The organism is Enterobacter mori LMG 25706 (genome assembly GCF_000211415.1).
Taxonomy (GTDB): Bacteria; Pseudomonadota; Gammaproteobacteria; order Enterobacterales; family Enterobacteriaceae; genus Enterobacter; species Enterobacter mori.
The window spans coordinates 216,179-273,849 of the sequence record NZ_GL890780.1 but is presented as its reverse complement, the minus strand read 5'-3'; the positions used below and the strand labels follow the sequence as shown (position 1 = coordinate 273,849).

Below are 57,671 nucleotides of genomic sequence, written 5' to 3'. Positions count from 1 at the left end.
GGCATAGCGGCAAACATTGATTTCCCGCTGCCCGCGAGTTTTATCTGGGAGATGTTTGTGCGCGTACTGCCCGACATCCCTGAACAGAGCGCCTTCAACAAGCAGAGCATGAGCTGGAAGCTGATGGCCCTGCTGCCCGATATGCTTTCAGGCGATGCGTTCGCCATGCTGCGCCACTACCTTAATGACGATACCGATAAGCGCAAGCTGTTCCAGCTGGCGTCGCGCACGGCCGATCTCTACGACCAGTATTTAGTGTACCGGCCTGAATGGCTGACAGCCTGGGAAGCGGGTGAACGGGTGGAGGGCTTGCCGGAAGCACAAGTCTGGCAGGCACCGTTATGGAAAGCACTGGTGGAACATACTGAGGCGCTCGGTCAACCAAAGTGGCACCGTGCAAACCTCTACCAACGGTTTATCTCGATACTCGAAAATGCGTCGGAGCGACCGGCTCGTCTGCCGTCACGCGTGTTTATCTGCGGTATTTCGGCTTTGCCGCCGGTCTATCTGGATGCGCTAAAAGCGCTGGGTAAACACATTGATATCCATATTTTGTTCACGAATCCCTGCCGCCACTACTGGGGTGATATCCAGGATGCGCGCTGGCTTTCACGGCTGGTCACGCGGCAGCGTCGACGTCTCTTTGAAGACCGCTCCGTGCCCTTGTTCAAGGATAGCTCGACAGCCGCGCAGCTTTTCGATGAAGAGGGCATTCAGAACCTGCCGAATCCGTTGCTGGCCTCATGGGGCAAGCTGGGACGTGACTACATTCACATGCTTTCTGACATTACGTCATCTGGCGAGGGGGACGTGGACGCCTTTGTCGAAATCGAATCTGACAGCCTGCTGCACAACATTCAGTTAGATATTCTGGATCTGGAAAACCGGGCCGTTATGGGCGTGACCGAGGAAGAGTTCGAACGCAGCGGCAGGAAACGGAAGCTGGATCCTGACGATCGGAGTATTACCCTTCACGTTTGCCATAGCCCACAGCGTGAGGTGGAAATCCTGCACGATCGCTTGCTGGCAATGCTACAGGACGATCCTGAGCTCACGCCGCGCGACATTGTGGTGATGGTGGCAGACATCGACAGCTATAGCCCCTTTATTCAGGCCGTTTTTGGCAGCGCGACGGGGGAGCGATACCTTCCTTACGCCATTTCTGACCGTCGGGCACGTCAGTCCCATCCGGCCTTGCAGGCATTTATCTCCCTGCTGTCGCTGCCGGACAGCCGGTTTATCTCTGAAGATGTGCTGGCGCTGCTGGATGTCCCTGTTCTGGCTGCCCGTTTCAACATTAATGAAGAGGGGCTACGCTATCTTCGCCAGTGGGTTAACGAATCCGGCGTTCGCTGGGGGATTGATGACGACAACGTGCAGGAGTTTGAACTCCCACCAACGGGGCAGCACACCTGGCAGTTTGGCCTGACGCGAATGCTGCTCGGGTACGCAATGGAGAGCAGCCAGGGTGAATGGAATGACGTTCTGCCATACGACGAGTCCACCGGGTTAATCGCGGAGCTGGTCGGGCATTTAGCCTCGTTGCTGATGCAGCTCAACCGCTGGCGACGGGAGCTGATGCAGCCGCGCCCGCTGGACGCCTGGCTGCCGGTGTGCCGGGAAATGCTCACGGATTTCTTTCTGCCGGACAGTGAAACCGAAGCGGCGATGGCGCTCATTGAAAAGCAGTGGCAGGCCATCGTGGATGAGGGCGTGAATTCGCACTATCAGGAGGCGGTGCCTTTGTCGCTTCTGCGTGATGAGTTGACCCTGCGTCTCGATCAGGAGCGTATTAGCCAGCGTTTCCTGGCAGGGCCGGTCAATATTTGTACCCTGATGCCGATGCGATCCATCCCGTTCAAAGTGGTGTGTCTGCTCGGGATGAATGACGGCATTTATCCTCGGGCACTACCGCCGTTAGGCTTTGACTTGATGAGTCCTAAACCGAAGCGGGGCGACCGCAGCCGCCGTGATGACGACCGTTATCTATTCCTGGAAGCGCTTATTTCAGCGCAGAGCAAGCTGTATATCAGTTACATCGGCCGGTCGATTCAGGACAACAGTGAACGTTTCCCGTCGGTTCTTGTGCAGGAGCTGGTGGACTATATCGGGCAGAGCCACTATTTGCCGGGAGACGAAGCGCGTAATTGTGATGAGAGCGAGCAGCGGGTGAAGGCCCACATCACCTTCTGTCACAGCCGTATGCCTTTCGATCCGGTGAACTATGTCGCCAATGAACACCAGAGTTATGCGCGCGAGTGGCTTCCGGCTGCGAAGAAAGAAGGGATGGCGCATACCAATTTCATTCAGGAACTGGATGAACTCCCCCTGGAAACGTTGACCTTCGAACAGCTTCAGCGTTTTTGGGCACACCCGGTGCGCGCGTTCTTCCAGCAGCGTTTGCAGGTCAACTTCCGTTCTGAAGAGAGTGAAATTCCTGATGCCGAACCCTTTATTCTGGATGGGTTGGAGCGCTACAAGCTGAATCTCCAGCTCCTGAATGCCCTGGTCGAACAGGAAGATGCTGCCACTCTATTTCGCCGCTACCGTGCCGCGGGTCAGTTGCCTTACGGTGCATTCGGGGAGATTGTCTGGGAGGCGCAGTGTCAGGAAATGAAGGCACTTGCTGAACGCGTCATTGAGTGCAGACAACCCGGTAAAAGCATCGAAATCGACCTTGACTGTAACGGTGTCCATTTGACTGGCTGGCTGACGCAGGTTCAGCCGGACGGACTGCTGCGCTGGCGGCCCTCGATGCTCAGCGTTTCACAGGGTTTGCAACTCTGGCTCGAACATCTTGTCTACAGTGCTGGCGGCCATATGGGTGAAAGCCGAATTTTCGTGCGCAAAGAGGGCGAATGGCGTTTTCCGCCGTTGGAGGCTGAGCAGGCTTTGTGTTATTTGTCGCTTTACATCGACGGTTACCGGCGGGGTATGAAAAAACCTCTGCTCCTGTTGCCGGAAAGCGGTGGCGCGTGGATAAAAGCCTGTTATGACGCGCAGAATGATGCCATGTTAACGGATGATGCTTCACTGCAGAAAGCGCGGAATAAGTTTGTGCAGGCCTACGAAGGGAACATGATGGTGCGTGGCGAAGGGGAAGATGTCTGGTATCAACGTTTGTGGCGAACGCTTGAGCCAGAATACTTCGACATGATCACTGTAGAGGCACAGCGCTACCTGTTACCGTTGTTCAAATTTAATCAGTCCTGAGCGCTGTATAAAAATTGCGCAGTATGAGGTGTTCATTTATGATGCACTTCTTATCACGGACTGATGTACCCAATAAAAAGATGTTGGCGTGCCCGGCACGCAATGTATTAATGATGTAGCCGTGATAAAGAGGTAGCACCTTGTTTAAAGCGTTTGTTTTGTTTTTCGCCCTCTGGGTACCCGTCACTCAGGCAGACTCCGGTTGGCAACCCCTTCAGGAAACTATTCGTAAAAGCGAAAAAGATGCCCGCCAATATCAGGCTATTCGTCTTGATAACGGCATGACCGTACTGCTGGTTTCCGATCCGCAGGCGGTGAAATCCCTTTCGGCATTAGTGGTGCCGGTTGGATCGCTGGAAGATCCTGAGGCTCATCCTGGGCTTGCACACTATCTGGAACATATGACCCTGATGGGGTCAAAAAAATACCCGCAGCCAGATAGCCTGTCCGAATTTCTGAAAATGCATGGCGGCAGCCACAATGCCAGCACGGCGCCGTACCGCACGGCTTTTTATCTTGAAGTCGAAAATGATGCGCTTGAAGGCGCGGTCGATCGCCTTGCTGATTCCATCGCCGCCCCCTTGTTGGATAAAAAGTATGCCGATCGTGAACGCAATGCGGTGAATGCCGAGCTGACCATGGCCCGCACGCGAGACGGTATGCGCATGGCCCAGGTTAGCGCTGAAACCATCAACCCTGCGCACCCGGGTTCGCGTTTCTCCGGCGGTAACCTGGAGACGTTAAGCGACAAACCGAACAGCCCGGTGCTTGATGCCCTGCACGCGTTCCGCGATAAATACTACTCCGCCAACCTGATGAAAGCGGTCATCTACAGCAATAAACCGTTGCCAGAACTGGCAGGCATGGCGGCTAAAACCTTTGGTCGGGGGCCGAATAAAAATATCGACCGGCCGCAGATAGACGTCCCGGTGGTCACGGACGCGCAAAAAGGGATCGTTATCCACTACGTGCCGGCGCTGCCGCGCAAAGTGCTGCGCGTGGAATTCCGCATCGATAACAACACCTCACAGTTTCGCAGTAAAACCGATGAGCTCGTGACCTACCTGATAGGGAACCGTAGCCCGGGTACGCTTTCTGACTGGCTGCAAAAACAGGGGCTGGTGGAAGGTATTCGCGCCGATTCCGATCCGGTTGTGAACGGCAATAGCGGCGTGCTGGCGATCTCCGCCACCCTGACCGACAAAGGGCTGGCAAACCGTGATGAAGTGGTAGCAGCGATTTTCAGTTACCTCTCTTTACTGCGCGAGAAAGGCGTCGATAAGCGCTACTTTGATGAACTCGCCCACGTGCTGGATCTCGATTTCCGTTACCCGTCCATTACCCGCGACATGGATTACGTTGAGTGGCTGGCGGACACCATGATCCGCGTGCCGGTGGAACACACTCTTGATGCGGTCAATATTGCCGACCGGTATGACGCCGAGGCGGTAAAAGCCCGCCTGGCGATGATGACGCCGGAGAATGCCCGCATCTGGTACATCAGCCCGAACGAACCGCATAACAAGACGGCGTATTTTGTCGATGCCCCCTATCAGGTGGATAAAATAAGCGCGCAGACCTTCGCCGACTGGCAGAAGAAGGCAGGAGAAATTGCGTTAAAGCTGCCGGAGCTGAACCCTTATATTCCGGATGACTTCTCGCTGACCAAAACGACTAAAGATTACCCGCATCCGGCGCTTATCATTGATGAGCCGACGCTGCGCGTGGTGTATACCCCCAGCCGCTATTTCGCAAGCGAGCCAAAAGCCGATGTCAGCGTGGTGCTGCGTAACCCGAAAGCGATGAATAGCGCTAAAAATCAGGTGATGTTCGCGCTCAATGACTATCTCGCTGGGATTGCGCTCGATCAGCTTAGCAACCAGGCGGCCGTGGGTGGCATCAGTTTCTCCACCAACGCCAACAACGGTTTGATGCTCAATGCCAACGGCTATACCCAGCGTTTGCCTCAGCTGTTCCAGGCACTGCTGGAAGGGTATTTCAGCTACACGCCGACGGAAGAGCAGCTTGAGCAGGCCAAATCGTGGTATGCGCAGATGATGGATTCTGCGGAGAAGGGCAAAGCTTACGATCTGGCGCTTATGCCAGCGCAAATGCTTTCGCAAGTTCCTTATTTCCAGCGAGAAGACCGCCGCGCGCTGTTGCCTTCGATCACCTTAAAAGACGTGCTGGCTTACCGTGACGGGCTGAAAACCAACACGCGTCCGGAGTTCCTGATCGTCGGCAACATGAGTGAGGATCAGGCCAAAACGCTGGCGCAAAATGTCCGTACACAGCTGGGTTCAAAAGGTGACGAGTGGTGTCGCAATCAGGACGTGCTGGTTGAGAAAAAGCAGAATGTGATTTTCGAAAAAGCGGGTAGCAGCACCGATTCCGCGCTGGCCGCCGTGTTTGTTCCGACCGGGTATGATGAGTTTGCCAGCTCTGCGCAGAGTGCTGTTCTCGGACAAATCATCCAGCCATGGTTCTACAACCAGTTGCGTACTGAAGAGCAGCTTGGCTATGCGGTCTTCGCCTTTTCCATGAACGTGGGCCGCCAGTGGGGTCTTGGCTTCCTGCTGCAAAGCAGTGATAAACAGCCTGCCTACCTCTGGCAGCGCTATCAGGCTTTCTTCCCGCAGGCGGAAGCAAAACTGCGCGCCATGAAGCCAGACGAGTTTGCCCAGATCCAGCAGGCGGTCATTGCGCAGGTGATGCAGGCACCGCAAACGCTGGGTGAGGAAGCTTCTCAACTGAGCAAAGATTTTGATCGGGGTAATCTGAAGTTTGATTCGCGTGATAAAGTAGTGGCCGAAATAAAACAGCTGACGCCTCAGAAGGTTGCCGACTTCTTCCATCAGGCGGTGATTAAACCGCAGGGGATCGCCATTCTGTCTCAGGTTTCCGGTAGCCAAAATGGCAAAACGGATTACGTAAACCCGAAAGGCTGGAAAATCTGGAAGAGCGTCACTGCGTTGCAGCAATCAATGCCCTGGAGTAAGAAAGAATGACCGATACCGCTGAGTCCCTTGATCCCTTACGTTTACCTCTACAGGGTGAACGATTGATTGAAGCCTCAGCGGGAACGGGAAAAACCTACACTATTGCCGCGCTCTATCTGCGTCTGCTGTTAGGGCTTGGCGGTACTGCCGCTTTTCCGCGTCCGTTAAGCGTGGAGGAGCTGCTGGTGGTGACCTTCACCGAAGCAGCTACCGCCGAGCTGCGTGGCCGTATCCGTGCCAATATTCACGAGCTGCGCATCGCTTGCCTGCGACAGAGCACCGATAACCCGCTTTACGCCAGCCTTCTGGAAGAAATTGCCGATAAGCAGCAGGCTGCGCATTGGCTGCTGCTGGCGGAACGGCAAATGGATGAAGCGTCCGTTTTCACCATCCACGGCTTTTGTCAGCGCATGCTGAGCCTGAATGCCTTTGAGTCCGGCATGCTATTTGAACAGCAGCTCATTGAAGACGAGTCTGAGCTTCGCTATCAGGCCTGCGCAGATTTCTGGCGCCGCCACTGCTACCCCCTGCAGCGTGACATCGCCGAAGCGGTGCATGCGTTGTGGAAAGGCCCTGAAGAGCTTTTGCGTGCTATCGATCGCTATCTACAGGGGGAAGCGCCCGTCATCAAATCACCGCCGCCAGCGGACGAAACGCTCGCATCACGCCATGAAAAGATCGTCACGCAAATTGCGACCCTGAAGCAAAAGTGGAATGCGTCCGTCGGTGAAATTGCCTCGATCCTCGAAAACTCCGGTATTGACAGGAAAAAATTTAACCGCGGCAATCAGGGCAAATGGATCGACAAGATCAGCGCCTGGGCACAGGAAGAGACGCGAGGCTATCAGCTTCCGGATGCTCTGGAAAAGTTCTCCCAGCGTTTTTTGACCGAGCGGACGAAAGCCGATGGCATCGTGCCAGAGCATCCTCTTTTTGTTGCCATCGAGAGTCTACTGGCTGAGCCGTTAACGCTTAACGACTTAATGATTACCCGCGCCATGACGGAAATCCGTGAAGCCGTGGCGCGTGAAAAACGCCGTCGGGGTGAGCTGGGCTTTGACGATATGCTAAGCCGTCTGGACGCCGCGCTGTGCAGTGAAAATGGCGAAGCGCTCGCTGCAGCAATCCGCACGCGTTTTCCGGTGGCCATGATCGATGAGTTTCAGGATACGGACCCCCAGCAGTACCGTATTTTCCGCCGTATCTGGCGTCAGCAGCCAGACACTGCGCTGCTGTTGATCGGTGACCCGAAGCAGGCGATTTACGCCTTCCGTGGCGCCGACATTTTTACCTACATGAAGGCCCGTAGCGAAGTTACAGCCCATTACACCTTAGAGACTAACTGGCGATCCGCTCCGGGTATGGTGGAAAGCGTCAACACGCTCTTTAAGCAGATGGACGCGGCGTTTATGTTTCGTGAAATTCCTTTCCTGCCGGTCAAGTTTGCTGAAAAAAATGCCTCGTTGCGCTTTGAGTTCAATGGCGTGACTCAGCCAGCCATGAACCTTTGGCTGCTCGACGGTGAAGGCTGTGGCGTTGGGGATTATCAAAGTGCGATGGCGCAGCACTGCGCCGCACAGATCCGCGACTGGCTGAGTGCCGGAGCGCGTGGCGAAGCCGTGTTATGGCGAGGGGAGCAGGCGAACCCCGTCAAGGCATCCGATATTACGGTGCTGGTGCGCAGTCGCCAGGAGGCGGCGCTGGTCCGCGATGCGCTGACCTTGCTCAACATCCCGTCCGTCTATCTCTCGAATCGCGACAGCGTCTGTGAAACTCTGGAAGCTCAGGAGATGCTATGGCTGCTGCAGGCCGTGTTGGCCCCCGAGCGTGAAAGCACGCTTCGCAGCGCCGTGGCCAGCGCAATGATGGGGCTGAATGCCCGTGATATTGACGCGCTAAACAACGACGAGGAAGCCTGGGATAATGTCGTTGAAGAGTTTGCCCACTACCGGGAACGCTGGCAAAAACGCGGCGTAATGGCCATGCTGCGCGAGCTGATGGCGAAGCGTCAGATTGCGGAGAATATGCTCGCCACGGCAGGCGGCGAGCGCCGCCTGACCGATATTCTGCATATCAGCGAGCTGTTGCAGGAAGCGGGAACGCAGCTCGAAAGCGAGCATGCGCTGGTGCGCTGGCTGTCACAGCAGATTGCCGATCCGAACAGCAACTCATCCAGTCAGCAGATGCGCCTCGAAAGCGATAAGCATCTGGTGCAGATCGTCACCATTCACAAGTCGAAAGGTCTTGAGTATCCGCTGGTCTGGCTCCCGTTTATCGCCAACTACCGCGTGCAGGACCAGGCCTTTTACCACGACCGTGAATCATTTGAAGCCGTGCTCGATCTCAGTAAAGCGGAATCCAGCGTTGAGCTGGCGGAGGCTGAACGTCTGGCAGAGGATTTACGCCTGCTCTACGTGGCGCTGACCCGCTCGGTCTGGCATTGCAGTCTGGGTATTGCGCCGCTGTTTCGTCGCCGTGGTGAGAAGTCAGGAGAGACCGATTTCCATTTAAGCGCGCTGGGACGTCTTATTCAGCTCGGAGAGCCAAAAGATGCGGCAGGGCTGCGCCAGTGCATCGAGGCGCTGTGTGGTGACCATATTGCTCTGCATATTCCCTCATCGCCGGAGAACAGCCGCTGGCAGATGCCGGAGCAGCCTGTTGCCGATCTGAATGCCCGGCAAATCAAGCGAACTCTCGCTGACGACTGGCGCGTAACCAGTTACTCCGGTTTACAGCAGCATGGGCAGAGCATTGCGCAGGATCTGATGCCGAAGCTGGATGTGGATGCCGCCGGAGTGGGAGACGTACTCCCTGAGCCTGCCCTGACTCCGCATCGGTTCCCACGCGGCGCGTCACCCGGTACCTTTTTACACAGCCTGTTTGAAGAACTGGATTTCACCCAGCCGGTTTCTACTGAGTGGGTGCTGAAAATGCTCCAGAGCGGCGGCTTTGACGAGAAATGGCAGCCTGTCCTCACCGACTGGGTCACTGCGATTTTACAGGCACCGCTCACGCAGCAGGGGATTTCGCTCAGCCAGTTGACCGCTAAAGACAAACAGGTGGAAATGGAGTTTTATCTCCCTATCGCCAGCCCGCTTAAAGCCGATGCGCTTGATGCGTTGATCCGTGAGTACGATCCGCTTTCCGCTGGCTGCCCGCCTTTGAACTTCCGCCAGGTTCAGGGGATGTTAAAAGGTTTTATCGACCTGGTTTTCCGCCACGAAGGTCGTTACTACCTGCTGGATTACAAATCGAACTGGCTGGGGGACAGCAGCGACGCCTACACGCAAGACGCGATGGCATCTGCCATGCAGCAGCATCGCTACGATTTGCAGTATCAGCTTTATACGCTGGCTCTGCATCGCTATCTGCGCCACCGCATTGCCGATTACCGTTATGAAGATCATTTCGGCGGCGTTATTTATCTCTTCCTGCGCGGGGTGGACGCTACGGATCCCAACTCCGGCATTTTCAGCACACGTCCGGACGCGGCATTGATAGAAAAGATGGATGAGTTGTTTGCCACAACCACGGAGGAGATGGCATGACGATGCAGGAACTATTGCTGGAAGCCGTGGAACAACGCGTGCTGCGCCCCCTTGACGTTCAGTTCGCCATGATGGTGGCGGGCGAGGAGCCGGAGGTGATGCTCGCTGCCGCTCTTCTCAGCAAAGACGCGGGAGAAGGGCACGTTTGCCTGCCGCTTTCGCGTCTGGTGCCAGATGAACAAATGCCTGCGGCATTGCAGTCCTGTTTCGTTCTGCTGGGGGAATCGGTGGACTGGCAGGCTGTATTACTCCGCTCTCCCGCCGTCAGCGGGGCCGAAACGCAAACGCCGATGATCCTGACCGGCGAGCGTTTATACCTTAACCGCCTGTGGCGCAACGAGCTCACGGTGGCGCGCTTTTTCAGCGAAACGAATGCCCCGCTTCCGTGTGATGAAGCGCAGCTTCGACAAACGCTGGATGGCCTGTTTAGCTCGGGTGAGGCCATCGACTGGCAAAAAGTGGCGGCGGCCGTGGCCTTAACGCGGCGGATTTCGGTGATTTCTGGCGGCCCGGGCACGGGGAAAACCACTACGGTGGCAAAACTCCTCGCGGCGCTGATTCAGCTATCTGGCGAGCAGAAATGCCGTATCCGGCTGGCCGCACCTACCGGTAAAGCCGCCGCTCGACTCACGGAGTCGTTGGGTGGGGCGCTGCAAAAACTGCCGCTAACCGAGGCGCAGCTTGCACTTTTCCCCAATGAGGCTAGCACCTTACACCGTCTGCTTGGCGCACAGCCGGGCAGCCAGCGGCTGCGATATCATGCCGGCAACCCGCTGCATCTGGACGTACTGGTGGTGGATGAAGCCTCAATGATCGACCTGACGATGATGTCGCGGCTGATTGATGCGCTGCCGCCTCACGCGCGGGTTATTTTCCTTGGCGATCGCGATCAGCTTGCCTCTGTGGAAGCCGGAGCGGTGCTGGGGGACATTTGCACCTACGCCAGTTTTGGCTATACCGCTGCGCGTGCTCAGGAGCTGGTACGCCTGACCGGCTGCGCCCTCGAACCCGATAACTCCCCGGTAGCGGGGGCGCTGCGCGACAGCCTGTGCTTGCTGCAAAAAAGTTACCGTTTCGGCAGTGACTCCGGTATCGGCCAGTTGGCTGCTGCGGTAAACCGCGGCGATCGGCACAGCACGCGCGGCGTGTTTGACGGCACCTTTACCGATATCGAGAAAAAATCGCTGCAAAGCAGTGAAGAGTATCAGGCGATGCTGGATGACGCGCTGGAGGGATATCAGTACTTCCTGACCTGTGTACAACAGCAGAATACGCCGGAGCAGGTCATTGCCGCGTTCGGTGAATATCAGCTCTTGTGTGCGCTGAGGGAGGGGCCGTTTGGCGTCAGTGGGCTAAACGACAGGCTGGAACAGCTGCTGGCGCAGAAGCGTAAAATCAACCGTTTGCCGCATTCGCGCTGGTATGAGGGGCGACCGGTAATGATCTCCCGCAATGACAGCGCGCTGGGCTTGTTTAACGGGGATATCGGAATTGCGCTCGATCGCGGTCAGGGGCTGCGCGTCTGGTTCATGATGCCGGAGGGAAGCGTGAAGTCGGTACAGCCAAGTCGTCTGCCCGAGCATGATACGGCGTGGGCGATGACGGTACACAAATCCCAGGGCTCTGAGTTTAATCATGCGGCGCTGATCCTGCCTACGCAGCTGTCACCCGTCATCACCCGAGAGCTGATTTACACCGCCATTACCCGCGCGCGCCAGCGGCTGTCGCTCTATACCGATGAACGCGTTCTGGTACAGGCCATTGCCGCGCGAACGGAACGTCGAAGCGGCTTAAGTGCGATATTCGAGTCCCTCTAAGTTAAACGCCCCCACCGGACGGTGAGGGCGCTGTATTATCCCAGGTCAGCCATCAGCACTTTTGAACGACGCTGATAGTTGTACATCTCTTTCTTGCTTTCCGGCAGTGAATCAATGTCGACCGGCGTAAAGCCGCGTTCCTGGAACCAGTGAATGCTGCGGGTCGTCAGAACAAACAGCTTGCTGAGCCCAATCTGCCGCGCCTGAGCTGCCACACGCTCCAGCAGCATCTCGCCGCGGGAAGAGCTGCGGTAGTCAGGATGCACGGCAACGCAGGCCATTTCGCCGATCTTCTCCTCCGGGAACGGATAGAGCGCGGCACAGGCGATGGTCAGGTTATCGCGCTGGATGATGGTGAATTTGTCGATCTCCATCTCCAGCTGCTCGCGTGAACGGCGAACCAGAATTCCCTGCTGTTCCAGCGGACGGATCAGTTCCAGAATGCCGCCAATATCGTTGATGGTCGCGCGGCGGATCTGCTCGGCGCTCTCCATCACAATCTGCGTACCAATACCGTCGCGGGAGAACAGCTCTTGCAGCAGCGCACCGTCTTCCTGATAGCTGATCAGGTGGCTACGGCGCACGCCGCTGCGGCAGGCTTTCACTGCTCCGCGCAGAAAGCGCACGGTGCCGGAGTGGTAATCTCCCGCTTCTTCGAGCGCTTCAACGCGCGCCTGCGCTTCGTTGGGAAATAGTTCAGGCACAATCATCCCTTCATCGTTTTCGACACCCTGTGAGGAACAAAACCCAATCATTTTTTCCGCTTTCAGCTTGATAGCAAGCTGGGTGGCTATCTCTTCAGACGTCAGGTTAAAACTTTCGCCCGTTACAGAAACCGCGACCGGACCCATCAGCACGATGGCACCGCTGTCCAGCTGGCGGTGAATAGCCTCTTCATCGATACGACGAATACGACCGCTGTGGCAATAATCCACGCCGTCGTCCACGCCAAGCGGCTGAGCGATGATGAAGTTGCCGCTCACGACGTTAATATGCGCGCCTTGCAGCGGCGTATTGTTCAGGCTCATCGACAGGCGGGCGGTGATGTCCAGCTGCAACAGACCCGCAGCCTGTTTCACCAGTTCAAGCGTTTTCGCATCCGTCACGCGGGTATGTTTGTGATAAATAGGCTCATGCTGATGAGAGGCCAGATTGGCATCGATCTGCGGGCGCGCGCCATACACCACAACCAGGCGGATGCCGAGGCTGTGCAGAAGACCTATATCATTGACGATACTGGAAAAATTTTCATGCTCAATGGCTTCGCCGCCGAGCATGATGACGAACGTTTTCCCCCGATGGGCGTTGATATAGGGAACAGAATGGCGGAATCCCTGGACCAGTTCGGTTCTACGTTCCTTCACCATGGCACAACCCTTAATGAATGTTTATTCGTAATTTCTGTATTTTTATTCGATTATAGCCGCGTGTGCAAGCCTAAATTTTCCGCGACACATAGAAAGGAATAAGTAATCCGTGCGTTAACGTATGATTGTTTACCCTTTTATAGATGACAGTTTATGCGTCATTCGTTAAAGTTTTCGGTCAATCTGGACATTTTGTATATCAGTTCGTTTTCTTGCTCGGGAGAAGCATGTCGGGATCCAATTCAGCAATAAGCCGCCGCCGTTTGTTAAAAGGGGCGGGGGCAATGGGGTTGCTTAGCGTCAGTCAGGTCGGTCTTGCTGCCACTAGCCAGGTGGTGGCGGTGCGCGTCTGGCCGTCGTCGACCTATACGCGCGTGACGGTCGAATCCAATCGCGTGCTGAAATATAAGCAATTTGCCCTCAGCAATCCTGAACGTGTGGTCGTGGATCTCGAAGGTGTAAACCTCAATTCCGTGCTTAAGGGGATGGCGGCGCAGATCCGCGGTGACGATCCTTTTATCAAGTCAGCGCGCGTTGGCCAGTTTGATCCGCAGACGGTTCGTATGGTGTTTGAACTGAAGCAGAACGTGAAACCGCAGCTGTTTGCGCTTGCGCCGGTAGCAACGTTTAAAGAACGTCTGGTGATGGATCTTTATCCCGCCAACGCAACGGACATCCAGGATCCGCTTCTGGCGCTTCTGGAGGATTACAACAAAGGCGATCTCGAACGTCAGGTTCCGCCCGCGCAAAGCGGCCCACAGCCGGGTAAAGCAGGGCGCGATCGTCCTATTGTGATCATGCTCGATCCCGGCCACGGCGGGGAAGACTCCGGTGCCGTCGGGAAATATCACACCCGTGGAAAAGATGTGGTGCTGCAGATCGCCCGTCGCCTGAAGGCATTGATTGATAAAGAAGGCAATATGCGCGCCTACATGACGCGTAATGAGGATGTCTTTATTCCGCTAAAAGTTCGCGTGGCAAAAGCGCAGAAGCAGCGCGCGGATCTGTTCGTCTCCATCCATGCGGATGCCTTTACCAGTCGCCAACCGAGTGGTTCATCGGTATTTGCGCTCTCGACCAAAGGGGCGACCAGTACTGCGGCAAGATACCTTGCGGATACGCAGAACGCTTCGGACTTAATTGGTGGCGTGGGCAAGAGCGGCGACCGCTACGTCGATCACACCATGTTCGATATGGTGCAATCATTAACCATCACCGACAGCCTGAAATTTGGCAAAGCGGTGCTGGGCAAGCTGGGTAATATCAATAAGCTGCATAAAAACAGCGTCGAGCAGGCCGGGTTTGCGGTACTGAAAGCGCCGGATATTCCGTCCATCCTGGTCGAAACCGCGTTTATCAGTAACGTGGAAGAGGAGCGCAAGCTGAAGACCGCTAAGTTCCAGCAGGAAGTGGCGGAGTCGATTCTGGCAGGGATACGGGCGTATTTCTCAGACGGGGCGACGCTGGCGCGACGTGGTTAGCGCTGTACGCCGGGTTATCGCCCGGCAGTTTCACAAACTGCAGATACAAAAAAACACCCTTAAGGGTGTTTATTGTTTTTAGACGTGTTGGTTGCGGGGGCCGGATTTGAACCGACGACCTTCGGGTTATGAGCCCGACGAGCTACCAGGCTGCTCCACCCCGCGTCCGTGGATGCGCACTATACTCGGATAGGTTTGTGATGCAACCCCTTTTTCACATAAATCATGATTTTGTATGCAAATTGAACGACATGGCTTGGTTTGGACTATTTTTTGCGCAAAATTTGCCAAAGAGCATGTGATTGCATTTCATTAGCCCTGGCGGTTTGTTATCTTCATCACGCGGATAAGGGCAACTTAAAGACGAGATATAATGAAAGGACGTTGGGCGAAGTATCTGATGACGGGCGCAATGGTAGCGATTCTTGCGGCCTGTTCTTCCAAACCGACCGATCGCGGTCAACAGTATAAAGACGGGAAGTTATCCCAGCCTTTCTCTTTAGTTAATCAACCTGATGCGGTCGGCGCACCGATCAATGCCGGAGATTTCTCCGAACAGGTCTACCAGATCCGCAATGCGTCACCGCGTCTGTATGGCTCACAGAATAATGTCTATAGCGCGGTACAGGACTGGCTGCGTGCGGGCGGTGATACGCGCAATATGCGCCAGTTTGGTATTGATGCCTGGCAGATGGAAGGGGCGGATAATTACGGCAACGTTCAGTTCACCGGGTATTACACGCCAGTGATTCAGGCGAGACATACCCGCCAGGGCGAGTTCCAGTATCCTATCTACCGTATGCCACCAAAGCGCGGCCGCTTGCCGTCTCGTGCTGAGATCTACTCCGGTGCGCTGAGCGAAAATTACATCCTGGCCTACAGCAACTCGCTGATGGATAACTTCATCATGGATGTTCAGGGCAGCGGGTACATTGATTTCGGTGATGGTTCGCCACTTAACTTCTTCAGCTATTCCGGTAAAAACGGTCATGCCTATCGCAGCATCGGTAAGGTGCTGATCGACCGTGGCGAAGTAAAGAAAGAAGATATGTCGATGCAGGCGATCCGCGAGTGGGGCGAAAAACACAGCGAAGCCGAAGTGCGTGAGCTGCTGGAGCAGAACCCGTCGTTCGTCTTCTTTAAACCGCAAAACTTCGCGCCGGTGAAAGGAGCGAGTGCGGTACCGTTGATTGGTCGCGCATCGGTCGCCTCGGATCGGTCGATTATTCCTGCGGGCACCACGCTGCTTGCTGAGGTTCCTCTGCTGGACAACAACGGCAAATTTAACGGCAAGTATGAGTTACGCCTGATGGTGGCGCTGGACGTCGGCGGCGCAATCAAAGGCCAGCACTTCGACATCTATCAGGGTATTGGCCCTGACGCAGGCCATCGTGCGGGCTGGTATAACCACTACGGACGCGTATGGGTACTGAAGGCGGCACCGGGTGCCGGAAACGTATTCAGCGGCTGATTGTGGTATTCTGAGCGCAATACGGATTACTGTTCAGGGTGAGGAAAACCTCACCCTTTTTACATCTGAGGTTTTATGTCTGTGGTAATCAGCGACGCCTGGCGCCAGCGTTTTGGCGGTACGGCACGTTTATATGGTGAAAAAGCCCTCCAGCTGTTTGCGGATGCGCATATCTGCGTCGTGGGCATTGGTGGTGTAGGGTCGTGGGCGGCAGAAGCGCTGGCGAGAACCGGTATTGGCGCAATCACGCTGATTGACATGGATGACGTTTGCGTGACCAACACCAACCGTCAAATTCACGCCCTGCGTGATAACGTCGGCCTGGCGAAGTCTGAGGTGATGGCGGAGCGTATTCGTCTCATCAACCCCGAGTGCCGCGTGACGGTGATCGACGACTTTGTGACGGCAGATAACGTCGCGGAGTACATGAGCAAAGGCTACAGCTATGTGATTGACGCTATCGACGGCGTGCGGCCAAAAGCGGCGCTGATCGCATACTGCCGTCGCTACAAGGTGCCGCTGGTCACGACGGGCGGGGCGGGCGGTCAAATCGATCCGACGCAGATCCAGGTGGCCGATCTGGCGAAAACGATCCAGGATCCGCTGGCCGCCAAGCTTCGCGAACGCCTGAAAAGCGACTTCAACGTGGTGAAGAACAGCAAAGGCAAGCTGGGTGTTGACTGTGTGTTCTCAACTGAAGCGCTGGTTTATCCCCAGGCAGATGGGTCTGTCTGTGCGATGAAGAGTACGGCGGAAGGGCCAAAACGAATGGATTGCGCCTCCGGCTTTGGTGCGGCCACCATGGTGACCGCCTCCTTTGGCTTTGTGGCGGGCTCTCACGCCCTGAAGAAGATGATGGCGAAGGCGGAACGTCAGGCCTGAGCCTGACGCGCTGCGTCCTGTACCGCGTCGCTGAGCGCGATCAACCCCTGACCGCGCGAGGCACTGAGCTGCGCGCGCAGCCCAAGCTCATCAAACAACGCCAGCGGCGAATGTGCCAGCAATTCTGTCGCGTTTTTCCCTTCCACTGCGGTTAACAGCACCGCCAGCAGCCCTCTGACGATACGGCCTTCGCTGTCGCCAAAGAAGTGCAGTTTCTCGCCGGAGAGGCTATACCCCAGCCAGACGCGGTTTTCACAGCCTGCAATCTCTTTCGCCTGCGCTTTGAGATCGTCTGAAAGCGCAGGAAGCTGTTTACCCAGCAGGATCAACTGACGATATTTATCTTCCCACTGTGTAAGCGGGGCGAAGGTCTGTTTTAAGGTCTCTTCTGTGATGACCGTGCCGAACGGATGCCCGGCTAAAGCAGCGCTAGTCATTAATCCACCAGTAATTCAAGGGCGCGGTCAACGGCGGCAACCAGCGCGTCAACATCGCTTTGTGTGTTGTAAGGCGCGAAGGAAGCTCGTAGCGTACCGCTAACACCAAGCGCCGTCAGCAGCGGCTGGGCGCAGTGCTGTCCGGCGCGCAGGGCGATGCCATATTCCGCCAGCAGTGTGACCATATCACTGTGATGCACGCCTGCAAAATCAAAGGCGAGCAGGCTGGAATCCTGCACGCGGAACGAGCGGAAACCGGGGCGTTTTTTAAGCTCTTCTTCTGCAAGCGTAGCCAGACCCCGGCTCCAGCTTTCAGCCTGAGCCACGTCCGTTTCTTCCAGCCACTCAAGCGCCGCGCTTAAGCCAATCACGCCCGCCACGTTCGGCGTACCGGCTTCCAGACGGTAAGGCACTTCCTGGGTTTTAAAGCCGTCGAAGGTGACTTCGGCGATCATCTTTCCGCCGCCGAGCCACGGCGTCATCTGCGCCAGCAGTTCAGGCTTGCCGTACAAGGCCCCGATGCCGGTTGGCCCGTACAACTTGTGTCCTGAAAAGGCATAGAAATCAATATCCAGCGTTTGCACATCCGCCGGAAAATGCACCACGCCCTGCGCACCGTCGACCATCACCACCATATTGCTGGCATGGGCGATCGCAATGGCTTTAGCCAGATCTGGACAGCCACCGGTAACGTTAGACATCTGCCCCAGCGCCAGAATCCGGCTGCGGGGGGTGGTAAGCTCTGGTAAACGCGCCACGTCCGGCAGTAAATCGGCACCTAGCGGGAGCTTCACAATGCGCGCGCCCGTTTGCTCTGCCACCATCAGCCACGGCACCAGGTTGGCATGATGTTCAGCCTCGCTGACAATGATTTCATCGTCCGGTTGAAGCCGCGGACGTGCGTAGCACTGGGCCACCATATTGATGGCCTCGGTAGTGCCGCGCGTCCAGACAATATTTTTCCCGCTTTCGGCATTAATCAGCCGTGCGACCCGATCGCGAGCGGCCTCATAGCGCGCAGTAAGATGCTGCGCTTCAGCGTACTGGCTGCGATGCACATTGCCAGCACTCAGGCTGTAGAATTGCTGCGTTGCTTCAATGACCGCCTGAGGCTTCAGGGCCGTGGCAGCGCTATCAAGGTAAATACCGGCATCGGCCAGCGCCGGAAACTGTGCGCGAAAGTGCGCAGGACTGAAAGCGTTCATGGAATTCCTCGTGTCGATAAAGAGATCGTCGCGCAATTTCATCGGCAGGGCAAGGAGGTTGGTATCTATAAGATTTGTCTGCATATCCTGGCGACCTCGAAAAAGCAGGTTATGCTAAATAGTGTTAGGTGGATGTTTTAGCCTGTTATAAATCGAGGTTTGAATAGCATTAATTGCTAAAGGAGAATAATCATGAAAAAGACAGCCGCAATCATCTCAGCCTGTGTGTTTACTTTTGCCCTGAGCGCTTGTTCCGGTAATAACTACGTGATGCATACCAACGATGGTCGATCTATCGTTTCGGAAGGGAAACCGTCTACCGATAATGATACTGGGATGATTTCGTACAAAGATGCAAACGGGAACAAACAGCAAATCAATCGCAGTGATGTGAAAGAGATGAAAGAAATCGAGCATTAACAGCGAGATAAGCGAAAAAAAAGCACCGCAAGTTGGCGGTGCTACATTAATCACTATGGACAGACAGGGTAAATGTACAGGAAGTGAAAAATTGGTAGCGTTGCTACCGTGGTCTGAATCGCAGACCAATTGCAAACACAACAACACAACATCACAACCGTAAGCCAAAAGCCCTTCAGAACACGCATTCCAAAAAACTTTTCGTTCCGGCTCAGGAAGTGCCGCCACTATAGGTATTTGCTGGTAGTTCCTCAACGGACAAATTATAATGGCTCAGATAAAAAAAACTAATAGGTTAAACGTTGTTTCCTATATGTTAAATCTTGTTAACATCTAAGCCAGATAACCATGTCGAAGCGATTGCCACCTCTTAATGCATTACGTGTTTTTGATGCAGCAGCACGTCACCTGAGTTTCACCCGCGCAGCAGATGAGCTTTTTGTGACTCAGGCCGCAGTAAGTCATCAAATCAAGTCCCTGGAGGATTTTCTGGGGCTTAAGCTGTTCCGTCGACGCAACCGCTCCTTGCTTCTGACTGAAGAAGGCCAGAGCTATTTTCAGGATATTAAAGAGATTTTTTCCCAACTGACGGAAGCCACGCGGAAACTGCAGGCCAGGAGTGCCAAAGGCGCGCTGACGGTCAGTTTATTGCCCAGTTTTGCTATTCAGTGGCTGGTGCCAAGACTCTCAAGCTTTAACTCAGCTTATCCGGGAATCGACGTCCGAATCCAGGCCGTGGATCGTCAGGAAGACAAACTGGCTGACGATGTGGATGTCGCTATTTTTTATGGCCGCGGCAACTGGCCTGGCTTGCGTGTTGAAAAATTATACGCAGAATATCTGCTGCCTGTTTGTTCGCCGCTGCTGCTGACAGGCGACAAGGCGCTGAAAACGCCCGCTGATTTGGCGCAACATACGCTTTTGCATGATGCTTCTCGCCGTGACTGGCAAACTTATACCCGCCAATTAGGTCTTAACCATATAAATGTGCAGCAGGGACCCATTTTTAGCCACAGCGCGATGGTGTTACAGGCTGCTATTCACGGGCAGGGCGTCGCGTTGGCGAACAACGTGATGGCACAGTCCGAAATTGAGGCTGGCCGTCTGGTCTGCCCGTTTAATGATGTTCTGGTCAGCAAGAATGCGTTTTATCTGGTTTGTCATGACAGTCAGGCAGAACTGGGTAAAATAGCCGCCTTCCGACAGTGGATCCTGTCTAAAGCGGCAAACGAGCAAGAAAAATTCCGCTTCAGGTATGAACAATAACTTTTGTGTGCTGTGCACGCATCACTTTAGGACTGAAACATGACCAGCCGATTCATGCTGATTTTTGCCGCGGTGAGTGGCTTTATTTTTGTGGCACTGGGTGCTTTTGGCGCGCACGTGTTAAGCAAAACTTTAGGGGTGGTAGAGATGGGCTGGATCCAGACCGGCCTTGAATATCAGGCGTTTCACACCCTGGCAATCTTTGGGCTGGCGGTGGCAATGCAGCGCCGCATCAGCATCTGGTTTTACTGGAGTAGCGTGTTTATGGCGCTGGGTACCGTGCTGTTCAGCGGTAGCCTTTACTGCCTTGCGCTCTCTCATTTGCGCCTGTGGGCGTTTGTTACTCCTGTCGGCGGCGTCAGCTTCCTGGCGGGATGGGTATTAATGTTTATCGGAGCTATCCGTCTGAAACGCAAGGGCGTTGTTCATGAATAAGGTTGTTTTATATTGTCGCCCGGGGTTTGAGAAAGAGTGCGCCGCGGAAATTACGGATAAAGCCGCGAAGCGCGAAGTCTTCGGTTTTGCTCGCGTAAAAGAGAACGCGGGTTATGTGATATTCGAATGTTATCAGCCTGAAGACGCCGACAAGCTGGCACGTGAGCTGCCGTTTAGCTCGCTGATCTTCGCGCGTCAGATGTTTGTCGCGGGCGAGCTGCTGAAAGATCTGCCGCCGGAAGACCGCATCACACCGATTGTTGGCATGCTGCAGGGCGTGGTGGAGAAGGGGGGCGATCTGCGCGTTGAGGTTGCCGATACCAACGAAAGCAAAGAGCTGATGAAGTTCTGCCGCAAATTTACCGTGCCGCTGCGTGCGGCGCTGCGTGACGCGGGCGTGCTGACGAACTACGAAACGCCGAAGCGTCCGGTGGTGCATATCTTCTTTATCGCCCCTGGCTGCTGCTATACCGGCTATTCCTATACCACCAACAACTCGCCCTTCTTTATGGGCATCCCGCGTTTGCGCTTCCCGTCCGATGCGCCGAGCCGTTCCACGCTCAAGCTGGAAGAGGCGTTCCACGTCTTTATCCCGGCGGATGAGTGGGATGAGCGTCTGGCAAACGGCATGTACGCCGTCGACCTTGGCGCGTGCCCGGGCGGTTGGACCTATCAACTGGTGAAACGCAATATGTGGGTTTCGTCTGTCGATAACGGCCCAATGGCGCAAAGCCTGATGGATACCGGACAGGTCACCTGGCTGCGTGAAGACGGTTTCCGCTACCGTCCAACCCGCAACAACATCTCCTGGATGGTGTGTGATATGGTTGAGAAACCGGCGAAAGTGGCCGCGCTGATGGCCTCCTGGCTGGTGAACGGCTGGTGTCGTGAGACAATCTTCAACCTTAAGCTGCCGATGAAAAAGCGCTACGAGGAAGTCTCTCAGAATCTGGCGTACATTCAGGAGCAGATGGATGAACACGGTATTAACGTGGAGATTCAGGCGCGTCAGCTGTATCACGACCGTGAAGAAGTGACGGTGCATATTCGTCGCTGGTGGGCTGCGGTCGGCGGACGTCGCGACGAGCGATAGTCCCCTCACCCTAACCCTCTCCCCACTGGGGAGAGGGAACTAGCTGCGTTCTAATCGCAACTGCTGTAAATTCCCGTCCAGCTGTAAATCCGTCTGTAGCGTTGCGATTTCCCGGCAGATAAACGCCATCTCTTTATGCGCCTCCAGCTTCTTGCGCCACTTTTCCGGTACCTCATCCAGACGGGCGTAAATCCCTTCCAGACTTTGAAAATCCGTTAGCAGCTGCGCGGCGCTTTTCGGCCCAATACCGGCAACACCCGGAACCTTAGAGCTGCTGATGCCTGCCAGCCCCCAGTAATCCGGCAGTTGCTCAGGCGAGACGCCGAACTCACCGGCAATAAACGGTGCGTCCAGCCAGCGTTTTTGAAAATAGTCGCGAATGCGGACAGTCGGCGAGAGCAGCTGACAGTAGCCTTTGTCAGTTGAAACGATAGTGGCCTGATGCCCGGCGCTCGCTACCTTTACAGCCAGGGTGGCCGCGAGATCGTCGGCTTCATTTCCGTGTGCGCCCCAGCAGGGGACGCCGCGCTGTTCAAATGCCGCGCGTATCATGGGTAACTCTGCATGAAGATCGTCCGGCATCGGTGCGCGTCCGGCTTTGTAGTCGGGCAGACGCTGGTGTCGCCAGCCCGCGTTGCGGGCTTCGTCATCAAATACCGCGACCGCGTGGGTGGGTTCACTGTGGCGGATAAGCTGTTCCAGCGCATGCAGGCAAGTGTCCTTACAGGGCGTGCCCTGTACCGCATGGATACGGCGAATCAGGTTGAGTGCATCGACGATAAGTAAATGAACGGCCACAGATAATCTCCCTTCTATCTAATGCGTGAAGGGTAACACTGTCAGCAGCATGAAACTATGAATGGTGGGGAAAACAGGAAGAAGCCTCGCAAAACGAGGCTTCCTGAGAGGCTTAATCGCAGGTCACGATCTTCATCGCCAGGCCACCGCGTGAGGTCTCGCGGTATTTGGCGTTCATATCTTTACCCGTTTCGTACATGGTTTCGATTACTTTATCGAGACAGACGCGCGGTTCGCTGGTGCGGCGCAGCGCCATACGTGCCGCGTTCACCGCCTTCACGGAGGCAATCGCATTACGTTCGATGCACGGTACCTGCACCTGTCCGGCGACCGGGTCGCAGGTCAGCCCCAGGTTATGCTCCATGCCGATTTCAGCCGCAATGCACACCTGCGCCGGGCTTGCACCCAGCAGTTCAGCCAGACCCGCCGCCGCCATGGAGCAGGCTACGCCGACTTCACCCTGACAGCCCACTTCCGCACCGGAAATGGAGGCGTTCATTTTATACAGTGAGCCAATTGCGCTGGTGACCAGCATATAGCGCGCCAGTGAGTTTGCGTTCACTTCGCGGATAAACTTGTCGTAGTACGCCAGCACCGCCGGAACGATACCGCACGCACCGTTGGTTGGTGCGGTAACAACCCGGCCGCCCGCGGCGTTCTCTTCGTTTACCGCCAGCGCGAACATGTTGATCCAGTCCACCACCGCCATCGGGTCAGTCGTGGTTTTGTCGGTGCTCACCAGCATACGGCGCAGCGCTGCCGCACGGCGCGGTACGCGCAGTTTACCCGGCAGGACGCCTTCCGTGGTGATCCCGCGCTCGATACCGCCGCGCATCACGTCCCAGACGTTTGCAAAGTGCTGTTCCAGCTCTTCTTTGCTGTGCAGCGCCAGTTCGTTTTTCATCATCAGGCCGGAAAGGGAGAGGCCTGTCTCCTGGCAGTGACGCTGCAAATCCGCCGCGCTTTTGTACGGATAAGGCACGTCAACAGCGGAAGTGTTGGTTTGACCAAAGTGGTCTTCGTCGACAATAAAACCGCCGCCGATAGAGTAATACGTCTGGCTGTATACCGCTTTGTCGCCCGCCAGCGCGGTAATCCGCATGCCGTTTTCGTGCAGCGACAGGTTGTCCGCATGGAAATTCATGCAGTGGTCAACCGGGAATTCAACCTCATGCTCGCCGTTTGCCAGCAGCAGGCGACCGTGGGTGTTTACGTCCTGGATGAAGCCAGGGATCGCGTCAATATCAACGGTATCCGGCAGGTTACCCGCCAGGCCCATGATAATGGCGATATCGGTATGGTGGCCTTTACCGGTCAGGGAAAGGGAACCGTATACATCGACGACCACGCGGGTGATGTCGTGCAAGATGCCGCGTGCAATCAAGTCATCCGTGAATTGTTTACCGGCTTTCATTGGTCCGACGGTGTGAGAGCTGGAAGGACCAATACCGATTTTGAAAATATCGAATACGCTAATCATGATGCGTCCATTGCTATCAGTCAGAGGGGAGGAGTGCGCCGCCCGAGGACGGCGCTGGAGATATTAGCTGAACAGCGAGTAGAAAATGGCGGAGATGGCAATCAGGCCCATAATCACAACGAATACGTTGCTGATATGGCCGCTGTATTTACGCATCGCAGGGACTTTCTGAATCGCGTACATCGGCATAAGGAACAGAATCATCGCGATGACCGGGCCGCCCAGGGTTTCAATCATGCCCAGGATGCTTGGGTTCAGGGTCGCTACCGCCCAGGTGGTGAGCAGCATGAACAGTGCAGTGATTTTGTTCAGCTTGTTGATTTCAATGCTCTTGCCTTTACCGCGCAGAGATTTAATCACCATACCGTTGAAGCCTTCACGCGCGCCCAGGTAGTGGCCCAGGAAGGATTTGGTGATAGCGATAATCGCGATGATTGGCGCCATCCAGGCAATGACCGGTGCGTTAAAGTGGTTCGCCAGGTAAGACAGAATAGAGATGTTCTGCTCTTTCGCTGCCGCCAGATCCACCGGGGAGAGGCTCAGTACGCAACTGAAGACGAAGAACATCACGGTCAGTACCATCATCACATGAGCGCGAGCCAGGATGCTGGAGCACTTCTTCTCTGCGCCATTGCCGTACTCTTCGCGCTTCGCTACTGCGAAGGAGGAGATGATTGGCGAGTGGTTGAAGGAGAACACCATGACCGGAATGGCCAGCCACAGGGTCATCAGCAGGCCGTTACCGGTTGCGGATGCGCTGCTCAGGGACAGGGTTTCCAGCGCGGCACCGTTCCACTGCGGGATCAGGTAGCAGGCCAGTACCATCAGAGCAATAACGAATGGGAAGACCAGTACGCTCATTGCTTTTACAATCATCTGCTCACCGAAGCGCACGATGGTCATCATGCCGACGATCAGGATCAGAGACAGAATGGCGCGCGGTGGCGGCGTCATCTGCAACTGGTGCGTCATGAAGCTTTCAACGGTGTTAGTTATCGCCACGCTGTAAACCAGCAGAATTGGGTAAATCGCGAAGAAGTAGAGCAGGGTAATCAGTTTACCCGCGCCGACGCCAAAGTGCTCTTCAACCACTTCAGTGATGTCTTCGCCCGGGTTTTTACCGGACAGCACGAAGCGGGTCAGGCCGCGGTGTGCAAAGAAGGTCATCGGGAAAGCGATGATAGCCATGATGATCAGCGGGATCAGACCGCCGACGCCTGCGTTGATAGGAAGGAACAGTACACCAGCGCCGATTGCTGTGCCGTAAAGGCCAAGCATCCACATGGTATCCGTTTTGCGCCAACCACTTCGGGAATCAATCGAAGCAACGGTGCTGGTTTGAGTGGTTTCCATCTGTATCTCCTGGAGGAAGCAAATTGTCAGGTTTTTAGTCAAATCCGATGAAAAAGTGCCTGACGGTAATATGAAATTCGTTCAGTGACGGTTTTTTAATAATTTTCACCCGTAACTATTGGCGGGGGGAAAGATACATTTTCGTTATGAATCCTTCAGTGATCCTGATCCCAATTGCAATAATCCACTCTCTATGTGGGCATGTTTAGACCATTTATCTGTCAAAAAAACGTCAAAGAGAATTTACGGGCGCGAAGGCTACCATTAACGACATGTAGCTTGAAAGGCTGGCCCGCTAGTTAGGAGGGTTACGCTGTAAAGAAATGGGTTTTTAGGATTTTCTGGCAGGTAATTTAGATTAAGGCTGATATTTTACGGTTCCGAAAACGAGGTAATCGTTTGCGTATGGGGGGAAGATATAAATAACATAAATGATGTCTATGAATTGCATCAGTAATAAAAAAGCCGGACCCTGATGAACAGGATCCGGCTTTAAAAGCGCAGGTTGAAATCTTATTTGATGATTTCGTAGCAAGGAATATAGGCCGAGCCCGGCAGCTTCATGCGGTGCTGTGCGACAAAGCCCTGCAGCATGTCATCCATGCGACGCATCATCTCCGGGTCACCATGGATCTTATACGGCCCGAATTCTTCAATGGCGCGGATCCCCACCTCTTTCACGTTACCCGCCACAATGCCGGAGAAGGCGCGGCGCAGATCGGCGGCCAGCACTTCCACTGGCTGATCGGGATAGAGCTTCAGGTTCGCCATATTTTCATGCGAAGGTTCAAACGGGATCTGCAGATCCGGCGCGATGCGGATTGACCAGTTAAAGCTGTAAGCATCCCCGGTATCACGACGGTTCTCTTTCACCAGCGGCATTGCTTTCTTCATCTGGCGAGCCACTTCTGCGGCATCGTCAATGATGATGCGATAGTGACGACGCGCGGCTTCACCCAACGTGTGCACGATAAATTCGTCCAGTACGCGGAAGTAGTCTGCGCTCTCTTTCGGTCCGGTCAGGATCAGCGGCAGAACCTGATCTTTGTTGGCCGGGTTCATCAGAATACCCAGCAGATAAAGCAGCTCTTCCGCCGTGCCCACGCCGCCCGGGAAGATGATAATGCCGTGAGCGATACGGACAAACGCCTCAAGACGTTTCTCGATATCTGGCATGATAATCAGTTCGTTAACCAACGGGTTAGGCGGCTCAGCCGCGATGATGGACGGCTCGGTCATACCGATAAAACGTCCTTCTTTATAGCGCTGCTGCGCGTGTCCCACTGCGGCACCTTTCATTGGCGCTTCCATCGCGCCCGGACCACAGCCGGTACAGATATTCAGTTCGCGCAGGCCAAGCTGGGTGCCCACCCGACGTGCGTACAGGTATTCGGTCTCGTTAATGGAGTGACCGCCCCAGCAGACGACCATGTTCGGTGCTTCGCCCACGTGCAGGGCACGGGCGTTACGCAGAATCGAGAACACCAGGTTGGTGATATGGACCGAGCTTTCCAGGTCGAGATGCTGGAAACGGCCAGCGTTGTGGATCTGCCCGTTAACGAACAGAATGTCGCGCAGTACGGCAAACAGGTTGGCCTGCAGAGAGCGAATAATGCGCCCGTCGACAAAGGCGTCTTCCGGCGGGTGGATGACTTCAAGCTTCACGCCGCGCTCGCGGCGCAGCACGTTGATATCAAAGCTTTCGAAGCGAGACAGCAGCTCTTTGGTGTTGTCGGTCAGGCTTCCGGAGTTCAGTACGGCAAGTGAACAGTTACGAAACAGTTGATAGAGATCGCTACTGGCCGTGCGTTTAAGCATGTCCACTTCCAGCTGCGACAACATATCCATTGAGCCAAGCGGGCTAATATGTGTAATCAAGTGAGCTCCTTACGGGACGATTATCGTCTTTCCCTGTTGATTACAATAGCCCTGGCGCGTGACGTTTCACAACCTAAAGCGCGGAAGATACCGCGCATATTGTGAAAATATTTATATTATTGACGCACCAGACGGCCCGTTGCAGGCACAAAATCGGTGTTGGTACGCCACGGGTTGATGTCCAGTCCACCACGGCGGGTGTAGCGCGCATAAACGCTCAGCTTTTCTGGCTGGCAGAAACGCATAATGTCGTTAAAAATGCGCTCCACGCACTGCTCGTGGAATTCGTTGTGATGGCGGAACGACACCAGGTAGCGCAGCAATTTTTCCCGGTCGATTTTCGGCCCGCGATACTGGATCTGCACCGAGCCCCAGTCTGGCTGGTGAGTGATCAGACAGTTGGACTTCAGCAGATGGCTCACCAGTGTCTCTTCAACCACCTTTCCGCTCGCCGCGTTTTCGAGGTAGTCGGTACTGAACTCATAGCTTTCAACTTCAATGTCCTGATCGTCAATGCAGGCACCGTTAAAGTGGGCGATAGGCTGCCCTTCCAGCTCATTCAGGCGATACAGCGATACGGCAACGTTTCCTTGCGCACAGGCGCGTAAATCCCGCTCCAGCGTAGCCTGGACGTCTTCCCAGCTGTTGAATGTTGTCTGGTTAAAACTGTTGAGATAAAGCTTGAAGCTTTTCGACTCGACAAGGTTAACGCTGGCGTAGTCCAGTTCCACATGGCCGACGGCCACCTGCGGCAGCCCGCGCGCGTTAAGCCAGGAGAGTTCGTACAGCGTCCAGATGTCGCCGCCGACAAACGGCAGCGCGTCCGCGTGTAACCCAAGCGGGTCGCGGTTCAGGCTGCGGGGCACGCCCTGCAGAAGGCTTGCATCGTAGGTGTCGCGGTAATCGGTCGATTTACCCAGCGTTAAGCCGGTTAACGCCTGATGATTTTCGTAAGACATGTTTCATAGCCACTTTACAGGTACACTTATGGCCTGAGTTTATCCTGTCTTACAAGAAGAGAGAAATCGGTGGATATCGAAACTGCAAATGCCCTGACGACCTTTACGACCCGCTATTGCGATGCATGGCATGAAAAACAGGGGACGTGGCCGCAAAGCGCTGATTTATATGGCGTACCCTCGCCGTGCATTATCTCTTCGCTCGACGATTACGTTATCTGGCAGCCGAAACCCTTTACAGGCGAGCAAAATGTAAATGCGGTTGAACGGGCAATGGACATTGTGGTACAACCAGCGGTTCACGCGTTTTATACCGCGCAGTTTGCAGGGGATATGCCTGCGCGCTTTGCCGATATTCCGCTGACGCTGTTGCAGACCTGGAGCGAAGACGATCTGCAGCGTGTACAGGAAAACCTGATTGGTCACCTGGTCACGCAAAAGCGCCTTAAGCTTTCTCCGACGCTCTTTATTGCCACGCTGGACAGCGAACTGGATGTTATCTCCGTCTGCAACCTGTCCGGTGAAGTGGTTAAAGAGACAATCGGTACCCGCAATCGCGAGACTCTCGCCCCCTCTCTTGCGGATTTCCTCACCCAACTTGAGCCACTTCTGTAATCCATGATGCTACGGCGCGTGTGAGAGATCTCTTACAAGGTTTGTGAGAGATCGCTGGATCATTCAGTATTACCTCATTTAGTTAAGATTAATATTACGATGTTTTTCAATGAATTACTTGTTCATCGCATCGTTTTTAGGGATTTATGACGTCTTACAGCGCTCACGGGGTGGGTTGTAAGACGAAGCGGAATAGCGGATTCTATCTCCGTCGACAGGAAGCCGACACGAGAAACGAACATCAGGATGATGGCGTTTCTTACTCAGGACTCGTCAGGATGGCGCTGCAGGAAGGCTTCAGGATGAAGCAAAGTGGATCGCGCAGGATGCGTAAAGGACACCTCCAGGAAGGAGAACGAGAGCCGGTCAGGATGGTCGGTGGGTCAGGACGGCCAGGACGTTTCAGGATGAAACAATCACGTCAGGATGATGTGAGCAGGATGCGAAAGGTAGACGGATGACCGGGCCTTCGGGCTTCAGGAAAAGTTGTCACGGATGAGCAGGGAGCACGAATTGTAGCTGGAATGCTGCGGAACGAACCGGGAGCACTGTTTTTACAGTGCTCCCTTTTTTTATTTCTGCGTTCTGCAATGCTATGCTGCGCGCCGTTCAGTTTTTCAGTTGAGGTGACTATGACGCAACACGATAGCGTTCGTGCCCAGTTGCACGCCATCGAAGCACTCTTGCGCCAACATCAGCTGTGGCAGGAGATCGCGCCGCAGCCAGAAGCATTCGCAAGTACCCAGCCATTCTGCCTGGATAAGCTGGCTCCCTTTGAGTGGCTGCAATGGGTATTAATTCCGCGCATGCACGCTCTGCTGGACGGTGGCCATCCGCTGCCGCAGGCATTTGCCGTCTCTCCCTATTATGAAATGGCGCTGGAAGCGACCCATCCCGCCCGCGAGGTTATGCTGGTTGAGTTAGAACGCCTGGATGCGCTCTTTGCCGGTGGCGATGCATGACGCTTGAGATCCTCTATCAGGATGAGTGGCTGGGGGCAGTCAACAAGCCGTCAGGCTGGCTGGTGCACCGCAGCTGGCTCGATCGCGATGAAAAAGTGGTGGTGATGCAGACCGTTCGCGACCAGATTGGTCAGCATGTATTTACCGCCCATCGTCTGGACCGTCCAACCTCCGGCGTACTGCTGATGGGGCTTTCCAGCGAGGCGGGACGTCTGCTTTCGCAGCAGTTTGAACAGCATCAGATGCAAAAGCGCTACCACGCGATTGTGCGCGGCTGGCTGACGGAAGCCGCCACGCTCGATTATCCGCTGGTGGAGGAACTGGATAAAATCGCCGATAAATTTGCCCGTGATGATAAAGGCCCGCAGCCAGCGGTGACGGATTATCGCGGCATGGCGACGACCGAAATGCCGGTGGCGACCAGTAAGTTTCCGACCACACGCTACAGCCTGGTTGAGCTTTTGCCTAAAACCGGGCGCAAGCACCAGCTTCGCCGTCACCTTGCGCATCTGCGCCACCCGATTATTGGCGACAGCAAGCACGGTGATTTGCGCCAGAACCGCAGCGCGGCCGAGCATTTTGGCTGCCATCGCCTGATGCTGCACGCCAGCGAGCTGAGCCTGACGCACCCGTTCACCGGCGAACCGCTGACTATCCGCGCGGGGCTGGACGACGTCTGGATGCAGGCGCTGTCACAATTTGGCTGGCTGGGGCAACTCCCCGAAAATGAAAGGGTTGAGTTTGTATCAGGCAACGTTCAGGATGAACAGCAAGCGCAATAATTAAGGGAGCAAAGCATGGCTGAAGTAGGCATTTTTGTCGGCACAATGTACGGCAACTCGCTGCTGGTAGCGGAAGAAGCTGAGGCAATACTCGCCAGCCAGGGCCATAAAGCCACGGTCTATGAAGACCCGGAACTGGCAGACTGGGAAAAGTATCAAGATAAATACATTCTGGTGGTGACCTCCACGACCGGGCAGGGCGATCTGCCGGACAGCATCGTGCCGCTGTTCCAGGGCATTAAAGACCAGCTTGGCTATCAGCCGAACGTGCACTACGGCATCATTGCCCTGGGCGACAGCTCTTACGCCAACTTCTGTGGCGGCGGTAAACAGTTCGATGCCCTTTTGCAGGAGCAGAGCGCCCAGCGCGTCGGCGAGATGCTGCTGATTGACGCAGGCGAACACCCGGAGCCAGAAAGCGAATCAAACCCGTGGGTTGAGCACTGGGCAACGCTGCTTAACTAGTTTTGTAGTTTGTTGGCCGGGTCAGGTGAAGCCGCCACCCGGCAACAAAGCCGCCCGAAAACCTCAATTCCGTGAACCATCTTCCATTGCTTTGGGCTTATGCCCCAAACCACGTCTCACTCCCCCTTCAATGTTGTGTCGATGCACGGTGAGGAAGAGCGCCACTCCTTCATATACTTTTCCCGTCAGTTACCCAATAAGGCAGCGCTTCACCATAAAACGGCCTTCAGCCGTACCAAAACTGCCGAACACTTATCTCTCATTCTGATTACCCTACAGGTGCTGTACAGAATGAACCAGGCGAAAGCTATGATTCAGGAGTGCAACTATGAGTTCATTAAGCCAGGCGGCGAGCAGCGCAGAGAAGCGCACTAACGCTCGCTACTGGATAGTGGTGATGCTGTTTATCGTCACATCCTTCAACTACGGTGACCGCGCCACGCTGTCGATTGCTGGTTCTGAGATGGCAAAAGATATCGGACTTGATCCGGTCGGCATGGGTTACGTTTTCTCGGCGTTTTCATGGGCCTATGTCATCGGCCAAATTCCTGGCGGCTGGCTGCTTGACCGCTTTGGCTCAAAACGGGTCTATTTCTGGTCCATCTTTATCTGGTCGATGTTTACCCTGCTGCAGGGGTTCGTCGATATCTTCAGCGGCTTCGGCATTATCGTTGCGCTCTTCACGCTGCGCTTCCTGGTTGGCTTAGCGGAAGCGCCTTCCTTCCCGGGGAACAGCCGCATTGTCGCAGCCTGGTTCCCGGCACAGGAGAGGGGAACCGCGGTCGCGATTTTCAACTCCGCACAATACTTCGCCACGGTGATCTTCGCGCCAATCATGGGCTGGCTGACGCATGAGGTGGGCTGGTCACACGTCTTCTTCTTCATGGGTGGGCTTGGGATCGTCATCAGCTTTATCTGGCTGAAAGTGATCCATGAACCCAATCAACACCCGGGCGTGAACAAGAAGGAGCTGGAGTACATCGCAGAGGGCGGGGCGCTGATCAACATGGATCAGAAATCCGCAAAAGCAAAAGTCCCGTTCAGCCAGAAATGGGCGCAGATCAAACAGCTCGTTGGCTCGCGCATGATGATCGGTATCTATCTGGGCCAGTACTGCATCAACGCCTTAACCTACTTCTTCATCACCTGGTTCCCGGTTTACCTGGTACAGGCGCGCGGTATGTCGATTCTGAAAGCGGGGTTTGTTGCCTCGATCCCGGCCATCTGCGGCTTCGTGGGCGGCGTGCTCGGCGGGGTGATTTCCGACTGGCTGATGCGCCGCACCGGCTCTCTCAATATCGCGCGTAAAACGCCTATCGTGCTCGGGATGCTGCTCTCCATGACCATGGTGTTCTGTAACTACGTGAGCGCTGAGTGGATGATTATCGGCTTTATGGCGATGGCCTTCTTCGGCAAAGGCATTGGCGCGCTGGGCTGGGCGGTGATGGCGGATACGGCACCGAAGGAGATCAGCGGCCTGAGCGGCGGTCTGTTCAATATGTTCGGCAATATTTCGGGGATTGTTACGCCAATCGCTATCGGCTACATCGTCGGCACCACCGGCTCCGTTAACGGTGCGCTGATTTACGTAGGGGTGCATGCGCTGGGGGCGGTGCTGAGTTACCTGGTGCTGGTCGGCGATATCAAACGCGTCGAACTTAAACCTGTAGGGGAGCGTGGATGATGACAACGCAATCAAGCCCTGTCGTCACTGAGATGAAGGTCATCCCGGTGGCCGGACAGGACAGCATGCTGCTCAATATTGGCGGCGCGCATAACGCCTGGTTTACCCGCAATATCGTAGTACTAACCGACAGCGCGGGGAATACCGGCGTTGGCGAAGCGCCGGGCGGAGAGGTGATTTACCAGACGCTGGTTGATGCCATTCCACAGGTGGAGGGCCAGGAAGTGGCCCGTCTGAACAAAGTGGTTCAGCGGGTGCATAAGGGTAACCAGTCTGCTGACTTTGATACCTTCGGAAAAGGTGCCTGGACGTTTGAACTGCGCGTCAACGCGGTTGCCGCGCTGGAAGCCGCTCTGCTCGATTTGCTCGGTAAGGCGCTGAATGTCCCGGTCTGCGAACTGCTGGGCCCAGGCAAACAGCGCGATGCGGTAACGGTGCTGGGCTACCTGTTCTACGTAGGCGACCGTAATAAAACCGATCTGCCTTATCTGGACCGTTCGCCGGGCAACCATGAGTGGTATCACCTGCGCCATCAGGAGGCGCTGACCGGCGAGGCGGTGGTGCGTCTGGCGGAAGCCGCACAGGACCGCTACGGCTTTAAGGATTTCAAACTGAAAGGCGGTGTGCTGCCCGGCGAGCAGGAAATTGAAACTGCCCGCGCGCTGAAAAAGCGTTTCCCCGATGCGCGGATCACCGTGGATCCGAACGGTGCATGGTTACTGGATGAAGCCATCTCGCTGTGTAAAGGTCTGGGCGATGTACTGACCTACGCGGAAGATCCGTGCGGTGCCGAACAGGGTTTCTCTGGTCGGGAAGTGATGGCCGAGTTCCGACGCGCCACCGGGCTGCCGGTCGCCACTAACATGATCGCCACCAACTGGCGTGAAATGGGCCATGCGGTCATGCTCAATTCGGTGGATATTCCGCTGGCTGACCCGCACTTCTGGACGCTGTCCGGTGCGGTGCGCGTGGCGCAGCTGTGCGACGACTGGGGGCTGACCTGGGGCTGTCACTCCAACAACCATTTCGACATTTCGCTGGCGATGTTTACCCACGTTGGCGCGGCGGCGCCGGGTAACCCAACCGCCATCGACACCCACTGGATTTGGCAGGAGGGGGAAGCCCGACTGACGAAAAATCCGCTGGAGATCAAAAACGGCAGCATTGCCGTACCGGATGCGCCAGGGCTGGGCGTGGAGCTTGACTGGGATCAGATCCACAAAGCGCACGAGGCGTATAAGAGGTTGCCAGGCGGCGCGCGTAACGACGCGGGCCCGATGCAGTACCTGATCCCCGGCTGGACATTTGACCGTAAGCGCCCTGTTTTTGGACGTCACTGATAAAAGGATTGAACCATGAGCACATTTTCTACCCCTGAAGTCACTTCCATGCAGATCATTCCGGTTGCGGGCCATGACAGCATGCTGATGAATTTGAGCGGCGCGCATGCGCCGTTCTTTACCCGCAATATCGTGATTATCAAAGACAATTCCGGCCATACGGGCGTGGGCGAAATTCCGGGCGGGGAAAAGATCCGCAAAACGCTGGAGGACGCCATTCCGCTGGTGGTGGGGAAAACCCTCGGCGAATACAAAAATGTTCTCAATAGCGTGCGCAGCACCTTTGCGGACCGCGATGCGGGCGGGCGCGGGCTGCAAACCTTCGACCTGCGTACGACCATCCACGTGGTCACCGGTATTGAGGCGGCAATGTTGGATCTGCTTGGTCAGCATCTTGGCGTGAACGTTGCGTCCCTGCTGGGCGAGGGGCAGCAGCGCACCGAAGTGGAAATGCTGGGCTATCTGTTCTTTGTCGGCAACCGCAAGCTGACGCCGCTGCCGTACCAGAGCCAGCCGGATGAGCACTGCGACTGGTACCGCGTTCGCCACGATGAAGCGATGACTCCTGACGCGGTGGTGCGTCTGGCCGAAGCCGCTTACGAAAAATATGGCTTCAACGACTTCAAACTGAAGGGTGGTGTACTGGCAGGGGAAGAAGAGGCGGAGGCCATTACCGCGCTGGCAAAACGTTTCCCGCAGGCGCGCGTCACGCGGGATCCGAACGGCGCATGGTCGCTTGATGAAGCGATTAAAATTGGTAAGCAGCTTAAAGGCGTGCTGGCCTACGCGGAAGATCCGTGTGGGGCCGAGCAGGGCTTCTCCGGGCGCGAGGTGATGGCCGAGTTTCGCCGCGCCACCGGTTTGCCAACGGCAACCAATATGATCGCCACCGACTGGCGCCAGATGGGGCATACCTTATCCCTTCAGTCCGTCGATATTCCTCTGGCGGACCCGCAGTTCTGGACGATGCAGGGTTCAGTTCGCGTGGCGCAGATGTGCCACGAGTTCGGCCTGACCTGGGGCTCGCACTCCAACAATCACTTCGACGTGTCGCTGGCAATGTTCACTCACGTTGCCGCTGCCGCGCCGGGCACGATCACCGCCATAGATACCCACTGGATCTGGCAGGAGGGCAATCAGCGTCTTACTAAGCAGCCGTTTGAAATCAAAGGCGGCATGGTGCAGGTGCCAACCACGCCGGGTCTGGGCGTTGAGCTGGATATGGACCAGGTGATGAAAGCCCACGAACTGTACCTGAAACACGGTCTGGGCGCGCGCGACGATGCGATAGCCATGCAGTATTTGATCCCGGACTGGACATTCGACAATAAACGTCCGTGCATGGTACGATAAACGCATTGGGACCGCTCCCATGAGCGGTCGTTTACGTGGTGTATGCTTAACGTAATGACTATGCGTAAGGATGGCTTATGAAAATTGTTATCGCACCGGACTCGTATAAGGAAAGTTTGAGTGCTCTTGAGGTAGCGACAGCGATAGAACGCGGCTTTCGCGAGATTTTTCCCTCGGCTAACTACGTAAAATTACCGGTTGCCGATGGGGGCGAAGGCACCGTCGAGGCGATGGTTGCGGCCACTCAGGGGCGAATCATTCATGTCCCGGTGACAGGTCCGCTGGGGGAGCCTGTTGAAGGGTTCTACGGGTTATCCGGTGACGATCAAAGTGCGTTTATTGAAATGGCGGCGGCGAGCGGTCTGGAGCTTGTGCCACCCTCGCAGCGCAACCCGCTGAAAACGACCTCGTGGGGAACCGGCGAGCTCATCCGTCATGCGCTGGACGCGGGCGTTAAGCATATCATTATCGGCATTGGCGGCAGTGGCACCAACGACGGCGGCGCGGGCATGGTCCAGGCGCTGGGCGCGAAATTGCTGGATGCCGCTCAGAAGCCTGTCGGACTCGGGGGCGGCGAACTTGCCACGCTGGCACATATTGACCTTACCGGTCTCGATAAACGGCTGAAAGCGTGCCGGATTGAGGTTGCCTGCGATGTCACCAACCCGTTAACGGGGGAGGAGGGAGCCACTGCGGTGTTTGGCCCGCAGAAAGGGGCGACGCCAGAGATGATTGTCACTCTGGACAGCGCGCTTGCCCATTATGCGCAGGTTATCGCCCGCGATCTGGATATCGACGTTCTGAACCTGTCCGGCGGCGGTGCGGCGGGCGGGATGGGGGCCGCGCTATACGCCTTTTGCGGCGCTCAGCTGCGTCAGGGGATTGAGATCGTCACCGATGCCTTGCATCTCGCGGATCAGGTCGCCGATGCTGACTTAGTGATCACCGGCGAAGGCCGCATCGACAGTCAGACAATCCACGGAAAAGTGCCCGTTGGAGTGGCGAAAGTCGCAAAACGCTTTAACAAACCGGTTATCGGGATTGCGGGCAGCCTGACGGCGGATGTCGGTGTGGTGCATGAGCACGGTATCGACGCCGTGTTTAGCGTGATTTACACCATCTGTTCACTGGAGGATGCGCTGGAAAATGCCAGCGAGAATGTCAGGATGGCCGCAAGGAATATCGCGGCGGCGCTGAAAGTGGGGCAGGGAATGTAGTTCTCCCTCTCCCTGTGGGAGGGCATCAGGCCGCACCCGCAATTGTAGGCCCGGTAAGCGTAGCGCCACCGGGCTTTTATATCAGCTCCCTAACACCTTCATCGCTTCCCGCGTCACGTTATCCATTTCATCCAGCAGCTCCAGAAACTCGGGTTCAAGCTCGGATTCTGGCGTACCGGCGCGTAACTGTTGCTCCAGCAACTGACAAAGGTTCTTCAACCGCGGCACCCCGCTGTAGCCGCAGCTGCCGTGCAGCTTGTGGATGGCTTCCAGCAGTTCTTCAGGGTTTTCTCCCACCAGCTGTTCTTCAACTTTATTACGGATTTCCGGCAGGAAGGCGACCAGCATTTGCAACATGTCGCGGGCTAAATCGGTTTTCCCAGCCGCCTGGCGCAGCGCCAGTGACCAGTCGAAGGTAGCATTCTGGTTGACGCTAATCTCCGGCGATTCTGTTGCAACCGTGTACGTCCCGCCAATATGCCCCGGTTTGTAGCGCACCAGCAGGCTATGCAGTTTCTCTTCGTCGATAGGCTTCGCCAGATAATCATTCATCCCGGCGCTCAGCAATTTTTCTTTCTGTCCGGCCATGGCGTGCGCGGTCACCGCAATAACCGGCGTTTGCTGCTGATGCGGGAGCTGGCGGATAAGCTCGCAGGCGCGAATACCGTCCATACCCGGCATCTGAATATCCATCAGAATCAAATCGAACTGCATCTGTTTAGCCTGTTCCACTGCCTGCGCACCGCTGGTACACAGTTCCACATGCTGAACCTGATCCTCCAGCAGCACGCCAATCAGCTTCAGGTTTGCCGGGTTATCGTCCACCGCCATCACGCTCATCGGCAGCTTTTGCTCGTCGCTGACGAGCGGCAGCGCGTGCTGGCTCAGACGACAGTATTCGGTGAGTGCAGGCAGCAGGCGTGTGGCCGTGAGCGGTTTGAGCAGGCAGGCGGCGGCCCCGTCATTTTTCAGCTCTTCGGCGTTAATTTGTGCATGGCAAGGCAGAGCCAGCAGCAGGTAGTCAGTCATTGATGCCGCTTTCGCCAGGCGCTCCTGCTGCATGGTCAGGTCGGCCGTAAAGGTGACCGGGATCCCCATCAGCAGGATATCGTAGTGCTCAACGGCAAGCGCAGAGAAGGTCGGGCTGTAGACAACCTCCAGCGGCGTGGTGCTTAACACGTCCAGCGTGCACTGTGCCGCTGCGGCATTTGGCTCAACGTAGGCCAGACGCATCCCTTTCAGGCAGTCGGTCACTGGCCCATCGGTCATGACGTTCGGATTGAGATCGAGATTGATATGGAACCAGAAGGTCGAACCCCGGTTAGGCTGGCTGTGGAAGGAGATATCGCCGCCCATCTCTTTTACCAGTTTTTGGGTGATCACCAGCCCCAGGCCGGTCCCCCCGTGGCGGCGGGAAATACTGGCGTCCGCCTGACGGAATGCCTGGAACAGACGCGACTGATCGCGCTCCGGTATGCCGATACCGGTATCGCGGATTTGCACCTCAATCTGTACCTTGTTATTACTGAGCGCCCGTTTTTCGACAAGAATGTCGATATTGCCGCTCTCGGTAAACTTGATCGCGTTGCCCACCAGATTAGTGATGACCTGCTGCAGACGCAGCGGGTCACCAATGACGTTATCCGGCACGTCGTTTTTGATATTGAGCGTCAGCTCCAGTCCCTTATCGTGTGACGAATGCGCAAGCAGCGTCACCACTTCATCCAGCGTGCCGCGCAGCGGGAACGGAATACTCTCGAGGATCAGCTTGCCCGCCTCCAGCTTCGAGAAGTCCAGCACGTCGTTAATGATCGCCAGCAGGTTGTTGGCCGAACGTTCGATAGTATGCAGGTGGTCGCGCTGGGTGGGGTTAAGCTCGCTTTTCAGCGTCAGACGGGTAAAGCCGATTACGCCGTTCAGCGGGGTTCTCAGCTCGTGTGACATATTGGCAAGGAATTCGGATTTAATGCGCGCGGCTTCCTGGGCGCGTTTTTTCGCCAGATCCAGCTCGACGTTCTGAATCTCCATTTGCTCCAGCGTTTCGCGAAGGTCGGAGGTGGCCTGGTCAACGTTGTGCTGCATCTCTTCATGATACGCCGCCAGCGACATCGCCATTGAATTGATGCCGTTTTTCAGCATATCCAGCTCGCCCAACATAAACCCTTCCACACGGCTGTCGAGCTGGCCGCGACGGATACGGTCAACGGTGTTGACCATGTTTCGAATCGGCCCCGTCACATCACGCATCAGTCGCCAGCCGAAAATCAGCGCAATGCCGATACAGAAGAGCATCATCACGCCGGAGATAAATATTTCTTTGTACTGCTGCAGTCGGACTGATTTGAGATCCAACTCCAGTGCCACATATCCCAGCATGTTGTTGCTGGATTTGGCTTCAGACTGAGCGGATTCATCAGGAGAATAGCTCTCGGAGATGATTGGCGTGCGCAGGATCATAATATCCCCTCGCCGCAATACGGTGAGATGGCGCGGGAACGGCGTGCCGTCAGGAATTTTCAGGGACGTCGGGTCAAGGTGAAAATTCGAGGTAACAAACAGACGGTTGTTTTCATCATAAACGGAGATAGCCCGCACGATGTCCGAGTGACGACGATGCAGGACACTAATTAACTGACCAATGGATTCCCGGTTTTGCAGGTTCATCCCGTACTCGCTGGAGACCGCCAGCGGTTCGATAATGCTGGCTCCGGCGTCTTCCAGCTGTCGCTGCAAATCGTTATAGCGATGCACCACAAAGAAGATACTCAGCAGCAAACCGATCAATACGGTGGGGGCGAGGATCGAAATCATCATGCGTGCACGCAGGCTGTAGTTGGTCATGGCGTTCCGTTATGGGACAATTAGGACAATTATGTTTATATGTGAGAAAAATCTCAGCGATGGCGCAATTCTACTCTGCAAAGCGACGCGTGACGACGCGTCAGATCATAACTGTTGAAGCCACGGACCTCGATCCCTTTGGTCAGGGGGTGGCGCGGCACAACGGTAAGACACTGTTTATAACAGGTTTGCTGCCATCAGAACGAGCAGAAATTACGCTGACGGAAGATAAACGCCAGTACGCGCGCGGCCAGGTAAAGCGCCGACTGAGCGATAGCCCCGAACGCGAAGTGCCTCGCTGCCCCCATTTTGGCGTCTGCGGGGGCTGCCAGCAACAGCATGCCAGCGTAGTTTTACAGCAAAAAAGTAAAAGCAGCGCGCTGGCGCGTCAGCTTAAGCACGAGGTTAACGAGATTATCGCCGGGCAGCCCTGGGGCTACCGTCGGCGCGCGCGCCTGAGCCTCAGTTATCAGCCAAAAACCGAGCGGCTGGAGATGGGATTTCGTAAAGCCAGCGCCAGCGATATCGTGGATATAAAGCAGTGCCCTGTTTTGGTGCCCCAACTTGAGGCATTGCTCCCTGATGTGCACCAGTGTTTGTCCGGTCTCGAAGGTGTTCGCCATCTCGGACACGTGGAACTGGTTCTGGCTAACAACGGCCCGCTGATGGTGCTGCGCCATACTGCGCCGCTGTCCGAAAAAGATCGCGAAAAACTGGAACGCTTTTCGCATTCCCACAAGCTTGCGCTTTTCCTGGCACCACAAAGCGAGATACATGAGCAGGTTACGGGAGAGGCTCCCTGGTATGCGTCAAACGGGCTACGCTTAACGTTCAGCCCGCGGGATTTCATCCAGGTCAATGACGGCGTGAATCAGCAGATGATTGAAAAAGCGCTGGACTGGCTCGATATCCAGCCGACCGACCGGGTGCTCGATCTCTTCTGCGGTATGGGTAATTTCACGCTGCCCCTGGCGCAGAAAGCGGCAAACGTGGTGGGTGTGGAAGGCGTTGAGGCGCTGGTCGCCAAAGGACAGGAAAACGCCCTACAGAATGGCTTGCAAAATGTGACATTTTTTCATCAAAACCTTGAGGAAGATGTTACTCAACAGCCGTGGGCAAAACAGGGCTTTGATAAAATTTTGCTCGACCCGGCACGCGCCGGTGCTCCGGGCGTAATGGCACATATTATTAAACTCGCGCCGAAGCGTGTGGTCTATGTTTCCTGTAACCCGGCGACGCTTGCCCGGGACAGCGAGGCATTAATCAGTGCGGGTTACCAGATTCAGCGTCTGGCAATGCTGGACATGTTCCCGCACACTGGACATCTGGAATCGATGGCGTTGTTTGAGCACATCTAATTTGTTTGGCTTGTCGACTTCGACAGGCCCTGGTCCCTAAAGGAGAGGACGATGGTTGCGGTAAGAAGTGCACATCTTAATAAAGCTGGTGAGTTTGACCCTCAAAAATGGATCGCAAGTCTGGGGATTTCCAGCCAGCAGTCGTGTGAACGCTTAACCGAAACCTGGACCTATTGTCTGCGCACCACGCAGGGACATCCTGACGCCGAGCTGCTGTTGTGGCGCGGCATCGAAATGGTCGAAATTCTCTCCATGCTGAACATGGATATCGAAACGCTGCAGGCCGCGCTTCTGTTTCCGCTCGCCGATGCTGACGTGGTCAGCGAAGACGTGCTGCGTGACAGCGTCGGAACCTCCGTCGTCGCGCTGATCCACGGCGTGCGCGATATGGCGGCCATCCGCCAGCTTAAAGCTGCCCATACCGATTCCGTCTCCTCAGAACAGGTTGATAACGTCCGGCGAATGCTGCTGGCCATGGTGGATGACTTCCGCTGCGTGGTCATCAAGCTTGCCGAACGTATTGCGCACCTGCGCGAAGTGAAGGATGCGCCGGAAGACGAGCGCGTCCTTGCCGCCAAGGAGTGTACAAATATCTATGCGCCGCTGGCGAACCGCTTAGGTATCGGTCAGCTGAAATGGGAGCTTGAAGATTACTGCTTCCGCTATCTGCACCCTGCGGAATACAAGCGCATTGCCAAACTTCTGCATGAACGCCGTATCGATCGTGAACACTACATCGACGAGTTTGTCAGCGGGCTGCGTCAGTCAATGAAAGAAGAGAACGTGCGCGCCGAAGTCTACGGTCGACCTAAGCACATCTACAGCATCTGGCGCAAAATGCAGAAGAAACACCTCGCCTTTGACGAGCTGTTTGACGTGCGCGCCGTGCGTATCGTGGCGGAGCGTCTGCAGGACTGCTACGCCGCGCTGGGGATAGTACATACTCACTTCCGCCACCTGCCGGACGAGTTCGACGACTATGTGGCGAACCCGAAACCGAACGGCTACCAGTCTATTCATACCGTGGTGCTTGGCCCCGGCGGCAAAACGGTTGAGATCCAGATCCGCACCAAACAGATGCACGAAGACGCCGAGTTGGGCGTGGCCGCGCACTGGAAATACAAAGAGGGTACGTCCGGCGGCGCGCGTTCTGGCCACGAAGACCGCATCGCCTGGCTGCGTAAGCTGATTGCGTGGCAGGAAGAGATGGCTGATTCCGGCGAAATGCTTGATGAAGTGCGCAGCCAGGTCTTCGACGACCGGGTCTACGTCTTTACCCCGAAAGGGGACGTTGTCGACCTGCCCGCGGGCTCCACGCCGCTCGACTTCGCCTACCACATCCATAGCGATGTGGGGCACCGCTGCATCGGGGCGAAAATCGGCGGACGAATCGTGCCATTCACTTATCAGCTGCAGATGGGGGACCAGATTGAGATCATCACCCAGAAGCAGCCCAACCCGAGCCGCGACTGGCTGAACCCGAACCTGGGCTATGTCACCACCAGCCGCGGGCGCTCCAAGATCCACGCCTGGTTCCGCAAGCAGGATCGCGATAAAAACATCCTTGCCGGTCGCCAGATCCTCGATGACGAACTGGAGCATGTGGGGATCAGCCTGAAAGAGGCGGAGAAATTCCTGCTGCCACGCTACAACTTCAACGAGCTTGACGAACTGTTAGCGGCCATTGGCGGCGGAGATATCCGTCTGAATCAGATGGTGAACTTCCTGCAGGCGCAGTTCAACAAGCCAAGTGCGGCGGAGCAGGATGCGGCGGCGCTGAAGCAGCTGCAGCAGAAAACCCATGCGCCGCAGCAGCGCAGCAAAGATAACGGCCGGGTGGTCGTGGAAGGCGTGGGCAATCTGATGCACCACATTGCCCGCTGCTGCCAGCCTATTCCAGGTGACGATATCGTCGGCTTTATCACTCAGGGGCGCGGGATTTCGATCCACCGTTCAGACTGTGACCAGCTTGCAGAGCTGCAGTCACATGCGCCGGAGCGCATCGTGGAAGCGGTCTGGGGCGAAAGCTACTCCGCAGGCTACTCGCTGGTGGTGCGCGTCACCGCCAATGACCGCAGCGGCCTGCTGCGCGACATCACGACCATTCTCGCCAACGAGAAGGTTAACGTGCTGGGCGTTGCCAGCCGCAGCGATACCCGCGAGCAGCTTGCCACCATCGATATGACCATCGAAATCTACAACCTGCAGGTGCTGGGCCGCGTGCTCGGCAAACTGAACCAGGTGCCGGATGTGATAGACGCGCGTCGTCTGCACGGCGGTTAAATACACTCTTCTGTAGGCCGGGTAAGGCTTCGTCGCCACCCGGCATTTTTTTCATCAGGACAGAACTATGACTCAAATCGACCGCCTGCTCGGCATCATGAAACGCCTGCGCGACCCGGAAAACGGCTGCCCGTGGGACAAGGAGCAGACTTTCGCGACCATCGCCCCGTACACCCTTGAAGAAACCTATGAAGTGCTGGACGCCATTTCGCGCGAGGATTTTGACGACCTGCGCGGCGAGCTGGGCGACCTGTTATTCCAGGTGGTGTTCTATGCCCAGATGGCGCAGGAAGAACGGCGCTTTAACTTTGACGACATCTGCGCTGCCATCAGCGACAAGCTGGAGCGCCGCCATCCGCATATTTTTGGCGATGCCACCGCAGGCAACAGCGCGGAAGTGCTGGCTCGCTGGGAGCAGATAAAAAGCGCCGAGCGGGCCGAAAAATCCCAGCACTCGGCGCTGGATGATATTCCGATGAGCCTGCCCGCGCTGATGCGCGCGCATAAAATTCAGAAACGCTGCTCTGCCGTGGGTTTTGACTGGGACTCCCTGGGGCCGGTGCTGGATAAAGTGCATGAAGAGATCGACGAGGTGATGCATGAAGCGCAGCAGGCGGTTGTGGATGAAGCAAAGCTGGAAGAGGAGATGGGCGACCTGCTTTTCGCGACCGTCAATCTTTCGCGCCATTTGGGTGTAAAAGCGGAAACCGCCCTGCAAAAAGCCAACATTAAGTTCGAGCGACGCTTTCGCGAAGTTGAGCGGATTGTGGCCTCACGCGGCCTGGAAATGACCGGAATCGGCCTCGAAGCCATGGAAGAAGTCTGGCAGGAAGTAAAACGCCAGGAACATGATCTCTAACGAGATTTTGCGATCAAGCGCAATTTGTGTGATTTTTTAAATGACAAGCGCTTGATTTGCGTCAAAAACATTTACCCAAAAGGGGCTATTTTCTCACTCCTTATGTTTGTCATGGCCTGGAATGGAGACGGAGAATGAAAGTTTGTGGCGCTCGCCGTGTTCGGGTATACTACTTTCCCGTCCTGGTTATTCCATCGTTTCACCCTAACTTCTCAGGTTCAGCATGACAACGAACTATATTTTTGTGACCGGCGGGGTCGTATCCTCTCTGGGTAAAGGCATTGCCGCAGCCTCCCTCGCAGCCATTCTTGAAGCCCGTGGCCTCAATGTGACCATGATGAAACTGGATCCGTACATCAACGTCGATCCGGGCACCATGAGCCCAATCCAACACGGGGAAGTGTTCGTTACTGAAGACGGCGCTGAAACCGATCTGGATCTTGGCCACTACGAGCGTTTCATCCGCACCAAAATGACCCGTCGTAACAACTTCACGACTGGCCGCATCTACTCAGACGTTCTGCGTAAAGAGCGCCGCGGTGACTACCTGGGGGCAACTGTTCAGGTTATCCCACACATCACTAACGCAATCAAAGAACGCATCGTTGCGGGCGGCGAAGGCCACGACGTGGTGCTGGTCGAAATCGGCGGAACCGTAGGTGATATCGAATCCCTGCCATTCCTTGAAGCGATTCGTCAGCTGGCTGTCGATATTGGTCGTGAGCACGCGCTGTTCATGCACCTGACCCTGGTGCCGTACATGGCCGCCGCAGGTGAAGTGAAAACCAAGCCGACTCAGCACTCAGTAAAAGAACTGCTCTCCATCGGTATTCAGCCAGACATCCTGGTTTGCCGCTCCGATCGCGCGGTTCCAGCGAACGAACGTGCGAAAATTGCATTGTTCTGTAACGTGCCTGAAAAAGCCGTTATTTCAATGAAAGACGTCGATTCCATTTATAAAATCCCGGGCCTGTTGAAATCACAGGGCCTGGACGATTATATTTGTAAACGATTCAGCTTGAACTGTCCGGAAGCTAACCTGTCTGAATGGGAACAGGTTATTTACGAAGAAGCCAATCCGGCTGGTGAAGTGACTATCGGTATGGTCGGCAAGTACATTGAACTGCCGGACGCCTATAAGTCAGTCATCGAAGCGCTGAAGCACGGTGGTCTGAAGAACCGCGTCTCCGTGAACATCAAGCTGATTGACTCGCAGGATGTTGAAACGCGTGGCGTCGAAATTCTGAAAGATCTGGATGCGATTCTCATCCCGGGCGGCTTCGGCTACCGTGGTGTAGAAGGCAAGATCGCCACCGCGCGCTATGCGCGTGAAAACAATATTCCATACCTCGGCATCTGCCTGGGTATGCAGGTTGCGCTGATCGAATTTGCGCGCAACGTAGCGGGAATGGAAAACGCGAACTCTACGGAATTTGTGCCAGACTGTAAGTACCCTGTAGTGGCGCTTATCACTGAATGGCGCGACGAAGAAGGTAACGTCGAAGTCCGTACCGAGAAGAGCGATCTGGGTGGCACTATGCGTCTTGGCGCACAGGCCTGCCAGCTGTCCGACGATAGCGTGGTTCGCAAGCTGTATGGCGAGCCAACCATCACCGAGCGCCATCGTCACCGCTATGAAGTCAACAACATGTTGTTGAAACCGATTGAAGCTGCGGGTCTGCGTGTTGCGGGCCGTTCCGGGGATGATCAGTTAGTCGAGATCATCGAGGTGCCTAACCATCCATGGTTCGTTGCCTGCCAATTCCACCCGGAATTTACTTCTACGCCGCGCGACGGGCATCCGCTGTTTGCAGGCTTCGTGAAGGCCGCCAGCGATTACCAGAAGCGTCAGGCGAAGTAAAAAAAGTTAGAACGGCAACGCGTACCTCTGGTACGCGTTGTTTGTCTGGAGTTTTAGTTTAACTTGTACTGAGGAAAATCTAATGTCCAAAATCGTTAAAGTCATCGGTCGTGAAATCATCGACTCCCGTGGTAACCCGACCGTTGAAGCGGAAGTTCACCTGGAAGGTGGTTTCGTTGGTATGGCTGCTGCTCCATCAGGTGCTTCTACTGGTTCCCGCGAAGCGCTGGAACTGCGCGATGGCGACAAATCCCGCTTCCTGGGCAAAGGCGTACTGAAAGCGGTTGGCGCTGTAAACGGTCCTATTGCTCAGGCAATCCTTGGCAAAGACGCCAAAGACCAGGCTGGCATCGACAAGATCATGATCGATCTGGACGGTACTGAAAACAAATCTAACTTCGGTGCGAACGCAATCCTGGCTGTTTCCCTGGCTAACGCCAAAGCAGCAGCAGCAGCGAAAGGCCAGCCACTGTTCGAGCACATCGCTGAACTGAACGGCACCCCAGGCAAATACTCCATGCCTGTACCAATGATGAACATCATCAACGGTGGTGAGCACGCAGACAACAACGTTGATATTCAGGAATTCATGATTCAGCCAGTTGGCGCGAAATCCCTGAAAGAAGCAGTACGTATGGGTTCTGAAGTGTTCCACAACCTGGCTAAAGTTCTGAAAGCTAAAGGTATGAACACTGCTGTTGGTGACGAAGGTGGCTATGCGCCAAACCTGGGTTCTAACGCAGAAGCTCTGGCTGTAATCGCTGAAGCAGTTAAAGCAGCAGGCTACGAGCTGGGCAAAGACATCACCCTGGCGATGGACTGTGCAGCATCTGAATTCTACAAAGACGGTAAATACGTTCTGGCTGGCGAAGGCAACAAAGCATTCACCTCCGAAGAGTTTACTCACTTCCTGGAAGACCTGACCAAACAGTACCCAATCGTGTCTATCGAAGACGGTCTGGACGAGTCTGACTGGGCTGGCTTCGCATACCAGACCAAAGTACTGGGCGACAAAATCCAGCTGGTTGGTGACGATCTGTTCGTAACCAACACCAAGATCCTGAAAGAAGGCATCGAGAAAGGCATCGTTAACTCCATCCTGATCAAATTCAACCAGATCGGTTCTCTGACCGAAACTCTGGCTGCGATCAAAATGGCGAAAGACGCTGGCTACACCGCTGTTATCTCTCACCGTTCTGGCGAAACTGAAGACGCTACCATTGCTGACCTGGCTGTGGGTACCGCTGCAGGCCAGATCAAAACTGGTTCTATGAGCCGTTCTGACCGTGTTGCTAAATACAACCAGCTGATTCGTATCGAAGAAGCACTGGGCGAAAAAGCACCATACAACGGTCTGAAAGAGATCAAAGGCCAGGCATAATTGCTTAAGCCTTAAAATGAAAATGCCAGTCGAATGACTGGCATTTTTTTTGGCTATTTAAAATCAACCGCCATTTGCTCCGGAATGGTCAACCCCTGGGTGGTTTGCACGCAGCGGGCGATGTAATCCGTAAACCGCGGTGGCTTTGGCATCCCCATGCTAAGCAGCTTATCGTTGCTGAAGCGCACGTTAAGCGTGGCAAACGCACCGTATAAACGCATGGCTTTCAGCATCAGACGTTCGTTGCACGGGCCAAAAATATGTTTTAACTCGCGGCGCATTCTGACCAGCGTTTCGTAGCTGACCTGCGCATATTTATCACCGACGGGGGCTTTCTCCAGTGCCAGCGCCATTGCCCGATCGATATCTGCAAAGCGAACGCTGTTCTCTTCTCCCGCAGAAATATGTACCACTTCCCCCGGACGAACGTTGCTGTTGAGCAGCATTAACATCGCGTCGGCGCAATAATCCACCGGAACAACGTCGATTCGGTCCTCCATTGAGCACATAAACTTCTGCAGCATCAGGCCCATGCTAAAGACCCAGAAAATGCTGCTCGACGGCGTGCAGCCATGACGGGTATGGCCGACAACAATGGACGGACGGGCGATGAGCAGCGGCAGGTTCGGACACTCCTGGCGCATCAGCTGTTCGATGGTTGACTTCGAAAACGTGTATTCCACCAGGTGTTCAGCATTCTCTCTTAATTCAGCGCTTTCGGCGACCAGTGAATCCTGCTCCGGCGTGCATGACATTGCGGTGCCGACGTGGAGGAAACGCTGCAGTCCTGTGACCTGCTCCATACGGCGCGCCAGCGCGAGCGTACCTTCAACGTTGACTTTCCAGATCAGCGGGTTATTACCAAATGAGGCGACAGCCGCACAGTTAACGACATGCGTGACGCGATCCAGACGGGGATCGCTCAGAAAGGCTTCAGGCTGGCTGAGGTCGCCAGTCAGGATATTATCCACATTCAGGGAGGCCAGTTTGTCCTCAGGCACGTTGAACTTGCGCATATTCTCCAGCACGCGCTCCAGCCCGCTCTGCGGATCGCCAGCACGTGCAAGCAAAAGGAGTTCTACGGATTGGTCGTTGGTCAGGATTTTTTCAAGAACTGCACCACCCAGAAATCCGGTCACGCCTGTAATCAATAACATCTTCATTAATACCGTCTCATTATGATTGATGAGGCGGATTGTAGGCGCGCAAAAGTAAACGGCATTTAAATAATAAATCGCCGAAACCGACAGTATCTTAAGTTTATTTTAAGGAAAGGAAATCGGGTGGATATATTCGACATTAGTGGAAGGGTAAAAATTCACTCTATTAAAATTTAATTTTTAACCTATTGAATTTAATGTTTTTTGTGGGTGGTGCTTGAATGGAAAACGTGATTAAAAATGTAAGAAATATAATAATTTGTTACACCAAACATTTACCAAATAAATGATTTAAGCACCGCTTAACTAAAAGCAGATGGCATAAATCGCAGGCTGTTTTATTTAGCCTGCGAAGGTTTTTTAGAGTAACAGGGGAAGTGTGGCGCTGGCTGTTTGTTGGCTAACGTCGCCGTAATGACCATCGAGCGCAATCATGGACGTGGTCAGCAGCTCGACCAGCAGCATCACCCCAACCTTAGCATTGAGTGCGCCTGCGCTAAGGGGACCTTCTGGTTTGGCGGCAACCAGCTGCATGTCGCTCAGAGACGCCAGCGGGCTGCGGGGTGTATTGCTGAGTGCCAGAACCTTAACGCCGCGCTTGCGGGCAAGTTTCACCACGTGGAGTAAATCCCGCGTTGAACCCGAACTGGAGATGGCCACAACCAGTGTCTCTTTCGAAAGCGTTGTCGCATTCATGGCCGCGCGGTGCATATCGCTAAACAGCTGTGCAGGTTTGCCCAGCCGCAACAGTTTGTAATGCAGATACTCCCCGAGGATGGCGCTGGCCGCAACGCCATAAATCTGCACGGATTGGGCCTGATGCAGCGCCAGCGCCGCCTTTTCAAGCAGCGTGCGGTCGAGGAGTCTGGCGGTATCCTGCAAAGCCTGCACCGACTCATCCACGACGTTATCAATCTCATCCCCCGCCTGACGCGCGGGCTGACCCTGTTGTATATCCAGCGCAAGCGCCATTTTAAATTCGTTATAGCCCTTGCAGCCCAGCGTCCGGCAAAGGCGCGTGACGCTGGCCTCGCTGGTGTGGCTCTCGCGCGCCAGTTCAGTGATCGTCAGGTAGAGCACCCGGGCAGGATCGCTGAGGACAAACTCGCCGAGTTTTTGTTGCGTTGGGCTATACCCGGAAGCCTCCTGGCGGAGCTTCAGCAGCAGATTTTCATGGTCCGACATGCCACGTCCTTAATGTGTTTCGCTGCGTCTAGTGTGGCGGAAAGGAGGGGAAAGATGCCAGTCATTTTGAAAAAGTATGATCGGCTTCCTGGTTTTTGATGATAATTTTCACTATGTATTATTTATATGGTAAAAATTTTCATCGTTTAATGGGGAGATGAAAAAAATGATGCAAATGTTCAGTGGCGCTTCTTCGGGGGGATGGTTTGAAAAAGCGCAGCGCTTTGGTAAGTCCTTTATGTTGCCCATCGCCGTGTTGCCCGCGGCGGGTCTGCTGCTGGGGATAGGCGGTGCGTTATCGAATCCGAATACGCTGGCGGCTTATCCGTTTTTAGATGTGGGCTGGCTTCAGGCCATTTTCACTATCATGAGCAGTGCCGGTTCAATTGTGTTTGCGAACCTCTCGGTGTTGTTTGCGGTTGGGGTTGCCGTCGGGTTGGCAAAAAGCGATAAGGGCACGGCTGGGCTGGCGGCGCTTCTCGCGTTTCTGGTGATGAATGCCACCATCAACGCGCTGCTGATCCTCACCGGCAAACTGGCGCACGCGAACCCGGGTGCCGTGGGGCAGGGCATGACGCTGGGGATTCAGACGCTGGAAACCGGCGTGTTTGGCGGCGTGGTGATTGGTCTGGTGACCTGCACGCTCCATCATCGGTTTAATAAAATTGCGCTTCCGCAGTTCCTCGGCTTCTTTGGCGGCTCGCGCTTTGTCCCCATAATCAGCTCGCTGGCCGCGATACTCGTCGGCGCGCTCATGACCGTGGTTTGGCCGCATTTCCAGAAACTGATTTTTGGTCTCGGCGGGCTGGTGGATGCCACCGGCTATCTGGGCACTCTGCTGTACGGCTTCATTTTACGCATGCTGGGCCCGTTTGGTTTGCACCACATTTTCTATCTGCCGTTCTGGACCACCGCGCTCGGCGGCAGTGAGATTGTCAACGGTCACTTGGTTGAGGGCACACAGCGGATCTTCTTCGCCCAGCTGGCCGATCCCACCACGCGTCAGTTTTACGAAGGCACGTCACGATTCATGTCCGGGCGCTTCATTACGATGATGTTTGGCCTGCTCGGCGCCTGTCTGGCGATGTACCACACGGCAAAACCAGAGAATAAAAGGCGCGTTGCCGGGCTGCTGCTCTCTGCGGCGTTAACCTCGTTCCTGGCCGGGATTACCGAGCCTATCGAGTTCTCCTTCCTGTTTATTGCGCCGGTACTTTACGTCATTCATGCGCTGTTTGACGGGCTGGCGTTCATGCTCGCACACATGCTGCATATCACCATCGGACAAACCTTCTCGGGCGGTTTTATTGACTTCGTGCTGTTCGGCATTTTGCAGGGGGGGGCCAAAACCAGCTGGATGTTCGTTCCGCTGGTCGGCGTGCCGTGGTTCTTCCTTTATTACTTCACCTTCCGCTACCTGATTAACCGCTTCGATTTTGCCACGCCGGGTCGGGAAAAGGAGGCGATGGCCAATGAAGTGACTTTTTCGCAGAGCGAGCGCGCCGTTGCGGTGATCGCTGGATTAGGCGGAAAAGAGAATCTGGAAGAGGTGGACTGCTGCGCTACGCGTCTTCGCGTCACGGTGAAGGACGGCAGCAAAGTGAATGACGCGGCGCTGAAAGCCACCGGCGCGCGCGGCGTTATCGTGCGCGGTAACGGTGTTCAGGTCATTTATGGCCCGCACGTCACGATTATCAAAAACGAAGTGGAAGAGATCTTATCGTAATGAAAACTGTACTGGATAACCTGAAGGGAAAACTGGTCGTCTCCTGTCAGGCGCTTGAGAATGAACCGCTGCACAGCCCGTTTATTATGTCGCGGATGGCGCTGGCGGCGGCGCAGGGCGGGGCCGCCGCCATTCGTGCCAACAGCGTGGTAGATATTGAGGCCATTAAGCAGCAGGTCTCTTTGCCTGTTATCGGCATCATCAAACGGGATTACCCGGAAAGCGAGGTGTTTATCACCGCCACGATGAAAGAGGTGGATGAGCTGATGACCGTCTCGCCGGAAATCATAGCGCTTGATGCGACGGCGCGGGAGCGCCCCGGTGGGGAATCCCTGGAAACGCTGGTCACGCGCATCCGCTCACGGTATCCCGCGGTACTGCTGATGGCGGATATCGCCACCGTGGGTGAAGCCGTGACGGCGCAGGCGCTTGGCTTTGACTGCGTCGGCACCACGCTTTACGGCTATACGGCGGAAACGGCGGGTCATTCGCTTCCTGAGAATGACTGCGAGTTCCTGAAGGCAGTGCTGGCTGCCGTGACGGTTCCCGTGGTTGCCGAAGGCAACGTGGATACCCCTGAACGCGCGGCCAGATGCCTGGCGCTGGGCGCGCATACGGTTGTTGTCGGCGGCGCAATCACCCGTCCACAGCAAATTACCGAGCGTTTTATGGCGGCGATTGGCGCGCAAAGCACCGATGGAGCATGACCATCCGGCGGGGATCTGCGATACTTATCGTTTATCCCCTTTACTGAGATGACTATGCAGTACCCGATTAACGAGATGTTCCAGACCCTGCAAGGCGAGGGTTACTTTACCGGCGTTCCCGCTATTTTCATTCGTTTACAGGGATGCCCGGTTGGCTGTGCCTGGTGTGATACCAAACATACGTGGGATAAGCTCGCAGATCGGGAAGTGTCGCTGTTTAGCATACTGGCGAAAACCAAAGAGAGCGATAAGTGGGGCGCGGGCAGTCCAGAAGATCTGCTGGCCATTATTGGTCGTCAGGGCTGGACGGCGCGCCACGTGGTGATCACCGGCGGTGAACCCTGCATCCACGATCTGACGCCGCTGACCGAGCTGCTCGAAAAGAACGGCTACAGCTGCCAGATTGAAACCAGCGGCACCCATGAAGTGCGCTGTTCACACACCACCTGGGTGACGGTATCGCCAAAAGTGAATATGCGCGGCGGGTATGACGTGCTGTCTCAGGCACTGGAACGGGCGGATGAGATTAAGCACCCGGTAGGGCGCGTACGTGATATCGAAGCGCTGGATGAACTGCTGGCAACGCTGACCGATGAAAAGCAGCGCGTCATTGCGCTACAGCCGATCAGTCAGAAAGACGACGCGACGCGCCTGTGCATTGAAACCTGTATTGCACGTAACTGGCGCCTGTCGATGCAAACGCACAAGTATCTAAATATTGCATAAAAAAAGCCCGGTGGCGCTAGCGCTAACCGGGCCTAGGGTTCGAGGCTCTTATAGGCCGGGTAAGCGTTAGCGCCACCCGGCAAGCATCACTCCCCGCGATACACGCAGCCTGCCGTGCAGGTCTCTTTGATCATCACCGCGCTCAGCAGCGGCACCAGCGGCTTCATCTGATCCCAAATCCATTTTGCCAGCACTTCGCTGGTCGGGTTTTCAAGGCCAGGAATATCATTCAGATAGTAGTGATCCAGACGATCGTAGGTCGGCTTAAACGCGGCCTTCAGCTCGGCAAAATCCATGATCCAACCGGTATGCGGATCGACTTCACCGGTGATCTCAAGACGCACCATAAACGAGTGTCCGTGCAGGCGGCCACATTTATGCCCTTCAGGGACATGCGGAAGGTGATGGGCGGCTTCGAAGGTGAAATCTTTAAACAGTGTGGTGGACATGATCGCTCTCAGTAATGCGGAAAAAACCGCCGCATAGTACCGGAAAGCACAATTTTTAGCATTAACTAAAACGGCTCAATAGGTACGGAGCAGCGATATGCCCTTTTTTTTGTTAATTTTCGTATTACATTTCAATAGGTTAATTAATCGCTTTTACTGTTAAGAACGATAAGTAAAACAGGTTAGTCCATTTGGTTATTTATTATTTCCATCCCTTCTTTAATTGTTATTATCCTCGCCGTTAACCTTATCTTCAGTTTGGATTTATTCGCTTAAAGTCCGCTTGGCTACTGGAACATAACGACGCATGACAACACAGGCCCCACCTTCAAATTTGCTTCCCCTGAACCCGGAGCAACTGGCGCGCCTTCAGGCTGCCACCTCTGATTTTTCTCCCACTCAGCTTGCCTGGGTCTCCGGTTATTTCTGGGGAATGCTCAATCAGCAGCCTGGCGCTGTGGCGGGTGTACCGGCAACGGCCGTTGAAATTCCTGCCATTACGCTCATTTCCGCCTCGCAAACGGGTAACGCCCGCCGCGTGGCCGAAGCGCTGCGTGATGACCTGCTCGCCGCTAAACTGAACGTGAACCTGGTCAACGCCGGGGATTATAAATTTAAACAAATCGCGTCAGAAAAACTGCTGGTGGTTGTGGCCTCAACGCAGGGCGAAGGTGAACCCGCTGAAGAAGCGGTGGCGCTGCACAAGTTCCTGTTCTCGAAGAAAGCGCCGAAGCTGGACGGCACGGCTTTTGCCGTGTTCGGCCTTGGCGATACTTCCTATGAATTCTTCTGCCAGTCCGGTAAAGACTTCGACAGCAAGCTGGCGGAGCTGGGCGCGGATCGCCTGCTGGACCGCGTTGACGCGGATGTCGAGTACCAGACCGCCGCCGCGGAATGGCGTGCCCGCATTGTTGAGGTGCTGAAAGCCCGCGTGCCGAAAGAGACCTCGGCGCAGGCCGCCTTCACCGCAACGGGTGCCGTCAACGACATTCACACCAGCCCGTACACCAAAGAGGCACCGCTGACGGCAAGCCTGGCGGTGAATCAGAAAATTACCGGCCGCGACTCGGAAAAAGACGTGCGCCATATCGAGATCGATCTCGGCGACTCTGGCCTGCGCTACCAGCCGGGCGACGCGCTGGGTATCTGGTATCAGAACGATCCGGCGCTGGTGAAAGAGCTGGTTGAGCTGCTGTGGCTGAAGGGTGACGAGCCTGTCACCATTGACGGCAAAACCCAGCCGCTTTCAGACGCGCTGCAGTGGCATTTCGAGCTGACGGTGAACACCCCGAATATCGTCGAAAATTACGCCACCTTAACGCGCAGCGAATCCTTGCTGCCGCTGGTGGGCGACAAAGCGAAACTGCAGCATTACGCCGCGACGACGCCAATTGTCGATATGGTGCGTTTCTCTCCGGCTCAGCTGGATGCCGATGCGCTGATCGGCCTGCTGCGTCCGCTGACCCCGCGCCTGTACTCCATCGCCTCTTCGCAGGCCGAAGTGGAGAGCGAAGTGCATGTTACCGTCGGCGTGGTGCGCTACGACATCGAAGGCCGCGCCCGCGCGGGTGGGGCATCAAGTTTCCTGGCGGACCGCGTGGAAGAAGAGGGCGAAGTGCGCGTCTTCATTGAGCACAATGACAACTTCCGCCTGCCTGCGAACCCGGAAACGCCGGTCATCATGATTGGCCCAGGCACCGGCATTGCGCCGTTCCGCGCCTTTATGCAGCAGCGCGCGGCAGATGAAGCGTCGGGTAAAAACTGGCTGTTCTTCGGCAACCCGCACTTTACCGAAGATTTCCTCTACCAGGTTGAATGGCAGCGCTATGTTAAAGAAGGCGTACTGACCCGCATCGATCTGGCCTGGTCCCGCGACCAGAAAGAAAAAGTATACGTACAAGACAAACTGCGCGAACAGGGCGCAGAGCTGTGGCGCTGGATCAATGACGGTGCCCACATTTATGTCTGCGGCGACGCCAATCGCATGGCGAAGGACGTTGAGCAGGCACTGCTGGAAGTGATTGCCGAATTCGGCGGTATGGATGCCGAAACGGCGGATGAATTTTTAAGTGAGCTGCGCGTAGAGCGCCGTTATCAGCGAGATGTCTACTAATGAGCGAAAAACATCCCGGCCCACTGGTGGTCGAAGGCAAACTGACTGATGCCGAGCGCATGAAGGTAGAGAGCAACTACCTGCGCGGTACCATTGCCGAAGATTTGAATGACGGTCTGACCGGCGGTTTCAAAGGCGACAACTTCCTGCTGATCCGCTTCCACGGTATGTATCAGCAGGACGACCGCGACATCCGCGCCGAGCGTGCAGAACAGAAGCTGGAGCCGCGTCACGCGATGCTGCTGCGCTGCCGTTTGCCGGGCGGTGTGATCACCACCAAACAGTGGCAGGCCATCGATAAGTTCGCGGGTGAAAACACGATTTACGGCAGCATCCGCCTGACCAACCGTCAGACCTTCCAGTTCCACGGCATTCTGAAGAAGAACGTGAAGCCGGTGCACCAGATGCTGCACTCGGTCGGGCTGGACGCGCTGGCAACCGCCAACGACATGAACCGTAACGTGCTTTGCACCTCGAACCCGTATGAGTCCGAGCTGCACGCCGAAGCGTATGAGTGGGCGAAGAAGATCTCTGAGCACCTGCTGCCGCGCACCCGCGCCTACGCAGAGATTTGGCTCGATCAGGAAAAAGTCGCGACCACGGACGAAGAACCGATCCTTGGCCAGACCTATCTGCCGCGTAAGTTTAAAACTACTGTCGTGATCCCGCCGCAGAACGATATCGACCTGCACGCCAACGACATGAACTTCGTGGCAATTGCCGAAAACGGCAAGCTGATTGGCGTTAACCTGCTGGTGGGCGGCGGCCTGTCCATTGAGCACGGTAACAAGAAAACCTATGCCCGCACCGCGAGCGAGTTCGGCTTCCTGCCGCTGGAGCACACGCTGGCCGTGGCGGAAGCGGTAGTGACTACTCAGCGCGACTGGGGTAACCGTACCGACCGTAAAAACGCGAAAACCAAATACACCCTGGAGCGCGTGGGCGTAGAGACGTTCAAAGAGGAAGTGGAGCGTCGCGCAGGCATCAAGTTTGAGCCGATCCGCCCTTACGAATTCACCGGTCGCGGCGATCGCATTGGCTGGGTGAAAGGTATCGACAATAAATGGCACCTGACGCTGTTTATTGAAAACGGTCGTATTCTGGATTATCCGGGCCGCCCGTTGAAAACCGGTCTGCTGGAAATTGCTAAGATCCATAAAGGTGAGTTCCGCATTACCGCCAACCAGAATCTCATCATTGCCGGCGTGCCGGAGAGCCAGAAGGCTAAAATCGAGAAGCTGGCGCGCGATCATGGGTTGATGAATGCGGTTAAACCGCAGCGTGAAAACTCGATGGCCTGCGTGTCGTTCCCGACCTGCCCGCTGGCGATGGCCGAAGCGGAACGTTTCCTGCCGTCATTTACTGACAAGGTAGAAGCGATTCTGGAAAAACACGGTATTCCGGACGAGCATATCGTGATGCGCGTTACCGGCTGCCCGAACGGCTGCGGTCGTGCAATGCTGGCCGAGCTGGGACTGGTTGGCAAAGCGCCGGGTCGTTACAACGTGCACCTTGGCGGCAATCGTATGGGGACGCGCATTCCGCGTATGTACCGTGAAAATATTACGGAACCGGAAATTCTCGATTCCATCGACGAGCTTGTCGGGCGCTGGGCGAAAGAGCGCGAAGCGGGTGAAGGCTTCGGCGACTTTACGGTGCGTGCGGGCATCATTCGCCCGGTACTCGATCCCGCACGGGATTTCTGGGAGTAACCACGAGAGGTAATTATGTCCGTACTCGATCTAAACGCCCTTAATGACCTGCCAAAAGTCGAACGCATTCTGGCGCTGGCAGAAACCAACGCTCAACTGGAAAAGCTGGACGCCGAAGGGCGCGTGGCGTGGGCGCTGGAAAACCTGCCGGGAGACTATGTGCTGTCGTCGAGCTTTGGTATTCAGGCGGCGGTCAGCCTGCATCTGGTGAATCAGATCAGCCCGGACATTCCGGTGATCCTCACCGATACCGGCTACCTGTTCCCGGAAACCTACCAGTTTATCGATGAGCTCACGGACAAGCTCAAGCTGAACCTGAAAGTCTACCGCGCGACGGAAAGTGCGGCCTGGCAGGAGGCACGCTACGGCAAGCTGTGGGAGCAGGGCGTTGAGGGCATTGAGAAATACAATGAGATCAACAAAGTCGAGCCGATGAACCGCGCGCTGAAAGAGCTGAAGGCTCAGACCTGGTTTGCGGGTCTGCGCCGCGAGCAGTCGGGAAGCCGCGCTACGCTACCGGTGCTGGCGGTTCAACGCGGCGTGTTCAAAGTGCTGCCGATCATCGACTGGGATAACCGCACCGTGTACCAGTACCTGCAAAAACACGGGCTGAAGTACCATCCGCTGTGGGACCAGGGCTATTTGTCGGTGGGGGATACCCACACCACGCGCAAATGGGAACCAGGAATGGCGGAAGAAGAGACGCGATTCTTTGGGCTGAAGCGCGAGTGCGGGCTGCACGAAGGGTAAATCCCATTTCCTCCCTCTCCCTGTGGGAGAGGGGTGGGGT

General features: G+C 55.6%; 42 protein-coding genes and 1 tRNA gene (1 of these 43 cut by a window edge). 30 read left to right on the top strand and 13 right to left on the bottom strand.

Features of this window, described 5'->3' with window-relative positions; all coding sequences use genetic code 11:
- The 4 genes from recC to recD all read left to right on the top strand — a co-directional run.
- A protein-coding gene (recC, locus tag ENTMO_RS0119450; protein WP_010435127.1) for an exodeoxyribonuclease V subunit gamma crosses the window boundary here: on the top strand, positions 1-3,213 show its 3' portion. The gene continues 162 nt to the left of window position 1, outside the view; only the last 3,213 of its 3,375 coding nucleotides appear in the window; its start codon lies beyond the left edge, outside the window; it ends in the stop codon at positions 3,211-3,213.
- Between the two features lie 140 nt (positions 3,214-3,353).
- Positions 3,354-6,221, top strand: a complete 2,868-nt coding sequence (gene ptrA / locus ENTMO_RS0119445) for a pitrilysin (RefSeq protein ID WP_010435124.1) — start codon at positions 3,354-3,356, stop codon at positions 6,219-6,221.
- The gene (gene recB / locus ENTMO_RS0119440; protein WP_010435123.1) at positions 6,218-9,760 is read left to right on the top strand and encodes an exodeoxyribonuclease V subunit beta; all 3,543 of its coding nucleotides are present in this window, start codon (positions 6,218-6,220) and stop codon (positions 9,758-9,760) included. The genes ptrA and recB overlap by 4 nt, the downstream gene beginning before the upstream one ends.
- Positions 9,757-11,577, top strand: a complete 1,821-nt coding sequence (gene recD, locus ENTMO_RS0119435; RefSeq protein WP_010435122.1) for an exodeoxyribonuclease V subunit alpha — start codon at positions 9,757-9,759, stop codon at positions 11,575-11,577. The genes recB and recD overlap by 4 nt, the downstream gene beginning before the upstream one ends.
- Before the next feature lie 35 nt (positions 11,578-11,612).
- Here recD and argA read toward each other — a convergent pair whose 3' ends face one another.
- On the bottom strand, positions 11,613-12,944 hold the full coding sequence (argA, locus tag ENTMO_RS0119430; protein ID WP_010435120.1) for an amino-acid N-acetyltransferase: 1,332 nt from the start codon (positions 12,942-12,944) through the stop codon (positions 11,613-11,615).
- A gap of 227 nt (positions 12,945-13,171) precedes the next feature.
- Between argA and amiC the strand changes: the two genes are divergently transcribed.
- Positions 13,172-14,425 carry an N-acetylmuramoyl-L-alanine amidase AmiC gene (amiC, locus tag ENTMO_RS0119425; protein WP_010435117.1) on the top strand — a complete coding sequence of 418 codons (1,254 nt, stop codon included), beginning with the start codon at positions 13,172-13,174 and terminating at the stop codon, positions 14,423-14,425.
- Between the two features lie 88 nt (positions 14,426-14,513).
- Here amiC and ENTMO_RS0119420 read toward each other — a convergent pair.
- Positions 14,514-14,590: transfer RNA gene (locus ENTMO_RS0119420), tRNA-Met, on the bottom strand.
- A gap of 208 nt (positions 14,591-14,798) precedes the next feature.
- Between ENTMO_RS0119420 and mltA the strand changes: the two genes are divergently transcribed.
- Positions 14,799-15,896 (top strand): murein transglycosylase A, encoded by a 1,098-nt coding sequence (gene mltA, locus ENTMO_RS0119415; RefSeq protein ID WP_010435113.1) that lies wholly within the window; start codon positions 14,799-14,801, stop codon positions 15,894-15,896.
- A gap of 75 nt (positions 15,897-15,971) precedes the next feature.
- Positions 15,972-16,778 (top strand): tRNA cyclic N6-threonylcarbamoyladenosine(37) synthase TcdA, encoded by an 807-nt coding sequence (tcdA, locus tag ENTMO_RS0119410; RefSeq protein ID WP_010435111.1) that lies wholly within the window; start codon positions 15,972-15,974, stop codon positions 16,776-16,778.
- On the opposite strand, the gene csdE is transcribed toward tcdA, so the two are convergent.
- Both csdE and csdA read right to left on the bottom strand, forming a co-directional pair.
- Positions 16,769-17,215 (bottom strand): cysteine desulfurase sulfur acceptor subunit CsdE, encoded by a 447-nt coding sequence (gene csdE, locus ENTMO_RS0119405; RefSeq protein ID WP_010435108.1) that lies wholly within the window; start codon positions 17,213-17,215, stop codon positions 16,769-16,771. The genes tcdA and csdE overlap by 10 nt on opposite strands.
- A complete protein-coding gene (gene csdA, locus ENTMO_RS0119400; RefSeq protein ID WP_010435106.1) occupies positions 17,215-18,420 on the bottom strand; it encodes a cysteine desulfurase CsdA in 1,206 nt (401 codons plus the stop codon). Before csdA ends, csdE begins: the two co-directional genes overlap by 1 nt.
- A 192-nt stretch (positions 18,421-18,612) precedes the next feature.
- On the opposite strand from csdA, the gene ENTMO_RS0119395 reads away from it, so the two are divergent.
- The 4 genes from ENTMO_RS0119395 (at position 18,613) to rlmM (ending at position 21,634) form a co-directional block, all read left to right on the top strand.
- Positions 18,613-18,840, top strand: coding sequence for a YgdI/YgdR family lipoprotein (locus tag ENTMO_RS0119395; protein ID WP_010435104.1), 228 nt, complete (start codon positions 18,613-18,615; stop codon positions 18,838-18,840).
- A 348-nt stretch (positions 18,841-19,188) separates the two neighbouring features.
- Positions 19,189-20,106: a glycine cleavage system transcriptional regulator GcvA gene (gene gcvA / locus ENTMO_RS0119390; RefSeq protein ID WP_010435102.1), complete on the top strand. Its 918-nt coding sequence runs from the start codon at positions 19,189-19,191 to the stop codon at positions 20,104-20,106.
- Positions 20,107-20,145: 39 nt separating this feature from the next.
- The gene (locus tag ENTMO_RS0119385) at positions 20,146-20,541 is read left to right on the top strand and encodes a DUF423 domain-containing protein (protein ID WP_010435099.1); all 396 of its coding nucleotides are present in this window, start codon (positions 20,146-20,148) and stop codon (positions 20,539-20,541) included.
- On the top strand, positions 20,534-21,634 hold the full coding sequence (rlmM, locus tag ENTMO_RS0119380) for a 23S rRNA (cytidine(2498)-2'-O)-methyltransferase RlmM (protein ID WP_010435097.1): 1,101 nt from the start codon (positions 20,534-20,536) through the stop codon (positions 21,632-21,634). The genes ENTMO_RS0119385 and rlmM overlap by 8 nt, the downstream gene beginning before the upstream one ends.
- Before the next feature lie 39 nt (positions 21,635-21,673).
- On the opposite strand, the gene xni is transcribed toward rlmM, so the two are convergent.
- The 5 genes from xni to queF form a co-directional block, all read right to left on the bottom strand.
- A complete protein-coding gene (gene xni, locus ENTMO_RS0119375; RefSeq protein WP_010435095.1) occupies positions 21,674-22,432 on the bottom strand; it encodes a flap endonuclease Xni in 759 nt (252 codons plus the stop codon).
- Between the two features lie 112 nt (positions 22,433-22,544).
- On the bottom strand, positions 22,545-23,912 hold the full coding sequence (locus tag ENTMO_RS0119370) for an L-serine ammonia-lyase (RefSeq protein WP_010435094.1): 1,368 nt from the start codon (positions 23,910-23,912) through the stop codon (positions 22,545-22,547).
- Between the two features lie 63 nt (positions 23,913-23,975).
- Complete coding sequence (locus ENTMO_RS0119365) at positions 23,976-25,265, bottom strand: HAAAP family serine/threonine permease (RefSeq protein WP_010435092.1); 1,290 nt, start codon at positions 25,263-25,265, stop codon at positions 23,976-23,978.
- 513 nt (positions 25,266-25,778) lie between these two features.
- Positions 25,779-27,143 carry a nucleotide 5'-monophosphate nucleosidase PpnN gene (gene ppnN / locus ENTMO_RS0119360; protein WP_010434664.1) on the bottom strand — a complete coding sequence of 455 codons (1,365 nt, stop codon included), beginning with the start codon at positions 27,141-27,143 and terminating at the stop codon, positions 25,779-25,781.
- A 116-nt stretch (positions 27,144-27,259) separates the two neighbouring features.
- The gene (queF, locus tag ENTMO_RS0119355; RefSeq protein WP_010434663.1) at positions 27,260-28,102 is read right to left on the bottom strand and encodes an NADPH-dependent 7-cyano-7-deazaguanine reductase QueF; all 843 of its coding nucleotides are present in this window, start codon (positions 28,100-28,102) and stop codon (positions 27,260-27,262) included.
- A gap of 69 nt (positions 28,103-28,171) precedes the next feature.
- Here queF and syd point away from each other — a divergent pair, with 69 nt between their 5' ends.
- The 8 genes from syd to ENTMO_RS0119300 all read left to right on the top strand — a co-directional run bounded on the left by syd (position 28,172) and on the right by ENTMO_RS0119300 (position 36,520).
- On the top strand, positions 28,172-28,717 hold the full coding sequence (gene syd / locus ENTMO_RS0119350; RefSeq protein WP_010434653.1) for a SecY-interacting protein: 546 nt from the start codon (positions 28,172-28,174) through the stop codon (positions 28,715-28,717).
- A 632-nt stretch (positions 28,718-29,349) separates the two neighbouring features.
- A complete protein-coding gene (locus tag ENTMO_RS0119340) occupies positions 29,350-29,679 on the top strand; it encodes a YqcC family protein (RefSeq protein ID WP_029485179.1) in 330 nt (109 codons plus the stop codon).
- Positions 29,676-30,461, top strand: a complete 786-nt coding sequence (truC, locus tag ENTMO_RS0119335; protein ID WP_010434640.1) for a tRNA pseudouridine(65) synthase TruC — start codon at positions 29,676-29,678, stop codon at positions 30,459-30,461. The genes ENTMO_RS0119340 and truC overlap by 4 nt, the downstream gene beginning before the upstream one ends.
- 15 nt (positions 30,462-30,476) lie before the next feature.
- Positions 30,477-30,926, top strand: a complete 450-nt coding sequence (locus ENTMO_RS24350; protein WP_010434637.1) for a flavodoxin — start codon at positions 30,477-30,479, stop codon at positions 30,924-30,926.
- 328 nt (positions 30,927-31,254) lie between these two features.
- Positions 31,255-32,610: a galactarate/glucarate/glycerate transporter GudP gene (gene gudP / locus ENTMO_RS0119315; protein WP_010434634.1), complete on the top strand. Its 1,356-nt coding sequence runs from the start codon at positions 31,255-31,257 to the stop codon at positions 32,608-32,610.
- The gene (locus tag ENTMO_RS0119310; protein WP_010434631.1) at positions 32,610-33,950 is read left to right on the top strand and encodes an enolase C-terminal domain-like protein; all 1,341 of its coding nucleotides are present in this window, start codon (positions 32,610-32,612) and stop codon (positions 33,948-33,950) included. The genes gudP and ENTMO_RS0119310 overlap by 1 nt, the downstream gene beginning before the upstream one ends.
- Positions 33,951-33,965: 15 nt before the next feature.
- Positions 33,966-35,303, top strand: coding sequence for a glucarate dehydratase (gudD, locus tag ENTMO_RS0119305; protein WP_010434628.1), 1,338 nt, complete (start codon positions 33,966-33,968; stop codon positions 35,301-35,303).
- A 77-nt stretch (positions 35,304-35,380) separates the two neighbouring features.
- Positions 35,381-36,520, top strand: a complete 1,140-nt coding sequence (locus tag ENTMO_RS0119300; protein WP_010434625.1) for a glycerate kinase — start codon at positions 35,381-35,383, stop codon at positions 36,518-36,520.
- A gap of 81 nt (positions 36,521-36,601) precedes the next feature.
- Here ENTMO_RS0119300 and barA read toward each other — a convergent pair whose 3' ends face one another.
- The gene (gene barA, locus ENTMO_RS0119295) at positions 36,602-39,361 is read right to left on the bottom strand and encodes a two-component sensor histidine kinase BarA (RefSeq protein WP_010434617.1); all 2,760 of its coding nucleotides are present in this window, start codon (positions 39,359-39,361) and stop codon (positions 36,602-36,604) included.
- Between the two features lie 59 nt (positions 39,362-39,420).
- On the opposite strand from barA, the gene rlmD reads away from it, so the two are divergent.
- From rlmD to eno, 5 genes are all read left to right on the top strand, one after another.
- Complete coding sequence (gene rlmD / locus ENTMO_RS0119290) at positions 39,421-40,719, top strand: 23S rRNA (uracil(1939)-C(5))-methyltransferase RlmD (protein ID WP_010434614.1); 1,299 nt, start codon at positions 39,421-39,423, stop codon at positions 40,717-40,719.
- Between the two features lie 51 nt (positions 40,720-40,770).
- On the top strand, positions 40,771-43,002 hold the full coding sequence (gene relA / locus ENTMO_RS0119285; protein WP_010434605.1) for a GTP diphosphokinase: 2,232 nt from the start codon (positions 40,771-40,773) through the stop codon (positions 43,000-43,002).
- Between the two features lie 67 nt (positions 43,003-43,069).
- On the top strand, positions 43,070-43,861 hold the full coding sequence (gene mazG, locus ENTMO_RS0119280) for a nucleoside triphosphate pyrophosphohydrolase (protein WP_010434602.1): 792 nt from the start codon (positions 43,070-43,072) through the stop codon (positions 43,859-43,861).
- Positions 43,862-44,084: 223 nt separating this feature from the next.
- On the top strand, positions 44,085-45,722 hold the full coding sequence (gene pyrG / locus ENTMO_RS0119275) for a glutamine hydrolyzing CTP synthase (RefSeq protein WP_010434601.1): 1,638 nt from the start codon (positions 44,085-44,087) through the stop codon (positions 45,720-45,722).
- An 82-nt stretch (positions 45,723-45,804) separates the two neighbouring features.
- The gene (eno, locus tag ENTMO_RS0119270) at positions 45,805-47,103 is read left to right on the top strand and encodes a phosphopyruvate hydratase (RefSeq protein ID WP_010434599.1); all 1,299 of its coding nucleotides are present in this window, start codon (positions 45,805-45,807) and stop codon (positions 47,101-47,103) included.
- 53 nt (positions 47,104-47,156) lie between these two features.
- On the opposite strand, the gene ENTMO_RS0119265 is transcribed toward eno, so the two are convergent.
- Positions 47,157-48,266, bottom strand: coding sequence for an SDR family oxidoreductase (locus ENTMO_RS0119265; protein ID WP_010434597.1), 1,110 nt, complete (start codon positions 48,264-48,266; stop codon positions 47,157-47,159).
- 357 nt (positions 48,267-48,623) lie between these two features.
- Complete coding sequence (locus tag ENTMO_RS0119260) at positions 48,624-49,448, bottom strand: MurR/RpiR family transcriptional regulator (protein ID WP_010434594.1); 825 nt, start codon at positions 49,446-49,448, stop codon at positions 48,624-48,626.
- Positions 49,449-49,614: 166 nt separating this feature from the next.
- On the opposite strand from ENTMO_RS0119260, the gene ENTMO_RS0119255 reads away from it, so the two are divergent.
- The 3 genes from ENTMO_RS0119255 to queE are packed head-to-tail and all read left to right on the top strand — an operon-like array spanning position 49,615 to position 52,607.
- Positions 49,615-51,174, top strand: a complete 1,560-nt coding sequence (locus ENTMO_RS0119255; protein ID WP_029485176.1) for a PTS transporter subunit EIIC — start codon at positions 49,615-49,617, stop codon at positions 51,172-51,174.
- On the top strand, positions 51,174-51,881 hold the full coding sequence (locus tag ENTMO_RS0119250) for an N-acetylmannosamine-6-phosphate 2-epimerase (RefSeq protein ID WP_010434580.1): 708 nt from the start codon (positions 51,174-51,176) through the stop codon (positions 51,879-51,881). Before ENTMO_RS0119255 ends, ENTMO_RS0119250 begins: the two co-directional genes overlap by 1 nt.
- Before the next feature lie 54 nt (positions 51,882-51,935).
- The gene (queE, locus tag ENTMO_RS0119245) at positions 51,936-52,607 is read left to right on the top strand and encodes a 7-carboxy-7-deazaguanine synthase QueE (protein WP_010434572.1); all 672 of its coding nucleotides are present in this window, start codon (positions 51,936-51,938) and stop codon (positions 52,605-52,607) included.
- 86 nt (positions 52,608-52,693) lie between these two features.
- Here queE and queD read toward each other — a convergent pair whose 3' ends face one another.
- A complete protein-coding gene (gene queD, locus ENTMO_RS0119240; protein WP_010434567.1) occupies positions 52,694-53,056 on the bottom strand; it encodes a 6-carboxytetrahydropterin synthase QueD in 363 nt (120 codons plus the stop codon).
- 307 nt (positions 53,057-53,363) lie between these two features.
- On the opposite strand from queD, the gene cysJ reads away from it, so the two are divergent.
- Genes cysJ through cysH form a run of 3 tightly spaced genes read left to right on the top strand, consistent with a single transcriptional unit; the run spans position 53,364 to position 57,631 of the window.
- The gene (gene cysJ / locus ENTMO_RS0119235; RefSeq protein WP_010434566.1) at positions 53,364-55,169 is read left to right on the top strand and encodes an NADPH-dependent assimilatory sulfite reductase flavoprotein subunit; all 1,806 of its coding nucleotides are present in this window, start codon (positions 53,364-53,366) and stop codon (positions 55,167-55,169) included.
- A complete protein-coding gene (gene cysI / locus ENTMO_RS0119230; protein ID WP_010434563.1) occupies positions 55,169-56,881 on the top strand; it encodes an assimilatory sulfite reductase (NADPH) hemoprotein subunit in 1,713 nt (570 codons plus the stop codon). Before cysJ ends, cysI begins: the two co-directional genes overlap by 1 nt.
- Positions 56,882-56,896: 15 nt before the next feature.
- Positions 56,897-57,631 (top strand): phosphoadenosine phosphosulfate reductase, encoded by a 735-nt coding sequence (gene cysH / locus ENTMO_RS0119225; RefSeq protein WP_010434558.1) that lies wholly within the window; start codon positions 56,897-56,899, stop codon positions 57,629-57,631.
- The last annotated feature ends 40 nt before the right edge of the window (positions 57,632-57,671 follow it).

Excerpts from the sequence above, each read along its gene's own strand:
- recB (WP_010435123.1), top strand. The coding sequence starts at position 6,218 with ATGACCGATACCGCTGAGTCCCTTGATCCCTTACGTTTACCTCTACAG.
- recD (WP_010435122.1), top strand. The coding sequence starts at position 9,757 with ATGACGATGCAGGAACTATTGCTGGAAGCCGTGGAACAACGCGTGCTG.
- argA (WP_010435120.1), bottom strand. The coding sequence starts at position 12,944 with ATGGTGAAGGAACGTAGAACCGAACTGGTCCAGGGATTCCGCCATTCT.
- amiC (WP_010435117.1), top strand. The coding sequence starts at position 13,172 with ATGTCGGGATCCAATTCAGCAATAAGCCGCCGCCGTTTGTTAAAAGGG.
- mltA (WP_010435113.1), top strand. The coding sequence starts at position 14,799 with ATGAAAGGACGTTGGGCGAAGTATCTGATGACGGGCGCAATGGTAGCG.
- tcdA (WP_010435111.1), top strand. The coding sequence starts at position 15,972 with ATGTCTGTGGTAATCAGCGACGCCTGGCGCCAGCGTTTTGGCGGTACG.
- csdE (WP_010435108.1), bottom strand. The coding sequence starts at position 17,215 with ATGACTAGCGCTGCTTTAGCCGGGCATCCGTTCGGCACGGTCATCACA.
- csdA (WP_010435106.1), bottom strand. The coding sequence starts at position 18,420 with ATGAACGCTTTCAGTCCTGCGCACTTTCGCGCACAGTTTCCGGCGCTG.
- ENTMO_RS0119395 (WP_010435104.1), top strand. The coding sequence starts at position 18,613 with ATGAAAAAGACAGCCGCAATCATCTCAGCCTGTGTGTTTACTTTTGCC.
- gcvA (WP_010435102.1), top strand. The coding sequence starts at position 19,189 with ATGTCGAAGCGATTGCCACCTCTTAATGCATTACGTGTTTTTGATGCA.
- ENTMO_RS0119385 (WP_010435099.1), top strand. The coding sequence starts at position 20,146 with ATGACCAGCCGATTCATGCTGATTTTTGCCGCGGTGAGTGGCTTTATT.
- rlmM (WP_010435097.1), top strand. The coding sequence starts at position 20,534 with ATGAATAAGGTTGTTTTATATTGTCGCCCGGGGTTTGAGAAAGAGTGC.
- ENTMO_RS0119370 (WP_010435094.1), bottom strand. The coding sequence starts at position 23,912 with ATGATTAGCGTATTCGATATTTTCAAAATCGGTATTGGTCCTTCCAGC.
- ENTMO_RS0119365 (WP_010435092.1), bottom strand. The coding sequence starts at position 25,265 with ATGGAAACCACTCAAACCAGCACCGTTGCTTCGATTGATTCCCGAAGT.
- queF (WP_010434663.1), bottom strand. The coding sequence starts at position 28,102 with ATGTCTTACGAAAATCATCAGGCGTTAACCGGCTTAACGCTGGGTAAA.
- ENTMO_RS0119340 (WP_029485179.1), top strand. The coding sequence starts at position 29,350 with ATGACGCAACACGATAGCGTTCGTGCCCAGTTGCACGCCATCGAAGCA.
- truC (WP_010434640.1), top strand. The coding sequence starts at position 29,676 with ATGACGCTTGAGATCCTCTATCAGGATGAGTGGCTGGGGGCAGTCAAC.
- ENTMO_RS24350 (WP_010434637.1), top strand. The coding sequence starts at position 30,477 with ATGGCTGAAGTAGGCATTTTTGTCGGCACAATGTACGGCAACTCGCTG.
- gudP (WP_010434634.1), top strand. The coding sequence starts at position 31,255 with ATGAGTTCATTAAGCCAGGCGGCGAGCAGCGCAGAGAAGCGCACTAAC.
- ENTMO_RS0119310 (WP_010434631.1), top strand. The coding sequence starts at position 32,610 with ATGACAACGCAATCAAGCCCTGTCGTCACTGAGATGAAGGTCATCCCG.
- gudD (WP_010434628.1), top strand. The coding sequence starts at position 33,966 with ATGAGCACATTTTCTACCCCTGAAGTCACTTCCATGCAGATCATTCCG.
- ENTMO_RS0119300 (WP_010434625.1), top strand. The coding sequence starts at position 35,381 with ATGAAAATTGTTATCGCACCGGACTCGTATAAGGAAAGTTTGAGTGCT.
- barA (WP_010434617.1), bottom strand. The coding sequence starts at position 39,361 with ATGACCAACTACAGCCTGCGTGCACGCATGATGATTTCGATCCTCGCC.
- rlmD (WP_010434614.1), top strand. The coding sequence starts at position 39,421 with ATGGCGCAATTCTACTCTGCAAAGCGACGCGTGACGACGCGTCAGATC.
- relA (WP_010434605.1), top strand. The coding sequence starts at position 40,771 with ATGGTTGCGGTAAGAAGTGCACATCTTAATAAAGCTGGTGAGTTTGAC.
- mazG (WP_010434602.1), top strand. The coding sequence starts at position 43,070 with ATGACTCAAATCGACCGCCTGCTCGGCATCATGAAACGCCTGCGCGAC.
- pyrG (WP_010434601.1), top strand. The coding sequence starts at position 44,085 with ATGACAACGAACTATATTTTTGTGACCGGCGGGGTCGTATCCTCTCTG.
- eno (WP_010434599.1), top strand. The coding sequence starts at position 45,805 with ATGTCCAAAATCGTTAAAGTCATCGGTCGTGAAATCATCGACTCCCGT.
- ENTMO_RS0119265 (WP_010434597.1), bottom strand. The coding sequence starts at position 48,266 with ATGAAGATGTTATTGATTACAGGCGTGACCGGATTTCTGGGTGGTGCA.
- ENTMO_RS0119260 (WP_010434594.1), bottom strand. The coding sequence starts at position 49,448 with ATGTCGGACCATGAAAATCTGCTGCTGAAGCTCCGCCAGGAGGCTTCC.
- ENTMO_RS0119255 (WP_029485176.1), top strand. The coding sequence starts at position 49,615 with ATGATGCAAATGTTCAGTGGCGCTTCTTCGGGGGGATGGTTTGAAAAA.
- ENTMO_RS0119250 (WP_010434580.1), top strand. The coding sequence starts at position 51,174 with ATGAAAACTGTACTGGATAACCTGAAGGGAAAACTGGTCGTCTCCTGT.
- queE (WP_010434572.1), top strand. The coding sequence starts at position 51,936 with ATGCAGTACCCGATTAACGAGATGTTCCAGACCCTGCAAGGCGAGGGT.
- queD (WP_010434567.1), bottom strand. The coding sequence starts at position 53,056 with ATGTCCACCACACTGTTTAAAGATTTCACCTTCGAAGCCGCCCATCAC.
- cysJ (WP_010434566.1), top strand. The coding sequence starts at position 53,364 with ATGACAACACAGGCCCCACCTTCAAATTTGCTTCCCCTGAACCCGGAG.
- cysI (WP_010434563.1), top strand. The coding sequence starts at position 55,169 with ATGAGCGAAAAACATCCCGGCCCACTGGTGGTCGAAGGCAAACTGACT.
- cysH (WP_010434558.1), top strand. The coding sequence starts at position 56,897 with ATGTCCGTACTCGATCTAAACGCCCTTAATGACCTGCCAAAAGTCGAA.